Origin of the sequence: Nonomuraea spiralis, assembly GCF_014648435.1 — a bacterium.
In the GTDB taxonomy this organism is placed as follows: Bacteria; Actinomycetota; Actinomycetes; order Streptosporangiales; family Streptosporangiaceae; genus Nonomuraea; species Nonomuraea spiralis.
On sequence record NZ_BMRC01000018.1, the window covers coordinates 1 to 57,274 of the forward strand.

Below are 57,274 nucleotides of genomic sequence, written 5' to 3' on the forward strand. Positions count from 1 at the left end.
GCCACGCAAAACGCTCGGCTGGGAAACCCCAGCCGAGCGTCTCACCAAGCTCCTGGCACTCGCCAGTTGATCAATCAGTGTTGCGACGACCCCTTGACTTCACCATCAGCTCGGCGGGGCCTCGTTGACGGTCATACTGCCGCTGACGTTGTAGACGCGAGCGCCGGGGCCGCTGTTGATCTGGATGCCGATCAACGAGCCCGGTGCGGGCGACGAAGGGGCGCCGGGACCGGCGGCGAGGTCAGGGCGTTGGGGCTGCTCGTCATCAACAGATTCGGCGTCGTCGTGGTCGTGGGGGCCGGGAAGCGGTGTGGTGGGCAGGGCCAGCAGCGGGCCGGGGGTGTGGCCGGTCGGGGGCGGGTGGGGTGAGGCGGGCGATGCCGGTGTGCGGCGGCCGGCTGAGGGCGGGGTCGTTGTTGAGGATCTGTGTGTACAGCCGGTTGAGCTCGGGGCTGGGGACCAGGGATGCCTGCCGGAGGTGGTCGTAGTGCTCGCGGTAGGCGCGGGTGGCGTGGGCCTGCCGGCCGGCCTGGTGGCAGGCGTGCAGGAGGAGGGCGGTGATGGTCTCGTCGGTGGGGTCGGCGCGGGCCAGGTGTTCCAGCTGAGGGATGATCGCGCCGTGACGGTCCAGGGTGAGTTCGGCGCGCAGGCATTCGAGCAGGGCCGCGCGGTGCTCGCCGAGCAGGCAGGCGCGGTAGTCCTCGGCCCAGGTGCCGCCCAGACCGGCCAGCGGTTCGGCTGGGCGTAGGTCGTCGCCGGCGCCGTCGGGGTGCCAGTGGGCCAAGGCCTGGCGCAGCAGCCGCGCCGTTGTGGCCGGGTCGCCGGGAGGCAGGGCGCGGGCTGCGGCCAGGTCGTCATGGAAGCGGTGGGCGTCGACCTGGTGGCGGGCGACGGGCAGGCGGTAGCCGTGTTCGTGCGCGGGCGGCATCGCCGGTGTGCCGTCCACGGCGCCGGTGGGGGTGGTCAGGCGGGCGCGGAGTTTGCTGGCGTAGCCATGCAGCAGGTCGCGGGCAGTGGCAGGTTGGCGGTCCCACAGCCTGGTGATGAGTGTGTCAGCGGGAACCGGCCGGCCGTCGGCGGCCAGCAGGACGGCCAGCAGCAGGCGGTGCATGGGCGGCCCGAGGTCAGCCTGACGGCCGTCGCCGATGATCGCCTGGACCGGGCCCAGAAGCCGGAACTCCATGTCGTCTCCGTGGTATCGGGGGGAAGCAGGGGGCTGATCGGACGCGGAAGTGCGGGAACCGACAGTGCGCCACAGGCATCCGTAGGGCGGGTTGGCCCCTGTCGTAGGGCTGTGCGCGGGCCTCCCAGATGACCTGCCAGGTCCTGCCAGGTCCTGCCAGGTCCTCGCCCAGGTCGTCTCCAAGCCGGACGGCCAGGCCGGTGTCGCATCGTGGGCAGTGCCGGGCAGGAAGGACCTGCCGGAGCGAGAAGGACACAGGTGATGGCAATGGACAACGGGCACCAGGCCGGGCCGCGGGGAACGGTCGCGTGGGTCAAGAGCGCCTACAGCGGTGGCGGCGGCGATTGCGTGCAGCTGCAGCCGGCTGGCGGCGGGGTCGTGGTTCGTGACTCCAAGGTCCCCGACGGGCAGGTGCTGTGGTTCAGCCGCAGCGAGTGGGTGGCGTTCCTGGCCGGGGCCAAGGATGGGCAGTTCGACCACCTGATCGGCCTGATCGACAACGAAGCGGCTTAGCCGCCGGGGCGGAGCGTCCCGGGCAGCGCGCCGGAACGCTCCGCCTCGCCTGAAGTGAGCTGCTGGCCAGGGAGGACTGGCTGGAACGCGGACGATGATGGTCATGGCTCCTGCTCGCCGATCTCGGCGATGAGCTGCTGCAGGAACGCGCGGGCCTGTGCATCGAACAGTGCAGAGGCCTGCAGCAGATCCCATTGGCGGCGGTAGAGGTCGATGCTGTCGGGATCGGTGACGTACAGCTGGCCGTGCAGGGCCTCTACGGTTACCAGCGTGTCTTGCGGCCGAGCGCCCTGGTAGAGGATGAAGCCGTGCAGGGCTTGCGTGTGGGCCTGGTGGCGGTGCGGGATCAGGCCGATCCGGACGTTGGCCAGCGTCGTCAGGGAAGCGATCCGGTCCAGCTGGGCCAGATGGTCGCGCACCGGGCCGTAGCGGGTACGCAGCGCCGCTCAGCGCGATCCGGTCCACCGGGCGGGCCCGGCTCAGTCGATGGCCCGAGCGATGTAGGGGCCGACCAGACGCTCGGCCGCCGCCAGCGGGTACCACGCCGCCCGCAGCACCTCCGACTCCTGGATGTCGCCCACGTCCGCGTGTGCCGTGACGAACGCGTAGCCGATGTCGAGGTGATGGTGCGCAGGCTCGTCCTTGTCCGGCCGCGCCGGTACGCGACCGTAGTCGACGTACACCGGGATCTGTGACGCTGAGGCGATCTGGCCGGGATCGACGCCGGTTTCTTCCACCAGCTCGCGCATCGCGGCGCCGAGCAACGTGTTGTCGGTGGGCTCGACATGACCGCCGGGCTGCAAAAGAAGCCCATACGCACGATGTTCCACGAGCAGCACCTCGCGCTCGCCGCGGACCAGCAACGCCCCGACCGTCACGTGCATCGGAAAGGTCCGCCGCCAGGCGCAATCCGCCCCCTGGTCCAGCAACCGCATCGGCTCGCCCAGCAACGCGACCTCCTCCGGGTATCGCTCGAGGTAGGCCAACAGGGCCATCACAATGGTTGAGTTGCTGATCGGCACCAGCGCCCTCCCCGTCAACTCCAGAGCGCAGCTTCACGGGATCGCCAGCTCGGGCATGAACGATGAAACGCGGCGCTGCCGGCTCCGGATCGACGCACCTGCTGCATGAGTTCGCACCGTACCGGGGGCTGGAGCGGTGCGGGCCCTGCACGCCGAAAGTTCCGCCGCGGCAGCATCCGAGGGAGGCCGAGGGTCACTTGATCAGCAGGGGGAAGCCTCGAACGGTGCTTGCGGGCTGAGTGCCCTCTGGGCGTTCCGCCCCGCGTTCCTGGTGTGCGAGGCAAGGCCATGGTGCGAACCGACTGCTGCTCCACCTCGGCGAGCCCTGGGCGTCGAGGGCGTATCGCCCGCACACAGGTACTTCATCACGGCAGGCTGGCCTTAACGATGAGGCATATGGAGGAGGAGAGAGCAGGATGAATCTGCGTGAGCTTCTGGCCGGGCATGAGTACCAGGTCCTGCACGGCGACCCCGGGCAGGCCGACGTCTACGCCGGTATCGCCTATGACTCCCGCCGCCTGAGCCCCGGCAGCCTCTATATCGCCATGATCGGTTCCCGCACCGACGGGCATCGTTTCGTGACCGACGCCCTGGCACAAGGGGCGGGTGCGGTGCTCGTTCAGCACCCGCCCGCCGAGCTCCTGCCTGAGAACGCCTGCGTGGTCCAGGTGGCCGACACCCGGGCCGCCGCCCCGTGGGTGGCCGCCCACTACTTCGGCTACCCTTCGCGCGAGCTGAAGGTGGCCGCGGTGACCGGCACTAATGGCAAGACGTCGGTGTCGTACATGCTGTCGGCGATCCTGCGCGGCGCCGCCCGTGCCCGTGTCGGGGTGATCGGCACCGACGGCTGCCGCGTCGATGACGAGCCGATCCAGGTTGACACGACCACCCCCACCACCCCGGAGGCGGCCGAGCTGCAACTGATCCTGCGGACGATGCGCGAGCGCGGCGCGGGCGTGGTGGTGATGGAGGCGTCCTCGATGGCGCTGGAGCTGCATCGGGTCGACCACACCGACATCGACGTCGGCATCTTCACCAACCTGACCCCCGACCACCTGGACAATCACGGCACGATGGATGCCTACAAGCAGGCCAAGCTGCGGTTGTTCGACGGCATGTGCCACCAGGCGGTGGCCAACGCCGACGACCCGGTCGGCGCCGAGATCGCCGCGCTCATGCCCGGCGCGGTGACCACCTACGGGATGGCGGCGGCGGACTTTCAGGCGGCCGAGCTGCGGGCGCATGCGGCGGGCACGTCGTTCGTGCTGCGCCACGACGGCAGAAGGTTCGCGGCGCAGGTGCCGATCCCCGGCCGCTTCGCCGTCTCCAACGCGCTGGCGAGCGTCGCGGCCGCGCACCTGCTCGGCTACGACCTGGGCGCCCTCATCAGCACGCTGGCCAAGCTGGCGCCCATCCCAGGCCGCTTCCAGACCTACCAGAGTCCGACCGGGGTGTCGGTGGTCGTCGACTACGCCCACTCCCCCGACTCGCTGCACAAGGTGCTGGCCGCCATCCGCGAGTTCGCCGACGGCAAGGTGATCACCGTGTTCGGGTGCGGCGGAGACCGCGACCCCAGCAAGCGCGCCCCCATGGGGCGCATCGCCGGAACCGGCTCCGACGTTGTGGTGGTCACCAGCGACAACCCCCGCAGCGAAGACCCCGAGGCGATCATCGACGCGATCACGGCCGGGGTGGCGGGCACCGCCGCTGTCGTGGAGCGCATCACCGACCGCCGCCAGGCCATCGCCCGGGCCTTGCAGCTGGCGCAGCCGGGCGACGTCGTCCTGGTGGCCGGCAAAGGCGCCGAGCCGTACCAGATCATCGGGGCCGCCAAGGTGCCGTTCGACGACATGACCACCGTGCGCGACCTGACCACCCAGAACGTCTGACGCTCGTCCGGCCAAGCCCGCCCGGTAGGCGCGGGCGTCGATCGTCCCCGTACCTCACGGTCGGCGGCCCCGACATCATCTCCACGCCACTGCACGACGCACTTGCACACTTCACACGCCTTTTGTCCAACCGGGCTGGCTCGGAGACTGGGAGGCCACCGCAGTGGTGGTGCCGCGAGAGGTCTCCGGCATCAACGTCGACGACCTGGACTGGGCAGGCCATGTCCGGGAGCGTGGTGCTGGGCCAGCCCTGGCCGACGTGGTCGCCGACACTGGCAGGAGCCAATGAGCGAGTGATATGTGTTCCTGCCTGATCGCATGAGAGATGTCACTGTTCGTGGTCGCCGGGGCGTAGTGGCTCCCTGTGCTTCCGGCTGCGGTAGCGAGCCGGGTCGCGGTGTCTGCGTCGTAGCTGAGCATGCGGGCGACCATGGGTGCGGGGGCCTGCAGGACGAGCTGACGGATCGCGGCCGAGCAACCTGGGCCGGCTTCAGGCCTTGCCACACACAAGTGCTGTGAGGCGGCAGCACCACCATGTTGCTGCACGACGCCGCATGGAGTGCTTGTCCAGGGCGCGGTCGGTGACGGCCCGGCAACAAGAAGATGATCATGCTAGTCTTGCCGAGATCTCGGGCCTGGAATCCGGGCGCGACATGACCGCAGAGACAGCTGTGCCCCGGGCTGCATGCGAGCAGAGGCAATCCCGGGGCTTATGTCACCTACGCTAGCACGCCGGGTCCGGCGAGAAGAGGCAAGCCGGTGGATCAGCCCGACGCCCAGCGCCTGCATCAGCTGCTGTCGCAGGGCCCAGCTGCCCGAGTGTGAGACGTTCTGCGGCGGCGACCAGATGGCCGCGCTGCGGCTGTTCTGCTGGAACACCGAGGTGGCCGCCGCGTTCTACGGCCCGCTGCAGCACCTGGAGCTCGTCTTGCGCAGCGTTCTTGACCAGCGCATGTTGCACCTGTTCGGCAGGGACGACTGGTGGGATCACCCTCGCGTGGATCTGCACTACGGCGCGGTAGCCAAGATCCGGGAAGCCGTTCACCAACTGGGCCGGCAAGGCTTGACGCCCACCCCGTCGGAAGTGGTCGCCGAGTTGCCGTTCGGGTTCTGGGTGAGCTTGATCGGGCGCGGCAACAACTACGACCAGCGTCTGTGGCGCACAACGCTCTACCAAGCATTTCCCGGATATCGCGGTGGCCGCCACGCGCTGCACCGCAAACTGGACTTCCTGCGCGTACTGCGCAACAAGATCGCCCATCACGCTCCCATCTACCACCGGCATCTGAACGCCGATCATGAAGCGATCATGACGATGCTCGGCTTCATCGATGCGCCGCTGGCCGAGCTGGTGGCCCGGTACAGCCCCGTTCCGGCCGCGCTGGCACGTCGCCCACCCCTGCTTTGAGCAGGGCCTCTCCCGCGCCGAGCGCAGGGCCGCCATCCGGTCGTGGTGGCGGAGCAGGAAGTCCCCAGCGGCGTGCGCGCGGATTTCCTCGGCGGGGTCGGCTCCGACCAGGAGTCGGGCGAGGCTGCGCTGCTGCCGTACGGGAGTCAGCCACCGCAGGCGGGAGGCTTTGCGGCGCAGAGTGGAGCGCACCAGCGCCCAGGCGCGCGGCAGGATGATGAGCGGCAGCAGCGGAAGCAGCAGGGGGTGCAGGACCCCCAGGACGCCGGCGGCGGCGGTCATGTCCATCAGCGCTTTCAGCATGCGGATGACCTGGTCGATGACGATGTCGATCCACCCGGCCCCGTACTGCGCGGCCTCCAGGAGGTCATGGAACTGGGCGCCCTGGAAGTGCAGCAGCTCGATGTTCGCGGCGCGGCTGAGGAGCTCGTCGTAGGCGAGGTGCTCGACCTTCGGCTGGAGCCGGCCGGAGGCGGCACCGGACCAGGCGGTCAGCACCGCGACGCTGATGCCGGCGGCCGCGACCAGGACCAGCGCCGGTACGGCGGCCCTGACGCGGTCGGGGGGGTGGGCCCCTCCGCGAGGATCCGCTGCAGCACCCGGTTGGTGGCCAGCAGCCCGAACGCGGTCGCGGCGCTGACGATGGGCTGGCAGACCACGACGATCACGAGCGCGGTGGGGTCGGCTCGCCAGGACAGCCGCAGGCAGATGCCGACCAGCGAGGGCAGCTTGCGCATGATCACGCCGAAGCCGACCGCCATGTCGGCCTCGTGCCGCGCCCAGCCCATGCTGTACTGGAAGCCGCCTCCGAAGATCGGATCCGTGGCGGGCTCCTGCACGGCGGCCTGCTGCCCGGTGTGGTCGGCAGGAGGAGGATCAGGTTCGGACCTTACCGTCACGGACTGGGGCTCCGTTCTGTCGGGGCGCGGTTCCTCCGCTTGCCGTCGGCGTCCTGTCCCGCCCGGATGGCGATGTGGTGCACGTGATCGTGGGCCATGGTCTGCCGGTGTCCTGATGCCTGAGACCCGAGCCGGTCACGTCCCCGCACCTTGCCCGGCGGAGCTGCAGCTTCGGCGAGTGGATCGGCTGACCACGTGTGAACAGGTGGACGCGAGTGCCGAACACGGCGAGAACGAGCAGCGATACCGCAGGTCCGATCAGCCAGCCGCTGATCCACTCGCGAATTCACGGTGCGGCCCCGTCTGCCGCGATGCGTGGAAACTCGATGCCGGTCCAGGCCGGAGCCGGCGTCAGCACGATCATTCCTGCCGCGGCTGTCCGGATGATGGGGGTCATGCGATCACCTCAGCACGCACGCGCCCCAGCCGGAAGACGATGGTGACGCGACCTCGCGGGCACACCATTCGCGCGAGCGCGGCACTGACCTGGCCGGACAGAGGAGGAGCGACGCGACAGGTGCAGGGCTGCGCTGCTGGAGACCCTGCATCACAGCTCGCCGATGCGGCCTTGCCCGGCCGGCGATCAGGCGACCTGATCGGTGGCGGTGGCAGCTCGCGCAGTGTGCGTCACGATCAGTCCGACCCGCGAGGTACGCGGACGGCCTCGACCCAGGCGGGCGGGGGCGGCGGGTCCGCGCCGATGAGCGCGGCGATGAGCCGCGACGACGACGGCGCCTCGGGCCAGGGCGTGAAGCCGTCGGACAGCACGATCACGACACCGGGCCGGTCGGGCAGGGCCAGGGCCGCCTGGATACCGACCCGCATGTCGGTGCCGCCCCCACCGGCGAGATTCACCTGCTGCGCGGACGTCACCCGGGCGGCAGCCTGCACGTCGGCGTCGCAGGCGAGCACCGTGACCCGATTGCCGCCGACGCCGACCTCCCGCAGGACGCCGGTGACCTCGGCGAGGGCCGCCGCGAGGTCGTCCTCGCCCATGGAGCCCGAGGTGTCGATGACGATCGCGACGCTCGGCAGCGGGCGGCGCAGACTCGGCAGCACGACGCCACGCAGTGCGCCGGTGCGTCGGGACGGGCGCCGGTAGGTGTAGTCGACCGCCCCGCTGGCCCAGGCGACCGCCTCCCGTACGGCGCCCGCGAGTACGCGCCGCCAGTCGACCGTCGGCTCCAGGACGTCGTCGGCCCATCGTTGCCAGCCGGCGGGCAGGCTGCCGCGGTTGCGACGGTGGGCGCGCATCGCCTCGGCGGTGTGCCGGCGCAGGGCCTCGGCCTCGACCTTGCTGACGCCGCCCCGCCCGCCGTCATCGGGGATCTCCCAGTCAGCCGGTGAGCCGTGGGCGCCGGAGCCGCAGTCGGAGCAGACGGCGAACGGCGGCAGTTGCGGAAGATACTCCTCGAACAGCCGTCCGGTCGCCAGCCCGAAGGTACCCGGTTCCACCCGGCCCTGCGGCAGCGCCAGCCCGTCGGCGAGCAGGTCGTCGTTGATCTCGCAATCCTGGGCGATGTTCACGCGCAACCGGTCGCGCTGGTCGGCGGCGGGGAGCCGGTCCGCACGGCCGTGGTGGTCGCGCAGCAGGTGAGCCACCTCATGGATCCATACGCCCGCCAGTTCGGGAACGGACGTCGCCGCGACGAACGCCGGCGACACGTAGCACCGCCAGTGGCGGTCGACGGCCATCGTGGGCACGCCGCCGCTCGGCACGACCGTCAGCGAGTAGAGCGCCGAGGCGAGGTACGGCCGCTCGCTCGCGGCACGGTACCGCGCGGCCAGCACCTTGACCTGGTCGAGTTCGGTCATGGGTCAGGAGGCGTTCGGCAGCGCGCCGGACAGCTGGAGCAGGTCGATGAACGCGTCGATGCCGCTCGGCACCGGCCAGTCGGTGTCGCGCAGCGCCGCCAGATCCGCGGCGGCCCGCGCCGCGACGTCGGGCACCCCGGCGTCGACGGCCTTGGCCAGCACCACCCAGCCGGCCTCCCAGCGCCGCCGCGTCAGGTCGCTCTGCACGGCTGAGACGACGGCCGTCAGGAAGGCGAGCTGCCGGTCGCCCCTACCCGGAAGGGCGAAGGCGTCCGGATCGGCCAGCACGCGGTCGGGGTCGGGCAGGTCGAGCTGTTCGAGGTAGGCCAGCAGTTCCAGACCGGGGCCGTCGCCGACCGCGCCGACCACCGCGGCCGCGACTGCCTTCTGGCCGGCGCCGGTGGCGTACCCGACCGCCAGCAGGCGCAGCGCCATCTCCCAGGTGCGCGGCGACGGCCAGGCGCGGCCCCGGCCCTCGGCGTCACCGGGCAGGTGGTGGGCCAGGCCAGGCCGTGCGGACAGGAACCCCGAGACCACCCCGCGTGCACGCGCGACCGCGCTGGGCACCCGGGCCGGGTCGACGAGCGGCAGGGGCACGGCCGGCCAGGTCCCGGCCATCCCTCGCGCGACCGTTCGCGGGTCGTGCGTCCACTGCAGGTGCACGAACCGGTTGGCCAGCGGCGGGCTGAGGTGCCAGCCGTCGGCGGCGCTGGACGGCGGGTTGGCGGCGGCGACCACACGGACCTGCTCCGGGAGCGACAGGCTGCCGACCCGGCGTTCGAGGACGACCCGCAGCAGCGCCGCCTGGACGGCGGGCGGAGCGGAGGACAGCTCGTCGAAGAACACCAGGCCGCGCCCGGCCGTGGCCAGCCGAACCGCCCAGTCCGGCGGGGCCATCGGCACCCCGGTGGTGGCCGGATCATCACCGATGATGGGCAGGCCGGCGAAGTCGGAGGGCTCGTGCACGCTCGCGATCACCGTCTCGAGCGGGACGCCGAGTCCGGCGGCCAGCTGCTGAAGGCCGGCGGACTTGCCGATCCCCGGCTCGCCCCAGAGCAGCACCGGCAGGTTCGCCGACACCGCGAGCGACAGCGCCTCCAGCTGCGGGTTCGCGGCCGGCTCCGTCCGCTGGGAGCCGAGCCGGCGGAGGAGTTCGTCTGCCGCGGCCAGCGGGTCCGGCGCGAAGCCCTCGTGGGTGACGTTCACTGTTCCTCGTCTTTCCAGATCATCCATCGGACCGGTCGCGGTCCAGGAGGGCCAGGAGGAAGCCCAGGTCGGTGCGGTTGCGGAAGTGGATGAGCCGGGAGAGCGACATGCCTTCGTCGTCGGTGACGTCGGGGTCGGCTCCGGCGGTGAGCAGCGCCCGTACCAGCGCGACGGGGCCGTTGTCGCCGACGGCCACGTGGAGCGCCGTGCGCTGGTTGCTGTCCACGGCCTCCAGGTCGACGCCGGCCGCCAGCAGGCGCGGCAGCAGGACCTCGTGGTCCAGGTGGATCAGCGCGTGCAGGAGCGTGCGGTGCCGGCCGTCACGGAAGCGCGGGTCGACACCGGCGTCGAGCAGCCTGAGCACTCCGGGCGTGTCACCGTGCTGGGCGCGGGTGTACAGCTCGCGCCGCTGCTCCCGCAGGGCCTTGGGCAGCCGGCCCGCGCCGGAGGCCATCGCCTGCGCAACGGCGAAGCAGCCGGCGACCGCGCCGCCGAAGGCCCGCAGCGCCTGCTCCCGCCGCTGCTCGTCCGCGCTGTGCGGCATCCGCAGCACACCGTCCTGGAAGCACACCTCGTGCCAGTCACCGCGGCAGCGCACCTGGACGGGGGACGGGAGCCGCGGATCCGGCGGCCCGACCGGGTGGGCGGAGTCCTGGCGCAGCGGGAAGAGCGCGTCCCGGACCAGCGGATGCAGCCGGTCCGGGACCGCGTCGCCATGCCGGAGCGCATCGAGGTCCGGCAGCCGCCGCCAGCACGCCTCGGCGAGCACCGGGACGCCGGGGAACTCCTTGGGGTCGATGATCCGGATCCGCAGTTCGCCGCCCCGCTTGCCGCTTTCGAGCAGCATGGAGTGGCCCCAGTAATTCGGAATCTGGAAGCGGTGCCCGAAGCCCTCGCCGGTGAGCAGCCGGATCTCCGGTGCAAGCCTGGTCAGCGCCAGCGGGAGTCTTTCCAGGACGGGCGACGGACTGATCCGGGAGCCCCAGCGGCGTTCGAGCGGTGCCGGATCCAGCGTGATCCCCGCCGCGGCCAACGCCGCCTCGATCTCCCCTCGCTCGTGCAGCAGGGTCGCCCATTCGGCGCGGGCCGGCGGGTCGGCGGGGCCGGGGTCGGCCGTGGGCAGGTCTCCGGCGGCGCGTGGGGTTCCGTCCGCGTTGAGGAACGGCGGCCGCTCTCCACCGCCATGGCGTTCCAGCAGCGCGCCGGTGCGCCGGGCGTCCCACAGGTGCCGTAGCAAGGTCCAGTCATGGAGGGCGTGCAGGTGACCGCCGCCCGAGCTGACGTCCTGGTCGATGCGGCCGAAGCGCAGGAGCAGCCGCTGCGGCCCGTCCACCATCGTCGGCGTGGTGACGTACAGATGCTGCACGGCCTTGGCCGCACGCGGGTAACCGGCAAGAGTGATCGTCTGGCGGTTGCGGATCGTCGTGCGTCCCATCAGGAAGCGCGGCAGATGCCAGCGCAGCAGATCCGGCGCGAGATGGAGGAGGTCGTCCTCGACAACGGCCGCGACGGCGCCGCCGTGCTCCCGGGCGATGTCGGCCAGGTCGAACGCGACGTCGACGTTCGCGGCGGCGCAGGCGCCGCGCCAGTCTCCGTCGAGACGCCGCGCGCCGGCCTGCTCGATCATCCATCGGGGAACGGCGTACCGCAGGATCCGCCGTCGGCTCGACGCCTCGTCCGGCGGGTAGGACAGCGTGCGGCGCGGCGCTGCGGAGACTGGTGTGCTGACGGCGTTCATTCTTCCTCGGCGAGTTCCGGATGCTCCCGCTCGATGCGATCCGTGACGAAGTCCAGGTCATCGCGTCCGAGCCAGGCGATCAGGCGGTGCAGCGAGAAGGGCTCGCCGTGGACCTCGCCGGTCAGGTCGATCCGCGCCCCCGCGGCGAGCAGCGCCTGCACGAGCGCCGCCGAACCGTCGCCGCAGATCGCGGCGAACAGGGGCGTACGCTGCTCCTCATCCCTGGCGTCGATGTCCAGACCCGCCGCCAGGAGCCGCCCGAGCAGGCCGTCGTGGTCGAGGTGCCGCAGCCGGTGGGCCGCCTCACGCCTTCGACGGCCGCGCACCCTCGGGTCGGCGCCAGGATCGAGCAGGTGCAGCATGTGGAGCAGGGTGCGGCGCCGGCTGTCACGGACGCGTGGATCCACGCCGGCGTCCAGCAGTCGCAGGACGCCCGGGAGGTCGCCGTGCTGGACCCGTGCGAACAGTTCCCCTCGCTGGTGGCGCAGCACCTTGGGCAGCCGCCCACTTCCGGACGTCCACGCGTGCCGTACGGCGAAGCATCCGGCGGTCGCGCCGCCGAAGGCCCGCATGGCGGCCTCCCGCTGCTGCTCCTGCGCACTGTGCGGGATGTCCAGGGCGCCGTCGCGGAAGGAGACCTCGTGCCACTCGCCGCGGCAGCGGATCCGGGCCGGTTGGGGGAGTTCCGGGCCGGGCGGCCCCGCGGGAGCGCCGTGCGCGGCGCGTCCCGGGAGCAGTGCCTCGTGTACGAGCGGATGGAGCTGCTCCGGCGGATGGCCGTCCCGTAGCAGGTCGAGGTCGGGCAGGCGACGCCAGCACGCTTCGGGGAGCACCGTGTCCGCGGGCTCCGTGCCCATCTCGAACTCGACGATTCGGACGCGCAGCCCCGTGTCCCGTCCGTCGGTCTCGAAGAGGATCGCCGCGTACTGCCGGTAGGGGAGCCAGAAACGTCCGGTTCCCGTTGAGGCCGCGAGGTGACGGATCTCCGCCTCCAACCGGGTCAGGGCGAGGGGCATCCGCGCGAGTACGTCGAGCGGATCAAGATCGACCTCGACGTCGGGCGGCGCGGTGTCCAGATCGATGCCGGCGGCCGCGAAGGCCGCTTGGACGTCGCCCCGTTCGTGCAGCAGCGTCACCCACTCGGTGAACGACGCCGGGTCGGCGCGTCCTGGGTCGGCCGTGGGAAGCTCCTGCACCGTGCGCGGTGTGCCGTCGCCGTGGAGGAACGGCGCCCGCGTCCTGTCGCCGCCGCAGCGTTCACGCAGGTCGCCGGCATGGCGTACGTCCCACAGATGTCGTGAGCCGCTCCAGTCCTGCACGACGTTGCGCCAGAACGCGCTGTAGGCCCAGTCGGTCTCCAGATAGGTGTTCTGCCGGCCAACGGAGCCGACGTGCAGGCGCAGCCGCTGCGGGCCGTGGACCATCCAGCGGGGCGTCCGCAGGTACAGGTACGGCGCGTCGGAGACCTCGGCCGGCCGCCCCAGGATCATCACCTGGTCGGGCACGATCGTCGTACGCCCGCGGTCCAGGCGAGGCAGATGCCAGCGCAGCAGATCCGGCGCGAAACTGCACAGGTCGTCCTCGATCGCCGCGGCGACTTCCGCACCGTAGGCGTCGGCGACACCGGCCAGGTCGAAGGTGACGTCGACGTTGGCCGCGGCGCAGGCACCGTGCCAGTCGCCCGCGAGCCGCCGTTCGGTCGCCTGATCGATCATCCACGAGGGCACCGCGTGCCGCCGGATCCGCCGCAACCGGGACGCCTCGTGCGGCGGATACGAAGCCGACGCCGGACGAGGGGGCAGACCGGCCGGTGGGAGCGGCGCGCTCACCGGTAGAGGCTGCCGATCGCGTGCAGGTCCGGATGGGGCCGGGCGGCGGGACGCAGCCGCGGCGCCAGTTCGCGCTTGACCCGGCGGGGCACGCCGGGCCCGAACCCGACGTATTCCAGACGGGTGTCGCCGGCAACGGCCGCCAGCACAGCCTTGGCGCCGCGCCCGGTGATCCCGGTCCTGCGCAGTTCCAGCCGGCGCAGCGGACTGCCGGGCAGAGCCGCCGCCAGCACAGCCGCGCCGGTGTCCCCGATGACGTTCGCGGGCGCGCCGAGACTCCGCTCCGATGGCGGACGTCCCAGGTCGAGTGCCTCGATGCCGCTGAGTGCGCCGGCCAGCGCGCGGACACCGTCCAGCCCGATGCCGTTGCCGCCGAGGCCCAGGCGCACCGGCCGGGCCGGGTCGGCCACCGCGGCGAGCGCCGCCGCGCCCGTGTCGCCGAGATGGTTGGCCGGAAGGTAGAGCTCGCCCACCCCGGCGTCCCGGATCAGCGCGGCCAGCAGATCGCCGCACTCCGGGCCCAGCCCGTTCCCGCCCAGGAACAGCCGCTCGACCGGGGTCGGCCGCTCGGTGAGCGCGCCCAGCAGCGCTCGCAGCCCCTCCCGCGTGAGGCCGGTGTTGACCAGGTCGAGAGTGCGGATCGTGGTGTTGCGGCGCAGCATCGCGGCCAGGGCGAGAACTCCGTCGTCGCCCACCGGGTTCCGCTTGAGCCACACGGCGCGCACCGCGGTGTCCGCGGCCAGCCGCCCGGCCAGCACCTCGGCGCCCGCCGCGTCGATGCGGTTGCAGCCGAGATAGAGGGTCTCCAGGCCGTGGCCGGGAACCAGCGCGTCGGCGATGATCCGGGCTCCGTCGTTCCCGATGGCGTTGGTGCCCAGCAGCAGGTGGACGGCGTGCGGCGAGGCCACCGCGGCCGGGAGCAGCCGCGCCGCACCGGCTGGGCCGAGGCCCTGCTTGCACAGGTCGATCCGGCCGCCGGGCCGTACGGTGCCGAGCGGGAAGGTCTCGTCGGCCACCACCTGCGTCGGCACGGCCAGCCGCGCGACCAGCGGATCCAGGCCCGCCGGATCGGCCGGCGGCACGTCAGGGTGCTCGATCGCGGGGCAACGTACGGGCGTCGGCTCCATCATCACCAATCCACCGGTCGGTAGTCCTTCAAGAACAGGCCGGACAGCCGTTGCCCGCCCACGCCACGCACGATCGGGTCGTAGACCCGGGCGGCACCGTCGATGACGTCCAGCGGCGGACGGAAACCCGCCTCCCGCTGCGCGATCTTGTCCGGGTGGGGGCGTTCATCGGTGACCCAGCCGGTGTCGACGCTGTTCATGTAGATGCCTGAGGCCGCATAGTCCGCGGCGGCGGTGCGGGTCAGCATGTTCAGGGCGGCCTTGGCCATGTTGGTGTGGGGATGGCGGACGGTCTTGTGCTCCCGGGAGAAGCTGCCCTCCATCGCCGAGACCTGCACGACGTACCGGTCCGGCCACGGCGACGACTCCAGCAGCCCCCGCAGCCGCGACGTCAGCACGAACGGCGCGAAGGAGTTGACCAATTGGACCTCCAGCCACTCGGCCGGGTCCACCTCGTGCAGCCGGAGGCTCCAGCTGTTGCGGTCGCGCAGGTCCAGCGGCTGACCGGTCTCGTCCGTCTGCCCGGCGGGGAACAGCGTCTCCAGAGTGTCCCGTCGCGTGAGAGCCTGCCCGGCGGGCGCGAGCCCGGAGATCGCAGGAGACGCGAGCACCGGCGCGGATTCCACCGGCGCGGATTCCAGCGGCGCGGCCGTCCCTGGCACGCCCCGCACGTCGATCCGCGCGGCCAGGCCGGTCAGCGGCGCGTGCTCAGCCGCGCGCACCTCGCGATGGTACGCGGCGGGCCGGCGGATCGTCTGGGCGGCGTTGTTGATGAGGATGTCGAGATGGCTGAAACGCCGCTGAACGGACTCCAGCAGACCCGCGACGGCCGCCAGGTCCAGCAGGTCGACACCGTGGACGTGCACCCGGTCCAGCCAGGCCTCGGCGTCGCGTACGGCCGCGAGCCGGCGGGCGGCGTCCCGCGGGTAGCGGGTGGTGACCAGGACGTCCGCGCCGTCGCGCAGCAGCTTCAGGGCCAGCTGGAAACCGATCTTGACTCGTCCCCCGGTCACGATCGCCCGGCGGCCACGCAGGTCGCAGCGGGCGTGCCGGCGGGCCATGTTCTCCTCTGCGCAGTCCAGGCACAGCAGGTGGTATTCCGGATGGACCTGCCCGTAGGCGGACTTGCAGACGTAGCAGCGTCGCGTGCCCACCAGCGGGCGCCGAGCCGGAACGGGCCGCTCACCCGGCGGCTCCGGCTCCGCGGAACCGGCCTGACCCTGAAGTTCCGTCGAAGCTCCGGGCGGGACGAGCGCCGGGGCGGGGTCCTGCTCCCGGTAGCGCGCCGTGGCCGCCGTCGCCTCGCGGTCGCGTCGCCTGCGCTCGGTGTGCCGCGACGCCTTTCGTGTCTTCTTCCCCGCCCGGTACAAGTGCGCCGCGGCCTCGTGCACGGCAGCCCATCGGGGATCGGCCGGATCCATGGCCCGCGCCTGGGCCATCACCCGCAGGCAGGTTTCGACGTCGGCCTGGTCGGGGGAGGGTCCTGATCCGGGCGTTGGCGTCCTGGTCACGTCAGGATCCAAGACCGGCACCCGCCCCCCCACCGATGACTTCCACGATCTGGGGCAAGGCTGGCCGGATTCGAACCGACGTCCTCCAACCCGCTGTAAGGCGCGACGACCTCTGCGCTACAGCCTTGCCGCCGCAGAGCTTAGCGAATAACACCGACATTCGATGGCCAATATGGGCATTTGGGATCGCCGCATCACCGACGCACCTGGACCACCTCGCTAGCCGGTGCGACATTCTCCGCTCGGCCTCTGGAGTCGGAGCGCGCTGCCCCCGAGAAGACACGCACCCGATCGGCCCCGAGCCCCGAGCCAGGGCGAGGTCCCGCCACTCCCCGGGCGCCGTCCAAGGCGCCACGAGCGTTGAGTCGAGGCATGATCACGCAGGTCTTGGGGTGGCTGAGTCGCCGCGGTCCCCATTCTCATGGCTGGACGTGAACCGTCCCATCCCGCCGCAGGCTCCCTCCCTTCCTGCTCTGGACACGTGCCCGATGAGTGATCCCATCGAACGAGAGGCACCGCTCATGGCAGGGATGGGCGACGTGCCAGCACGGCCAGAACGGGGCTGTACCGGGCCACAGGCTCGGCCGGCGGCGCGTCGATGAAGCCGAGGATCCCCATGATCGCCTCGTGGTCGGCGTTCAGACGCCGATGGTAGACGGGAGCATGATGCGCGATTAGCAGTCGCCGCTCTCCCAGCACATCTCGGGCTGCTCCGCCATGGTGACGGCGGTGATCGCCCGGGCGGCGTCGCCGAGTGCGGCAGGCTGTTCGGGCGTCAGCGCGTCGACCACGAGACGACGCGCTTCACGGACGTGACCAGGGACGATCTCCTCAAGCTTGGCGAAGCCGGCCGAGCGGTACGAGGCGTTCAGCTCATTGGGGTTCAAGGTCAGTGGGGCAGGGTGCCCTTGAAGATGGACTGGTTCGGAGTCCGAGTGCGGAGCTGGAGGGCGAGGGCGTCACCAAGGGCGGGGCCGAGCGGACCGATGTGCTCGATGCCGAGTTGGGTAGCCAGGTCTGTAGCGTGGAGGTGGGCGGCGGCTTCCAGGAGCTGAGCGTAGGTGTCGGTGGCGCTGCGGAGGCGATGTCTAGCGGTCAACGCGAGGACGACGGTGAGTGGGGCGGCGGGCCACCACCATGCGGTCAGCGGAGCGTACAGCAGTGCCCAGCCGCCCAGGGTGGTGGCGCGGGTGAGGGCCTGTTCGGCGATGGTGATCTCGGAGCGGGTGGTCTCGGGCAGCGTGAGCCACATGTGTGGCCAAAGGAGCGGCAGGTCCAGGTGGTGGTCGCGCGCCAGCCGCACGGTGACGGCGTGGATGCGGTCGCCGCTCCAGGTGGGCCGGTCCGGCTCTTCGGCGGCGATGCGCTGCATTACTTTGGACGAAGCCCTCGCGCTCAAGGCTCGCCACCCGGATTGGGTGGCGCTCAAGGACGGTCCACTCGCGCCCGGGTTCGACACCGTCAACTCGCCGGGCCTGCTGCGGTCTCTTGACCTGGGCGGACGGACGGTTGTGCAGAAGACCACGGCAGGAACGGTCGGCGCCCTTGCGGTCAAGGAGGCGCCGCTGGTGCTGTGCGCCGGTTTCGTGGTGGCGGAGGCAACGGCTCGGCCCTTGCGGGCACGCAAGAGTGACAGGGGCACGTTCGTGGTCACCGGCGAGGACGGGCAGGCTGATGAAGATCTGGCGTGTGCTCAATACATCGCTCGGAGGGTCACCGAGGCTGGGACAGATGCTGCTGAGTTCCTCCGCCGCGCTGCCGAGTCACGCGCCGCCGCCGAACTGGCGCAGGGGGTACGTCAAGGAGTCCACCCCGATGACGTCGCGCTCTGTCTTGAGATCGACCGGTTCCCCTTTGCTATGGTGGCGGCCTTGGAAGGCTCGCACATGGTCCTGCGTCCACGCACGATGCCTTCGCTGATCGACGAGGACGTGGTCTGATCACTGGGTGGGTCGCCGGGGGCGTGGTGGATCCAGGTCCTCCGGCGTCCGCGGCCGTGCGGGTCGCGCTCGCCGTGAATCCGATCCCGAGCGGCGACATGCCGCCTCCCGGCCCGTCCCGGGGCCGGGAGGCGGCGCGCTACAGCGGGCGCGCTACAGCGGGCGCGAGCAGGGGACGCCGCCGCCTGCGTGGTTGATCAGATCCTGGTAGACGACGCTCTTGACGATCGCGGTGTCGCTCTTGACCGTCTGGACGACCTTGCCGTTGCGCTTCAGCTCGAAGACGGGGGTTGTCCCGGGCACCATCGGCGCCTTGAAGGACACCATGCCCGGCCCGGTCACCTCCTTGGTCTGGACGTCCGTGCCCTGTTTGATGGTCAGGGTGCCGGCCTCCTTGACGAAGGCGAGCAGTTCGACGTTGTTGGTGGCCGCGTCACCGTAGGGGATGGAGATGGCGCCGATGGTCTGCTTGGAGGCGTCGAACGGCGCGTCGGTGCGGTGGCTGCGGTGGAAGTAGTACAGGGCGTCGCGCTTGACGCTGGGCTCCTTGCCGGTCTTGAACCAGGTCGTGTAGTAGGCGACGACGTCGGCGGGCGCGTAGCCGCGCTCGACTGACGGGGCCAGCCACGACTCGGCGTAGTCGTTCCAGGTGAGCAGGTTGACGATGTCGGCGTCGCCCTCCATGGCCTTGACGAACGACTGCCGCAGGGTGCCGCTGTTGGACGGCTCCCAGTAGCGCTTGTCACGCGGGCGCATGTCCTCCAGGGCCGCTGGGGCCATGTAGAACTTGCCGCGCTTGGCCGCCTCGATGCCGGACTTGCGGTAGCCGTCCGTGGAACTCTGCCAGCGGACGCCCCAGGAGGAGTAGCCGGCCACGGAGTCGTTCCACTCGGTCTTGCCCGAGCCACTCCAGTCCAGGAAGATCGGCACCAGGACCGTCTTCATGCCCTGGGCGGCCAGCTTCTCGCGCACGGCGTCCCACCATGCCGGGCTCTGACGCTCGGGGTAGAACGGCGCCAGCGGGATCGTCCCGTCGGGCAGCTTGTACAGCGACGGGTGCCCCTTGGCCATCAGGACGTCGGAGATCACCTTGTCGGGCGCGGCGCCCTTGGTGGTCGGGAAGTCCGGGCTGAGCATGATCCGGAAGCCGGGGTCCACCGCCTTGGCGGCCGCCAGCATCTTGGGGAACTGGTTGAAGCGCTGGTCGCTGGTCGAGGTGTGGTGCTCGTAGATGAAGCCGTCCAGGCCCATTGCGATGGCCTGACGCACCTCGACTTCGAAGTCCGCCTGCCGCCAGTCGCCGGAGCGCACCGGGCGGGTCAGCGGCCGGTCGCGGGAGTGGCCGCCTTGCTCGGCGTACATGCCGTTGGAGCCGGCGGGGTCCAGCCATGAGGCGTACTGGTCCTTGGCCGGGTCCTTGTTGTCGATGGACAGCGGATAGGGCGGGAAGTAGAAGGCGAACACCTTCTTGTCGTAGGAGCGCAGCGTCGAGGCGGCCGGCTTGTCGAACGGCAGGCAGGGCACGCTGCCCGTCGCCGTCGGGGACGCCGTCGGGGAGACCGTCGGAGATGTGGTCGGGGACGCCGTGGGGGTGGGGCCGGTGGTCGGGGTAGCCGTCGGGGTGGCGGCGGCGGGCGTGTAGGTGACCTTGAGGTTCGGCCCCTTGCCGGTCGTGCGCGAGGAGTACAGCACCGCTACCGGGCCCTTGGACGCGGTCAGGCCGAAGGAGTAGGTGCCGTTGCCGGTGTAGGCCTTGCTGACGTCCAGTTCCGCCACCGTGTCGGCGGTGAAGCCGGTGCGGGTGGTCAGCGCTGTGCCGAACGCCGGTCTGGTGATCCAGGAGGTGGTGGTCTGCGACCACGTGCCGGTGACCATGTGCGCGCTGACGGTGGTGTCGGTGGTGCGGGTCGAACGCACCTGGAGCGTCAGCTTGACGTTCTGGGCGTTGGCCGGGACGCCGGAGACCTTGAACTGCATGAGAGCTCGACGCTCAGCGTTGGTGGCGTCGTTGCAGGTCTTGACGCAGACCGACATCCACTCGGCGCTGCCGTAAACGGTTTCCGGCGCGGCCTGACTGATGAACACGTCGTTGGTCGAGGGCACCACGACGCTCACCGGCGCCGCCGAAGCCGACGCGTCCGCCGCGCCCGCGCTCAGCGCGCAGGCCACGGCGACAAGGACGGCGGGCACCGCCCGTCGATGGGTTGACAAAGGGCCTCCAGTCGGGGGGTTTCCTGGGGTGAATGTGGATCACCTTAGTCGTGCCTTACAAACCCCCGGCGACAAAAGCCACCTTTCGGTCAGTTCCATAAATAGTCATTTGCGCCGTAAGTCCGATTGGATCGGGCCATGTTCCGACACGTGATCGTCCCGTTACGCGGGACAGAGCCGCCACCAGGAAGCCTCGACCTTCATGCCGACGAACCCGTCGACGCGGACCGCCCCGGCGCCGCCGATCGCACGCCCCCCCGGGCGGTGGCGGTGGGGAAACCCGGTACGCGTCTGGCTCTAAGAGCCTGCTGACGAAGGGCTTTGGTGTTCCGCAGGGAGGGTCAGGAGAGCGCCGGGGTGTGGTCATGAGTGGGTAGTTGACCCGTAAGCAGGAGCGGGCTCCCGGTAGCTGAGGTGTTGTCTAAGCAGCTCAGCGGCCGCGCGGGGGCAGGTGGAGGAGGCGGCCGAACGAGGTCAGGTGGACGAGCTGCGGGCACGCGCTGATGCCGGAGATGCAAACGCCGTAGAACGGCTGGCCGAGCTTCGGCCCCTACGCGGGCACGAAGTTCGCCCTGGAGGCGGTCAGCGACGCCCTGCGCAGGGAGATGGCACCGCTGGGCGTGCGGGTGGTGGTGATCGAGCCGGGCGGTGTCCGCACGCAGATGGGCGAGCGGGGCATCGCCACCACGAGCCGGCTGGCCGAGGCCATGTCGCCGCAGCAGCGAGATCGTTACGGGCCGCTGATCGAGGCGATCAAGGCGCTGACCTCGGCGGGCACCTCGGGCGGCACGCCGGCCGACGCCGCCGCCCGCGTGGTCGCCAAGGCCGTGACCGCCGCCAGGCCGCGCACACGCTACACCGTCGGCCGTGACCCGGCCCTGCTCACCCGCCTGTCACGGGTCCTGCCCGACCGGACACTCGACCGCCTCGCCGCAGCCGTCCTCCGCCCGCACTACCCGAAGACCCCCACCACATGAGAATTCAAGGGGATCGGGTTCAGGCAGTTTCCCTGCAGACGCTCCTCCTTCCCCTGCAGGGCGCTCACCCCGGCCCTGAGAAACGGACGGGAGAACAAGCGCCACTCCTGGCAGGCCGGCCGCTCCACCGATCAACGCCCCTTGCGGCCCGCGCCGTATATCTGCGCATAGCCGAGGGGTGCTCAAGGTGTGCTCAAGGCGTCGGGGATGCGCCGGCTGTGCGACAGAAGAAAGGCAGGTTCCCGCGATGGCCACCGCCGACTCGCCAGCAGGGCAGCCGGGAAAGCGTCGTACCAGAAACCGGGCGGTGGCACGGTAGCGCAGACTGTACCCCGTAACGGTAGCAGGCGGGATCGATGGCGGTAGGGCCCGCGCGGAATGCTTACCGGCGGAGGCGACGACCGCGCCACCCGATGTCCCCGGGCTCCACCGAGCGCAGGAGCCCAGCATCGCCGCTCTGGGCGGAAGGAGTTGGATTTCACGCGATGGCCGCCGGGACTCCCGATCGGCCGGACGATGCTCCCGGCGGGCGCGGCCGGCTTTCTGCGGAGCAACGGGCGCGAGGTATCCGCAGCGGCCACGATGTACTGGACGCACTGCCTGCCACGCACATGCACGCCCCGCCTATCGGTATGAGTGCACCCGCCTTTCCCTGCGGAAGTTTCAGCACATCGACCTTGAAGGCGTCCTAGCGTCCAAGGTCTTCACGACCTCAGGTTCCTCCGGCATCACCGAAGCCCACATGGCCCGCGCGGCTTCGAGCACCTGATCAAAGAGTTCACGGTGCGGCGCACCGGAGCGGAAGTCGTCGTCGGGATCCATCGGTAAACCGGTCCCGTCAACCGTGCCCCCGGAGCTGCTGACAGAAAACGGCGTGACCCTGCCCCACGCCATCCATCGGCGCCGTTCACCTGGGCGGATGCCCTCGCCGTATCGGCACCGCAGAAGGGATCGCCTCACGATGCCAGGAGCTCTGGGTCCCCTTTCACATCCCGAATATCCAACCGGAGAAGGAGAAACACCCATGACCGTCTCGAAACGACCGGTGGTGAGGCGCCGGCGCGCGGTGCTCGCCGTACTCGCCGCGCTGGGCGTCTTAGCCGTGCCGGTGGCGCCCTCAGCCGCCGGCACGACCGCGCCGCCGCCCGGCCCTGTGAACCCTGTACGCGGGCAGGGCGGCGGCGACACGATCACGCTGATCACCGGTGACCGGGTGGCCGTGTCCGGCAAGCCGGGCGCGGCGGCGTATGAGGTGACGCCGGGCGCCGGGCGCAAGGTGTCGTTCTCGATCGAGACCAGGGCCGGGCAGACCTACGTCCTGCCTTCCGACGCGGCGCCGCTGATCGACGCGGGCCTGGTCGACGAGCGCCTGTTCAACGTCACCCGGCTGCTGGAATGGGGTTACGGCGACGCCCGCCGGACCACCATCCCGGTCCTGACCAAGGGGGGCGTCGCCCCGGGGCCCGCTGCCGCCGGGGTCGCCCTGAAGTCGGTCGGCCTGAGGGCGGCCGAGGTTCCCAAGGCGCAGGCCGCCACCGTCTGGCAGCGGCTGCACCCGGCGGCGGGCGCCACGACGCTTGCGGCCGGGGTGTCCAAGCTGTGGCTGGACGGCGGCGTCTTCCCCGCCCTGGACAAGAGCGTCCCGCAGATTGGCGCCCCGCAGGCGTGGGCCAAGGGCCTGACCGGTAAGGGCGTCACGGTGGCCGTGCTCGACACCGGCTATGACCCCGACCACCCCGATCTGAAGGGCGTCGTCACCCAAGCCGTCAACTTCACCGACGCGCCCGACACCATGGATACGTTCGGCCACGGTACTCATGTGGCCTCCACCGTCGCAGGCTCGGGAGCGGCCTCCGGCGGCAAGTACCGGGGCGTGGCGCCCGATGCGAAGATCGCCGTCGGCAAGGTCCTCAAGGGCCGCGGCGGCAACAAGACGTCCGACGTGATCGCCGGCATGGAATGGGCGGCCTTCGAGATCAAGGCCCCCATCGTCAACATGAGCCTCAGCATGACCGACACACCGGCCCTGGACCCGCTGGAGGAGGCAGTCAACACCCTCTCCGAACAGACGGGAAGCCTGTTCGTGGCCGCAGCCGGCAACAAGGGATTAGGAGGCAAGGAGACCCTCCAAAGTCCCGGCAGCGCCGACGCCGCGCTGACGGTTGGCGCGGTCGGTCGTGACGAGAGCCTGGCGTTCTTCTCCAGTCGCGGCCCCCGTTTCATCGACCGGGCCGTCAAACCGGACATCACCGCCCCCGGCGTGGGCATCGTCGCCGCCCGGGCCAGTGGCGGCACCGCTGACCCGTACGTGGCCGAGGACGGCACCTCGATGGCGGCCCCGCACGTGGCCGGTGCCGCGGCCATCCTGCTGCAGCAGCACCCCGGCTGGAGCTGGAGGCAGCTCAAGGCCGCGCTGATGGCGACGGCCAGGCCGAACCCCGCCCTGACCCAGTACGAGCAGGGCGCCGGGCGCGTCGACGTGGCCAGGGCGGTCACACAGGACGTCGTCGGCGACACCGGCAACCTGTGGACCTACCGATTCTGGCCCCACAACGACAACCCCCTCACCAGCGACGTCACCTACACCAACACCTCCGACCGGCCGGTGGAGCTGACCCTGACCGAGGACAGCCCCTACACTCTGTCGGCCGACCACCTCACCCTCCCCGCCGGCGGCCACGCCACGGTGCGGCTCACCCTGGACCCCACCCTGCCGGCGGGCGACCACCCCGGCATCCTCACCGCCACCGCGGGCCAGAGCGTCCTGCGCACCCTGGCCGGCGCCTACGTCGAACCCGAGTCCTACAGCCTGACGGTCACAACCGTCGGCAGGAACGGCGAACCGGTGCCGGATGTCGACGCGAGGCTGTACAACCTCAAAACCGGTGAGACCGCCTCCCTGAGGTTCATCGACGGCGTCGTCCACCGGCGCCTGGGGCCCGGCGACTGGAATCTCAAGGCCAGACTGACGGAAATGGAGAAGAACGACGAGCAGAACAAGATACTCAGCGAGACCTTCACCGACCGCCCGATCCGGGTCGGGCCCGCCGACGTGCGGCTGACGCTGGACGCCCGCCTGGGCAGGCAGATCGAGCTCACCGTCGACGACCCCGCCGCCAAACCGGTCGGTGACCTTAGGGTGGTGGTGGGCAACACCACAGGCACGGGCTACGAATACGTGGAACGCTTCTCTCCGAATTACCCTGTGTTCGTACTGCCCTCCCGTAGGGAGGGGCGGACCTACCTGGCGTACCAGGTGCTGGCCTCGGACGCGTCGGCGGGTGCGGCGCCGAGCCGGTATGACCTGATCGACTACCGTACCGGGGAGATCCCGTTCAACCCGGTCAGGCGGTTCACCAGAGCCGGCCTGGCCAAGGTCGCCATGACCTTCCGTGCGCAGGACACCGGCGGCACCGCCAAGTTCCGGCGGGAGATCGTCCCGCCCGGCGAGCAGTTCCTCGTCGGTGTGAACACCGACGTCATGCTTCCCGGCACGCTCGACAGCTATCTCACGCCCGGTGCGGGCCTGCGCTGGTCCGGCCGGGTCACCCAGGGCGGCTACGTCCTGGCCGACCTGGACGCACGGGCCGTGCCGCACGGGCAGCACACCGAGACGTGGAACACGGCGGTGACCGGTCCCGGCGCGCTGCGCATCACGCGGGAAGGTGACGAACTCGGCTACTTCTTCGGCGGCCTGTTCAGCGACGGCGACCTCGGCCACACCGGCTGGGATGGCGACATCACCGGCACGGTGAAGCTGCTCAACGGCGACACCGTCCTGCAGGAGAACGACCTGGCCGACTGCGACATCCCCGACCACTGCCTGCTGTCCGCGCAGGTTCCGCCCGCCGAAGGCGCCTACACCGTGGCGGTCTCGGCCCGCCGCGAGGCCGGACGCGGCCTGTCCACGGCCGTCGACACCTCCTGGACGTTCACCTCGGCCCACACCACCGAGGACACGCGGTACGAGGTGCCGTCGATCCGGTACATCCCGCAGGGGCTGGACGACTCCAACCGGGCCAAGCCAGGCTCGACGACCCAGATCCCGATCACGGCCGACAGGGGCAAGCTCACCACCCTCCGGGTCGAGGCATCCTTCGACGACGGCACAACCTGGCAGGACCTCCAGGTCAGCCGGAACGGCGAGGGCTGGACCACCTCGGTGACCAACCCCGCCACCCCCGGACACGTCACCCTGCGCGCCACCGCCACCGGCCCCGGCGGCGTCCAGGTGAACCAGACCATCACCCGCGCCTACGCCGTCCAAAACTGACGGACGACCACGCAAGCCCCTGAGCGCGGCGGCGGACCGGCACCAGCCAGGACCGCCGCCGCGCTCCCGCACACCGCCCCCTCCCGAACAACCCGGCCAGGATGCGGCCCAAGCGGGCACGGAAAGCTCAGCCGGTGCTGTTGAGCCGCGGTTCGGTACGGGAGCGTGCGCTGGGCACCTTCGTCGTCCATCACCTTGCGGCGGCGGTGTCACCGGCGCCGCCCTGTCCATGGCGTCAGTGGGAAAACGCCTGGAACTCGGCCGCACGCACCTGATCGTGTGTGGAGCCGGTCGTGGCGCAGTCCGTCGTGAAGTCCGGGTCGCGCTCCTGCTCACCGGCGTACAGCGGGTTGACGGTGCACTGCGAGCCGAGCACGCGCAGCATCAGGTGCGTGGCGCCGGTCGCCGGAACACGGAACGATCTGATGGTCATGTGGGGGCGATGGGCCAGGGACGGACCGAGGGGAACGCGTCCGGCCGGCTGGTGTAGATCGAGTGGAAGTTCGCCATGTCGGCACAGTCCGCGCGGCACGCGAGCACCTCGAAGGAGTGCAGGGACGAGAAGCGGGTCTGCCAGCCCGGATCGGCCGGGTCGAGGTAGTCGGCCCTGAGCGCGGCGCTGACCTGGATCCTGCGGACGGGCACCGGCCGGTCGCCCGCCGGGTCCACGATGACCGACTTGCCGGCGGGCACAGCCCGACAGGCCGTTCCGGACAAGCCTGAGCAACCTCGCCTGCGACGTGCCCGTCCTGGATCCGGTTCTGCTCAGTGACGTGGCAGCCGAGCACCCCGCATCGACCGGCCGGGCGCTGGGCCTCTCCCCCGCCGAGGGCCGGGTTCGGTTGCTGGACTACCGGCCCGTCTCCCAGGCAGCCGGCGCCTTGTGGACGCGGACCTACAACTATCTGCAGGGCACGATCGTGGCCAACACGCACGCCCTGCACAGTCCGCTGGTCCTCGCGCAGGCCGTACGGCATCTGATCGCGGTCACTTTGTCGGTCTTCCCCCTCACGACCGCGGCCGAGCCGGCCCACCTGGCCGGGCCTGACGCGCACCCGGAGACGTTGCGCCGCGCCATCGCCTACCTGGAGGCCCACCCCGACCAGGACATCACCGTCGCCGACATCGCCGCGGCCGCTCATGTCACCGTGCGCGCCGTCCAGCTCGCCTTCCGTCGCCATCTGGACATCACTCCCCTGGCCTATCTGCGCCGCGTCCGCCTGCACCACGTCCACCAGGACCCGCGCGCCGCCGATCCGGGGCGGCGCGATTCGGTCGCTGCCATCGCCGCTCGCTGGGGGTTTGCCCACTCATGGCCGGTTCTCCTCGTTGTATCGGCGGGAGTTCGGCCGTTCGCCCGGTACCACCTTGCACGGCTGACAGTGAGATTGCATCGCCGATGCTCTTGATGGTCACCGAGGCAAATCGGCCGTCCTGGGCGTAGGACAGCACCGTCACCGACCGCGGCGGCCATCGTGGCGGCCACCGCAGGCGTGCGCGCTCCCCAGTGCCGGTTCGTCGAGCTCGACCTCACCCTCGCGCCGCTGCTCTCGGCCTGGCGACGCCGTCCGGAACGGCCCTCGGCGTCCGGCCCGCGCTCAGCCACAGGACAGTGAACACGGCGCAGGCCAGCGTCACGGCACCCGCCACGAGGAAGGCGCTGTTGAGGCCGGATTCGAAGGAGGCGCCGCCGGACTCCCGCATGTGGACGATCGCTCCCAGCACCGCCACGCCGAGCACCGCGCCGATCTGCCGGGTGGTGCTGCTGACGCCCGAGGCCAGGCCGCCCTCCTGTGGGCTGACCGCCTGGATGGCGGCCCCGGTCAGCGGCGACATGGTGAGAGCGAACCCGATGCCGACGACCGCCAGCCGCCACCACACGTTCCCGTAGCCGGTATCGGCATGGACGAACCCCAGCGCCAGCAGCCCCAGCCCGGCCAGCGCCAGGCCGATGCCGGCGACGACGCGGAAACCGTACCTGGCCGCGAACCGGCCCGCGTACGGGCTGACGATCACCATGGCCAGCGAGACGGGCAAGGTCCGCAGCCCGGCGACCAGGATCGAAGTGCCCTGGACGTAGACGAAGAACTGGGAGAAGAAGAACGACGACCCCATCAGCGCGAACCCGACCACGACCATCGCGGTGTTGGACACCGTGAACAGCCGCTGACGGAACAGCCGCAGTGGCAGCATCGGCGTCGACACCCGACCCTCGACCACGACGAACGCGGCCAGGAGCACCAGCCCGGCGGCGAAACTGCCGAGGATCACCGGCGAGGTCCAGCCTCGGGAACCGCCCTCGATCAGGCCGTAGGTCACCACGCCCACCCCCGCGACGGACAGAACCGTGCCGGGGACGTCGATCGGCGGCGCGCCCGGGTTGCGGGATTCCCCCAGCACGCGCAGCCCGGCCAGCAGCAGGACCGCCCCGATGGGCACGTTGACCAGGAAGATGGCGGGCCAGCCGAAGGACTCCACCAGGATCCCGCCCGCCAGCGGTCCGGCGGCCAGGCCGATGCCGCTGAACCCGGCCCACAACCCGATCGCTCTGACGCGCTCCTTCGGAGCGGGATACGCGGCGGCGAGCAGCGCCAGTGAGGCGGGGCTCAGCGCGGCGGCCCCGACGCCCTGCAACACCCGTCCGGCGATCAGCCAGCCGATCGAGGGCGCGAGCGAACACACCACCGACGCGGCCGTGAACACCACCACCCCGGTCAGGAACACCCGCCTGCGGCCGAACCGGTCGGCGAACACGCCGCCCGACAGCAGCAGCATGGCCACCAGCAGCACGTAGGCGTCGACGATCCACTGCAGGCCGGTCAGCCCGGTGTGGAGCCGCTGCTGCATGTCGGGCAGGGCGGCGCCGACGATCGTGTTGTCGAGCAGCACCATGAACTGACCTGCGCAGGTCAGGGTGAGCAACGCTTTCACACAAATCCTTCCTCAGAACAGATGATCACCGTTCTTACGCTTCCACGAATGTGCACCCTAATGGCATGTCGCAAGTGCTCAAAAAGCCGAAGAAAGCGCTTCGAAAATGTCCTGCCCCAGGTCAGCAGGGGTGGTGACGGCGAGGCCATGGAATGGCGCTCCGCACAATGAGATAGATGTCTCCATGCTCATCGGTGCATAGCCATAACAAGCGGGATTTGTCCAGTAGCGAAATCAGGGGCTTAAAAGCGGTTCCCAAGAGAAGATCATCGTGATCGGCGTGACAGCGTGAAGAGCAGCGCTGACGCTGCCACGGCGGCGCCATGCCCCCGGATCGCCGCGCCTCGGACCTGACCGACGCGCAGTGGGAGCTGATCGAGCCGTCACTGCCCGCGCCGAACACCGGCGGTCGTGACGGCCGCGGCTACGACGCAGGTAAGAAGGTCAACGGCCGCAAGCGGTTCATCATCACCGACACCACCGGCCTGCTCGTGACGGTCGCGGTGCCGGCCGCGAGCCGGCAGGACCGCGACGGGGCCAAGACCGCCCTGCTGTCGGCGTACCTGACCACCCCGATCCGGCACGTCTTCGCCGACCAAGGCTTCGCCGGTCGGCTGGTGGACTGGGCCCGCGACACCCTGCGCACCACCCTGGAGATCGTGCGCAAGCCCGCTGACCAGCGCGGCTTCAGCGCCGTCTCCCGACGTTGGGTGGTAGAGAGGACGCTGGCCTGGCTGACCGCCTGCCGACGTCCATGGAAATCACTTTGGAGCCGACCAGCAAGACGAGCACGGGAGCGGTGCCCGCGGCGATCGGCACCGCCGCTCGCAGGCAGGCGGTCACGATGGCTCGTCCATGCCCGAGATGCCCTCGCCACGCCACTGCGGCAGCCATGGCGACAAGCGCGATCAGAACGAAGGGCAGGGCTGGGGTCAGGGAGATCAAGGAAGAGGAACGCACAGCCGATTGTGCCTTGTCGCCGGCCAGTGGCCAGGCTCATCCTCCTGCCACTGTCGTAGAGAACGACATCAACGGGCATCACTGCCCAACCACGGACGAACTCCCGGTTCTCCAGGACCTCGGGGCGTCGCGGAGGCGATTGAAACAGGGACGGGGACAGGGTTCGTACGATCGGACACATGACATGTGTTCTGGTCGTCGAGGACGATCTGGTCATCAGGTCCGAACTGGTGGAGGCGCTTGCAGCGCAAGGCTATGAGGCGCTGCCGGCCGGGTCCGGAGCGGAGGCGCTGAACGAGGCGGATGAGCGTCAACCGGATCTCGTCCTACTGGATCTCGGCCTACCGGATGACGATGGAGTCGCGGTGTGCCGACGGCTGCGGTCAAGGGTGCCGGACACGGTGATCGTGGTTCTCACCGCCCGGACACAGGAGTTCGAGGTGGTCGTGGCTCTGGACGCGGGGGCTGACGACTACCTGACCAAGCCGTTCCGGCTGACCGAGCTGATGGCCAGGATCCGGGCCCATCTGCGGCGGCGTGGCCCGGCACAGGGAGAGCGGATGCTGACGGCCGGGCGCCTGCGGATGGACCTGCCCGCCCGCCGTGCCTATGTCGGCGAGGAAGAACTGGCGTTGCGGCCCAAGGAGTTCGATCTGCTGGCGGCGCTGGTGAGCCGCGCGGGTGAGGTGGTGACCCGCGAGCAGCTCATGGACGAGGTGTGGGACGAGAACTGGTTCGGGCCGACCAAGACGCTGGACGTGCACGTGTTCGCGCTGCGCCGCAAGCTGGCCGAGCACGGCGAACCGATGGAGCGGATCGTCACAGTGAGGGGCCGCGGCTACCGTTACGAGCCATGACCCGCCGCCCGTCCGGCCGCTAGATGTCGTGGCCCGGGAGCAGCAGGCTGAACAGCGGGGGCTTGGCGCGGCTGAGTACCAGCCGGCCACCTTCGGCCTCGGCCAGTGACCGGGCCAGGGCGAGACCGATGCCGTGGCTGTGCCCGCTGGACCTGACGAACGGGTCGCTGTCCGGGGCCACGCCGGGCCCGTGATCGCTCACCTCGACGGCCATGCCGGGGCCCACGTCGGAGACGGTGACGGCGACCTCTCCCTGGCCGTGGCGCAGGGCGTTGTCGAGCAGGACTCGCAGGATCTGCCGGACGGCGGCGGGCTGGGCGGTCACCGGCGGCAGTGCGGGTTCCACGGTGATGGTCAGGCGGCGGCCCGCTTGGGCCAGCGGGCCGTGCCATTCTTGCCGGATCTCCTCCATCAGCGCGTCCACGTCGAGTCGCTCGGCGGGCGTGCGGTTGTCCCGGCTGAGTCGTACGAGATCGTCGAGCACTTCCTGCAGCCGCTCGCCCCTGGTCAGCGCCGCCCGGACGGCCGGGGTCAGGTCCGTGCCGGGCCGGGACAGCGCCGATTCCAGGCCGAGCAGCAAGCCGGTCAGCCCGGTGCGCAACTGGTGGGACACGTCGGCGCTGAAGGCGCGCTCGCGGGCGAGCACGTCGCCGAGCCGGCGCGCCGTGGACTCCAGCGCCTGTGCGGCCTGGTCGGCCTCACGCAGCCCGGAGGGGGCGGCGCGGACGCTGAAGTCGCCGCCGCCGAGCGCCTGCGCCGCGGCGGTGAGCCGCTCCAAGGGGGCAGCGAGCCGCGCTGACTGGCGCACGGCCGCGCCCGCGGCCAGCGCGATCACGATCAGCGCCAGCCCGCCCATGAGCAGCCACGCCTGGTGGATACGCTGCTCGACCTCGGCGTTCGGCGTCGCCACCCGGATGATCAACGCGGGGCCCTCGTCGGAGGGGACGGGGGCGGACACCGCCAGGAAGCCGCCCTCCACCGCGTCGTGGACCCGGCCGTCCTTGCTGGAGGTGGCCAGGCCGGAGTAGGCGGGGCCGTTGCCGAACAGGCGGGCCCCGGACTTGGTGTAGCCGCCGATGGCCAGGTCGCCCGGCACTCCCGTCGGCAGTTTCAACGGCCCCCGCGGCTCGTCGGGGACGGCGGCCGCGACCCAGGCGGCGTCACGTTGCAGGGCCGCCACGGCCTGATCGTGGTAGAGGATGTTCACCGCGATCGCCAGCGGCACCAGGAAGAGCGCGACGGCGACGGCGGTGACGCTGACGATCACCACCAGCACCCGCCGACGCAGCGGGACACCCTGCGCTGTCACCCTTCCAGGGTGGCAGACGGCAGGTAAACGTCCCGCTAACCGGTTGCTGATCGGGCGCTTGCCGGCCTGTTCCTAGCGTGGAGACATGAAGGTACGGCGAAGCGTCATGGCCCTGGTCATGGCAGGGCTGGCGGCAGGCTGCTCGACAGTCACGCCCGCCCAGACCCAGGCCCAGCCCCAGACGCAGACACAGGTACAGGCGCCCGCGGGCAACGACACCCCGGCTCCGCAGCCCACGGAGTCGAACCCGCCGGGCGACATCCCGGACGACACGGTGTTCGTGGCCTACCGGCATCCCGGGCAACCGTATGAGGTGAAGGTGCCCGAAGGGTGGGCGCGCACGGACCTGCCCACCGGAGCGAGCTTCACCGACAAGCTCAACAGCATCCGCATCGAGACCAGGTCCGCCGCCTCCCCGCCGACCGAGGCGTCGGTCAGGAGCCAGGTCCACAGCATCGACATTCGCACAGTGGACACGGTGACAAGGAAGGGCGGAGAGGCGGTGCGGATCGTCTACCGCGCCGACAGCAGCCCCGACCCGGTCACCGGCAAGGTCGTCAAGGACGAGGTCGAGCGCTACGCCTTCTACCAGGCCGGGCACGAAGCGATCCTCACCCTGTCCGGGCCGGTCGGCGCCGACAACGTGGACCCGTGGCGCACGGTCTCCGACTCCTTCCACTGGACGGCGTCGTGATCGTGCAGGCCGAAGAGCTCTACCGGTTCTACCGGTCGGGGGACGAGGAGACCCGGGCGCTGCGTGGCGTCAGCCTTGATGTCGCCGCGGGCGAGGTCGTGCTGGTCAGCGGACCGTCGGGGTCGGGCAAGTCCACGCTGCTGGCCTGCCTGGGCGGGCTGGACGACCCGGACGGCGGCACCGTCAGGGTGGACGGCCATCGCATCAGTCACCGGCCGGAGGCCGAGCGGGCCGCGCTGCGCGCCCGCCTGGTGGGCGTGCTGTTCCAGAGCGGCAACCTGATCGAGCACCTGACAGTGGCGGCCAACGTCGACCTGGCCCAGCGGCTGGCGGGGCGGCGCGATCGTCGCCTGCGCGATGAGCTGCTGGACGGTCTGGGCCTGGCGGCCAGGGCGCGGGCGTGGCCGAGTGAGCTGTCCGGCGGCGAGTCGGCCCGCGCGGGGCTGGCAGTGGCGCTGGCCAACCGTCCGGCGCTGCTGCTGGCCGACGAGCCCACCGGCGAGCTCGACCAGCACACCGAGGGGCCCGTACTACGGCTGATCCGCCGGCAGGCCGGCGAGCGGACCGCCGTGGTGATCGCCTCGCACAGCCCGGCCGTGCGGCGGCTGGCCGACCGCGTCCTGGAGCTGAAGGACGGCCGAGCGACATGACCACGGAGGCCAAGGACCGGGCAGCGGGCATGGCCGCGCTGGTCACCTGCCAAGGTCTGGCCCGCTCGTACGGCAAGGGAGCGAACGCCCTGGTCGCCGTGCACAGCGTCACCTGCGAGCTGCGACCGGGACAGCAGGTCGCGATCACCGGCCCGTCGGGGTCGGGCAAGACGACGCTGCTGCACCTGCTGGCCGGGCTGGACCGGCCCACGGCAGGCCGGATCGCCTGGCCCGCCCTCGACGACCGCCCGCGCGGCCGCGTCGGCGTGGTGTTCCAAGGGCCCAGCCTGCTGCCCCCGCTCAACGTCGCGGAGAACGTCGCGCTGCCGCTGATCATCGCGGGTGTCGAGGATGCCGAGGCCAAGGAACGGGCGCTGATCGCGCTGGCCACGATCGGGCTGGCCGGCCTGGCCGGGTCGCTGCCCGAAGAGCTGTCGGGCGGGCAGGCGCAGCGCGTCGCGGTCGCCCGCGTGCTGGCCGCCGAGCCGCGCCTGATCATCGCGGACGAGCCCACGGCACAACTCGACTCGGACCTGGCCCGCAGAGTGGTGGACCTGCTCGTCGGGGTGGCCTCCCGGCTGGAGGCGGCCCTCGTGGTGGCCACGCACGACCCGCTGGTCGCGGCGCGGCTGCCCGCTACCTGGACCATGAGCGACGGAGCTCTCACATGTTGATCCTCATCTGGCTGCGCGGCCTGCTGACCCGCCGGACGGGCAGGCTCGCCGCAGTCGCGGCGGGCATCGCGCTCGCCGTGGCGCTTCCCGCCGCGCTCGGCGCGTTCCTCGCGACCGCGAAGGCCACCATGACGGCCCGCTCGATCCAGCGGGTGGCCGTCGACTGGCAGGTGGAGCAGCAGCCCGGCCAGACCGTGTCCGTTCCGATGCCCGGCACGTCCCGGCCGGTGAGCTTCGCCAGGATCGACGGCTTGGAGTCCCGGCAGGCCGGGCAGACGCTGACCACGGGCGCGGGCCAGGTCCTCGGGCTGCCCGCCGACTACGCCGCCACCTTCCCCGGCGAGCTGCGCCTGCTCGCCGGCAGGCCAAATGGGCCGCTGCTGGCCCAGCAGACCGCCGCCAACCTGCACGCCCAGCCCGGAGCCAGTGTCACCGTGCGCCGTCCGGGGCTGCCGGACGCGACGGTGGCGGTCACCGGGGTGGTGGAGCTGCCCGCCGCCGACTCGCTGTTCCAGCGCGTCGGAGCACCGCCCGGCGCGCAGCCGCAGGCGCCCCCGGACAACGTGCTGCTGCTGCCGGACAGCGACTGGCACCGGCTGTTCGACAGCATCCCGCGCGACCGGGTGCGCACCCAGTTCCACGTCCGCATCGACCACCGGCTGCCGCCCGATCCTGCCGCCGCCTACACCTCGGTCACGGGGCAGGCGCGCAACCTGGAGGAGCGCATGGCGGGCAGCGGCCTGGTCGGAGACAACCTCGGCGCGGCCCTGGACGCCGCCCGCGAGGACGCCCTGTACTCCCAGGTGCTGTTCCTGTTCCTGGGAGCGCCGGCGGTCGTGCTCGCGGCCCTGCTCGCCGGTCTCGTGACCCGCGCCGGGGCGCCACGGCGGATGGCCGATCAAGCGTTGCTGCGTACCAGGGGCGCCTCCAAGGGCACGCTGGTGCGGCTCGCGCTGGCCGAGACGGCGCTGGTGGGCGTGGCAGGAGTGCTGGCGGGCCTGGGGCTGGCCGCGCTGGCCGGGCGGGCGCTGTTCGGGTCGGCGAACGTGTCGTGGTGGGCGGCCGCTCTGGGACTGCTGGTCGCGGCCGTCACCGTGCTGCCGCCCACGCTGCGCGCCACCACCGTGGCGGCAGCTCGCCGTCCGGTCGGCGGATCGCGCCGATCGCCCGCCTGGTTGCGGTACGGGCTGGACCTGTGGCTGCTGGCCGGATCCGCGGTGATCTTCTGGATCACCAGCAAGAACGGCTACCAGCTCGTCCTGGTCCCCGAGGGCCTGCCCCAGCTGTCGGTCGACTACTGGGCCTTCGCCGGACCGGCCCTGCTGTGGACCGGCGCGGGCCTGCTGATCTGGCGCCTGACCAGGACGCTGCCCATCACCTGGGCGGTCCGGCCGCTGACCGGGGGCCTGGCGGGCACCGTCTCGGCGATGCTGACGCGCCAGCGCGCCCCGCTGGCACGGGCGGCCACCCTGGCCGCGCTGGCCGTCGCGTTCGCCGTCTCCACCTCCGTGTTCGACACGACCTACCGCCAGCAGGCCCAGGTGGACGCGGAGCTGACCAACGGCGCCGACGTCACCGTCTCCCAGACCAGGGCGACGGCGCAGCAGTTGGCGGCAGTGCCCGGCGTCGGGCGGGTGGAGCCGTTGCAACACCGCTTCGCCTACGTCGGCTCCGACCTGCAGGACCTGTACGGCATCCGCCCCTCCACCGTGCGCCTGCACGACGCCTACGTCTCCGGCGGCACCGCCCGCGAGATCCTCGACCGGCTCGCCCGGCAACCCGACGCGCTTCTGGTCAGCCAGGAGACCGTCAACGACTTCCAGCTTCACCTCGGCGACCAGGTGCGGCTGCGGACCGAGAACGGCAGGACCGTCCCCTTCCACTACGCCGGCGTCATCACCGAGTTCCCGACCGCGCCCCGCGACAGCTTCCTCGTAGCCAACGCCTCCTACCTGGCCCGCACCATGCCCACCGACACCATGTACCTGATCAGCGCCGACGGAGCCCAGCCGAGGCAGGTCGCCGCCGCGCTTCGCGGCAGGCTCGGGCCGACGGCGAAGGTCACCGACGTGCAGACCACGCGCCAGGTCGTCGGCAGCAGCCTCACCGCCGTGGACCTGGCCGGCCTGACAACCATCGAACTCGGCTACGCGCTGGCGCTGGCGGCCCTGGCCACCGGTCTGCTGCTGGCACTCGGCTTCGCCGAGCGGCGCCGCACCTACGCGCTGGCCCGGGTGCTGGGGGCGACCCCGCGACAGCTGGGCTCGTTCGTGTGGGCCGAGGTGGCCCTGGTCGGGGTGGCCGCGGCCGTGCTCGGGACACTGTGCGGATGGGCGCTGTCGAGGATGCTGGTGACCGTGCTCAGCGGGGTGTTCGACCCGCCTCCCGACGCGCTGGCCGTGCCGTGGGCGTACCTGGCCGTGCTGGGCGTCCTCGGCGTCGCGGCGTTGCTGGCAGCCGGGGCGGCGACGGTACGGACCGCCCGCCGGCCGCCGATGACCGTGCTGCGCGACCTGTGACCCATCAGCGGCCCTTCTCCAGCTCGGCCAGGAGCTCGGTCCAGCACCGGCCGACGACCTCAGGGGTGTAGCGCTGTGAGGTGGTCAGCGCGGCCGTGCCCATCGTGCGGCGACCGGCCTCGTGGTCGATGAGCAGCCCGATCGCCGCGGCCAGGGCGGTGACGTGCTGCCGCGGGACGAGCAACCCGTCGTGGCCGTGGGTGATGATCTCGCCCGGCCCGTCCGGACAGTCGAAGGCGACCACCGGCACCCCCTTGCTCAGTGCCTCCAGAACCGTCATCGGGAATCCTTCGCGGCGGGAGCTGAGCACGAAGATCGAGGCGTCGTCGAGTTCGGCGCCGACGTCCGCAGAGGGTCCGGGGAACTCGGCCGTGCGGGACAGGCCGAGCTCGTCGGTCAGCTTGAGCAGGCGGGCGCGCTCGGGTCCTGAGCCGACGATGCGCAGCCTCCAGCCGGGACGGGCGGCACTGACCTGTTCCCAGGCGCGCAGGAGCAGGTCGAAGCCCTTGACCTTGGCCAGGCGGCCGATCGCGACGACGGTCTCGGCGTTCAGCGGGGAGGGGCCGCCGGTGAGAGGTGGCGTGGCGTTGGCGATGCGCAGCAGGTGCCGCGGCGCGCGCGGGCCCAGTGCCACCCGGTAGGCGCCCAGATCGGCCTCCGTCAGGGTGACGAGCGCGTCGAGCCTGCCGTATCTGCGGGCGATCAGGTCCCGGACGGCGGGCTTGTGGGAACCGAGGCCGGTGTGCTCCTGCCCGATCGTGATGACGCCCGGCGGGGCCAGCAGGGCGGCGGCCAGGTTGAGGCCGGGGCGCGTGGTGATCAGGACACCGGTGCGCAAGCCACGTAGGAAACGCAGCAGAGCCAGATCGGTACGCAGGTCGAACCTGTCGTAGGCGGCCTCCTGCCGCGGAATGAGCCTGCTGCGGAGCAGCCGCGCACGCAGTGCGCCGTGAGGCCGGTGGCCTGCGCGGTCGTCCAGGAAGGTGATGCGAACGCCGGGCGGCACCTCGAAGAAGGGCTCCTCCCTGGTCCTGGTGACACTGACGATCTCGACGTCATGATGGGCCGCCAGCATACCGGCGAGGTTGAAGGCGGTCCTGATGGTGCCACCCATGCCGTACGCGTGCAGCAGGAGGATCTTCACCTGCCGGGTGCTGCGCGGACCGGCCCTGCGCGCCCTGCGGCCGTTGTCCGCCCGCAGCAGGAGTACCCCGAGCCGTCGCGCGTTGACGGTCAGGTGGACGGCAGCCGGGGTGAGGATGATCGAGCCCAGGGTGTCGCTGGGATAGTGCGCCCCGAGGTAGACCCTCGCGGTCATCTGACCCGCCACGAGCAGTGCGCCCGCCACCACTACGAGCCGGAAGAGGCGGGTCTTCCTGGCCAGCAGCGCCCCGGCCACCACGATCGACAGGGTCAGGCACACATGACCGCTGGGAAAGCTGTCAGAACCGAGCTCCCGCACCAGAGCGTCCACCGCCGGAGGCCGGGGACGGGCGACGACCACCTTGACCAGCGCGCCCACGCCCCACCCCGCCGCGATCACCGCCAGTACGCCCATGGCGGCGCGAGTCCGTCCCGTGACGGCGACACCCACGACGAGGAGGACGGCCAGGACCGTGCCCACGACGGTGCCGAAGCCCACGTTCAGGACCTGCGCCATCGCGGTGAGCCATGGGCCGCGCAGCGACTGCACCGCCTGGCTCACTCTCACGTCCACCGCTGTCCACCCCGGCGTGCGCGCGGCGAAGCCGACGACCACCCCCAGGCCCAGGAGAGCCGCGGAGACCGGCACCGGGACGGTCGTTGTGCTGCCTGATCTCATGAACGCACGGTAGAGAGAGGCGTGACAGCGCCCGCTCAGCACTCGGTTAGCGCGGCGCTTACCTTCCCGCGCGCGCAGGCCGGAGCAGATACGGGGTTCCGGCCAGGATTAACCCCACGTTGTGGTCCGCCGAACCTGCCGCTGTCCCGCGTCTCCGCAGACTGAGTGCGTCAGTACGACGTCAATGCATCGGAGATATTTCAATGCGTAAGTCCATGCTCATCCCCGGTCTCGCCACCGTGGCCGTCCTGGTGGCGGGCGGCGGAGCTGCCGCGTACGCCTCCTCCCTCGACCAGAGCCCCGCCCCCACCTCCTCCCAGTCCTCCGCCGCCCCCTCCGAGCAGGCCCCCGAGAACGAGGCCGCCACGCCTGCGGAGAGCGCGGACCCCAACGAGGGCACGCAGGAAGACGCACAGGGCCAGCAGACCGAGGCCGAGGACGGCAACGACGACCAGGGCGCCGAGAAGGCCGAGGCCGAGGACGGCCAGGACGACCAGGGCGCCGAGAAGGCCGAGGCTGAGGACGGCCAGGACGACAAGGGGCAGGAAGCCGGCTCCGAGACCCAGGAGGGCAAGCAGGGCCAGGCGGGCGACCAGCACGACCAGGAGGGCAAGGGCGACGCCTCCGAGCCCGAGGACAGCTGAGCCAGGCGCCGGGCCCCGCCGACTCGTCGTCGGCGGGGCCCGGTCCACTCCTGAACTGTTCGGCGCTCGCCTCTGCCGTTGCCGCGGCAGGTCAGCGGCACTGCCGGCCTTCCGGCAAGTCTGTCCGGCCGCACGGCAAGACCCTCCGCCACCACGGGCGCCGGCTCGGCCGGGCGGCCATGGCCTACAAGCGGCCCAGTACCCGCCCCCCGAAATTCGGGTCACTGACCGTAATCGATAGGTTGCTCAAATGATGAGCCGGGTGGTGGGCGCGGTGCAGCGGCGGCTACTGGCATTGATGATCGTCTGCTACCTGCTGGCTGCCGTCGTGCCGCGGCCGGGCGAGGCATTGCGGGCGATGGCGCTTGGATCGGGGGGACCGGTCACGGTGCCCATGGTCTTGCTGGCTGTGATGTTGTCGACCGCCGGTCTCGGGGTGCGGGTGCGGGATCTGCGCACCGTGGCGGGTCGGCCCCTGAGGTTGGCGTCGGGCGTGGCGATGAACGCGCTCCTGCCTGTGGTGCTCTTGCCGGTTGCCGCGATCTGCCTGCGAGCCTGGCCCGATGCCGCGGAGGTGGAGTGCCTAGCGGTCGGTCTGCTGCTGGTGCTGGCCATGCCGATCGCCGGCGGAGCGGCGTCATGGGGGCAGAACGCCGGCGGCAACGTGCCCTTGGTGGTCGCCATGGTCGTGGGCTCGACGCTGCTCAGTCCTGTCACGGTTCCGTGGGGGTTGACCGTGTCCGCCGCCCTGGTCGGCCCAGGGGGCGCCCGCAGCCTTGATGACACGGCGCGGCTCGACGGGCTGGCCGGGACAGCGGGCGCGGGCGCGTTCGCGCTGGCCTTGATCGTGCTGCCCTCGCTGGCCGGGATCCTCGGGCGGGCCATGCTCGGGGAGCGGCGAGCGGCACGCATCGCGCCGACCATCAAGCTGGTCAACATCGTGAACATCCTGCTGCTGTGCTATCTCAACGCCTCCGGCGCGCTCGGGCAGGCGCTGTCGCCCCCCGACCCTGACTTCCTGGCCCTGGCCGTCGGCGTGGCCGGCGCGGTCTGCTGCCTGTCCTTCCTCGTCGGCAGGTGGATGTCCCGATGGACCCGATGTGACACTCCCGACGGCATCTCCCTCACCTTCGCCACCGGCATGAACAACACCAGCGCGGCGGCGGTCCTGGCCACAGGCTGGTTCGCGCACCGTCCGCAGGTCCTCGTGCCGATCCTGGCCTACAGCCTGCTGCAGAAGCTCGCCGCCAGTCTGTTCGGAACCCGGCCGCCATCGCCACCTACGGCTCCTGTCGTCTCCCCTCCCGCGCCGTCTTGACGGCGCCGTTCAGCTACACCGGATGCGCGGCTGGATCTTCGAACTTCGACCGGCTCGCCCATCGCACGCCGTCACCACCGCCCGCCACTGGAGATTCAGCTCTGTCGTGTGAGCAGCCGCTCCCGCGGCTACTGCACTGGCAACGCGGCAAGTCTGCGCGAGAAGCGGCGCAGGAGCAGTGCGGCTGTGGCGGTAAGGCCGCCGAGCAGACCCAGCCAGGTGCCCACAACGCCCAGACCGGCCGGTCCCGCCAGCAGGGCCGCAAGGGGAAGACCCACAAGCCAGTAGCCGACCAAGGTCAGCCGGAAGCCGCTCTTGGTGTCGTCGAGACCGCGCAGCAGACCGACGCCGATGTTCTGGGCGCAGTCGACGAACTGCATGACGGCGGCCACCATGAGCAGGCTGGTGGCGATGGTGAGCGCCGTTCCGGCCTCGGTGCCGAGGAACGGGCGCAAGACGAGGCCGGGCAGCGTGAGGTACAGCACCGTGACGAGGCCCATGACCGCAGCCCCGCAGGCGAGGGCGGCTCGCGCGATGCGCCGGGCCTGACCAGGCTGTCCCAGAGCCATCTGTCTGCTCACTCCGATTGAGGCGGCGTGCGACAGGCCCACGGAGACCTGGAAGACGATGTAGACGAGCTGGTTGACGGCGGTGTGCGCGGCCAGGGCGGCGGCGCCGGATGTGCCGATGAGCAGGGCGACGACGGAGAAGAACCCGGCCTCGGAGCCATAGGTCGCCGCGATCGGCAGGCCGAGCCCGGTGAGCCGGCGCACCGTCACGGGACGGGCCTGCCAGAAGCGAAGGGTGAGCGCCGGGGCCAGCTCCGGGTCCCGGCGGGCGGAGGCGTACAAGGCGACGAACGTCGCCAGGTAGACGGCGCTGGTCGCGATGCCGATCCCGGTCAGCCCGAGCGGGCGGATGAGTGCGGCGTTGAGTACGGCGTTGACCACGATCGAGGCCAGGGTGATGCGCAACAGCGCCTGCGGGCGGCGCATGCCGACGGTGAACTGCCGAAGCGCCTGGAACCACAGGCAGGGCAGCAGACCGGGTGCCAGCGCCCACAGCATCGGCCGCATCCGCTCGATCACCGCCGGTTCCTGCCCCAGCAGGGTGACTGCCTCGCCGATCAGCACCATGGCCGCACCGCCGACGAGACCCGCGATGGTCGCCAGCGCCATCGCGGCGCGGACCAGGTCGCCGGCATCCTCTCCGCGCGCGTGGGCGGCGGCGACCTGGTTGCCGACGGCCGTCACCAGGCCGACGCCCATGGTGCGCAGCTGGTTGAAGATCACCATGGCCAGTCCACCCGCCGCCAGCGCCTGCACGCCGAGCAGGCCGAGCATCACGGTGTCGGTGGTGGTGAGGGCGACCTGGGCGAGCTGGGTGAGGGCGAGGGGGACGGCGAGTCCGGCCAGTTCGCGTACGTCGTGGCGCAGGGGGGACGTTGTCACGCCGTTTTCTCTCCCTTTAGGATAGGCAAACCTAAGTAGACTAATGATACGAATGAGGACGAAGTGGACCTGAGCAGGCGTCAGCTTCTCATGACCGCAGGAGGAGCGAGCCTAGCGACGCTGCTCGCGGCCTGCGGCGGCGGGTCGGAGCCCGGCTCCACCCCTGCGCCCCAATCCGCTCAGGCCAAGCCCGCCAGCGGCGGCACCCTGCGCGTCGGCGCACTGGGCAAGGCGAGCGCGATCACCCGCGACCCCCACGGGACTCAGGCCAACGAGAGCGACTACCTGATCATCAGCCTGATCTACGACACGCTGACCGCCCCCGGCGCCACCGCCAACACCGCACCCCGCCTGGCCGGCGCGTGGAAGGCCGACAAGGACGTCAAGACCTGGCGCTTCACGCTGGCGCCCGGTGCGACCTTCCACGACGGCACCCCGGTGACCGCCGAGGACGTCGCCTGGTCGCTGCGCCGCCTGCGTGACACCCCCGCCGGTCCGGCCCGGCTGCCGGGGGTCACCTCCGGCAACATCAAGGCGGACGGTGACAGCGTCGTCCTCACCTCCGACTACCCCAACGCCGATCTGCCGCTGATGATGCGGCTCACCACGTTCGTCCTGAAGAAGGACACCACGGAGGTGGCCGGTGCGCCGGGCACCGGCCCGTTCAAGCTCGACTGGTACCGCGACGGCAACGCCCGCCTGGTGCGCAACGACAACTGGTACGCCGGCAAGCCGTACCTGGACGCGATCGAGGTGAAGATCTTCGAGAGCCCGCAGGCCTTGGCCAACGCGTTGCTGGCCGGACAGATCGACGTCGCCTCCAACGTGGGCGCCGTGGCCGCCCGGGTCGCCGCCAGCCGGCCCGGCGTGCAGGTGCTGCGCCGGCCCGACGACATGGCGATGCCGATCGTCATGCGCACCTCCGAAGGTAGCCCGTACGCCGACCCCCGGGTCCGGGAGGCTCTGAGGCTGGCCGTGGACCGTGAGGCGATGGTCAAGCAGGTGCTCAGCGGCTACGGCAAGGTCGCCAACGACGTACTCGGCACCGGCGATCCCGCCTACGCCAAGGACCTGCCCCAGCGTGCGCGTGACCTGGCCCGTGCCAGGCAGTTGCTGCAGGAGGCCGGTTTCGACCTGTCCAAGAGCTACCCGCTGCACACCACCGACGACATCGCGGGACTGGCCGAGTCCGCGGCGCTGTTCGCCACGCAGGTGCGGGAGGTGGGCGTGCAGATCGAGGTCGTCAAGCAGGACTCCGGCGCCTTCTGGGACAAGACCTGGCTCAAGGGAGACCTGTACACCACTTACTGGGGCACCAACGACTCGGTGCTGTTCTTCGCCAGCAAGCTGCTGCTGACCGGCGCCGGACAGAACGAGTCCGGCTGGAGCGACGCCGCCTTCGACCAGGCATACAAGGACGCCGTCGGCACCCTGGACGAGGCCGCCAGAAGCAAGGCGTTGCGCACACTGCAGGAGATCGAGCACGAGCGCTCCGGTTACGTGCTGTGGGGCATGGCCGACGGCATCGACCTGGCCGCGGCGGCCGTGCGCGACCTGCCGAAGCTGCCCGGCTACGGACGCGTGCAGCTTGAGCGGGTATGGCTGGCTCGCTGACGGCGCTGCGGCTCGGCTGGCTGCTGGCCCGCAGGATCGGCCTGCTCGCGGCGCTGCTCGCGCTGATCTTCCTCGTCGTGGAGGCGTTGCCGGGCGACGCCGCCGACGCGACCGCCGAGCGCGGGGAAAGCGTCGCCGACGTCGCCCGGCGACGCGCCCTGCTCGGCCTGGACCAGCCGGTGTTCGTACGGTTCCTGCGCTGGATGGCCGCGTTGCCCACCGGCGACCTGGGCGTGTCGGCCCGCGGTGAGAAGGTCTGGGACCTGCTGTCCGGGCCGCTGCCCAACACCCTCGTGCTGGGCGGCCTGGCTCTGGTCGTCACCGTCGTCACGGCGCTGGCCGTGGGCTGCTGGGCCGCGCTGCACCCCGGGTCGGTGACCGATCGGGCGATCTCGGCCTCGGCCACGGCCGTGCTGGCGTTGCCCGAGTTCGTGATCGCGGTGGCGCTGGTGCTGGTGTTCGCGTTGTGGACAGGCGTGCTGCCGGCGGCGACGCTCGCCGGAGCGGACGGCTCTCCCGCCTCCTGGACCATGCTGGTGCTGCCGGTGCTGGCACTGACGATCCCGCAGATCGGATGGAATGCCCGGATCGTCCGCGGCGCGATCGCCGATGAGTCACGAGCACCGCACGTGCTCGCCGCCGTCCTGGACGGCCTGCGCCCCCGGCGCGTTCTCACCCACCACCTGCTGCCCGGCGCGCTGCCCGCCATCGCCGTGGGCGCGGCGACCTCCACCGGCATGCTGCTGGGCGGAGCGGTCGCCGTAGAGACGATCTTCAACTACCCCGGGGTCGGCGCGCTCCTGGCCGGAGCCGTGGCAGACCGGGACACCCCGATCATCGCCGGCGTCGTGGCACTGACCGGGCTCGCGATCACGTGCGTGCTGCTGATCGCTGACCTGATCCGCTCCTGGGCCGCGGGAGGCCGCCTGTGACGCGCCTACTGCCCGCGCTGGTCCTGCTCCTGCTGGCGCTCGGCGGACCGTTCCTGGCCCCCGCGCCGATGGACCAGCCGGTCACCGTTCCCTACGGGCCTGCCGGAGCCGATGGCGCGCTGCTCGGCGGCGACCAGCTCGGCCGCGACGTCCTGAGCAGACTCCTGTACGGGGGGCGCGACCTGGTGCTGTCCTCCGTCGCCGTGGCGGTCCTCGTCACCGCGATCGCCGCAGTGCTGGGCGTGGCCGGAGCGCTGCATCCCCGCTTCGGCCGCTTCGTCGAGCGGGCAACCGACGTGTTCATGCTGCTGCCTGCCGTCCTGGGCATCCTGCTGGTCACCCAGGCGTGGCCGAGCGGCGGCTCGTCTGCCCTCGTGATCGCCGCCGTCGCGCTCGGCGTGCCGTTCGCCGTCCGGTTCATGACCGCCGCCGCGGCACCCGTCGTGGCCACCGGCTATGTCGAAGCGGCCGTCGCCGGTGGCGAGCGCACCTGGCATCTCATTATCCGCGAGGTGCTGCCGAATCTGCGTTCCACCGTGCTGGCCCTGTTCGGGCTGCGTTTCGTGGAAGGCGTGTATGTGATCTCCACCGCCGCCTTCCTCCAGATCGGCCCACAGCCCCCGGCCGCCGACTGGGCGCTGATGATCCGCGAGAACAGCGCCGGGCTCGTCCTCAACCCCTGGGCCGTGCTGGCGCCCGGCATCGCGATCGCCGCGCTGGCGATGAGCGTCAACCTGGCCGCCGACGCGCTGACGCCCAAGATACGCACCTCGGAGGTGGCGGTCCTGTGAGCCCGTATGCCCAGGTGACCGGCCTCACCGTGGCTGCTCCCGGCGGACCCGCGTTGCTGGCGGGCGTCGATTTGACCGCCCATCCCGGGCGCGTCCTGGCCTTGGTGGGCGCCTCAGGCTCAGGGAAGACCACCCTGCTGCGCGCGCTGCTGGGAGACCTGCCCCCGCGCGCCGCCCGTCAGGCGGGACAGGCGCGGGTGCTCGGCGTGGACGTGTTCGGCTGCGGCCCGGACGCCCTGCGCGAGCTGCGACGCCGACGGCTGGCCTTCGTCGGCCAGGACCCCGGCTCGGCGCTCAACCCCAGGATGCGCGTGGCCGCCGTCGTCGCCGAGACCGGCACCGGACTGACCCGTGACGACATCGCCGACCTGCTCGGCGAGGTCGGCCTGGCCGATGTCCCCGATCTGGCCCGGCGTCGTACGGTCGAGCTCTCCGGCGGCCAGCAGCGCAGGGTCGCGCTGGCCAGGGCGCTGGCCCGCCGTCCCGACCTGCTGCTCCTGGACGAGCCCACCGCCGGCCTCGACCCCGCTGCCCGCTCGGAGATCGGGACGCTGCTGCGACGCCTGGCCAGGGAACAGGGAATCGCGGTGGTGATGTCCTGCCACGACCGAGACCTCGTCGCCGAGGTGGCCGACGACGTCCTGGAACTGCCCGGCGGCCTGCCCGCCCAGTCATCGGCGCCCCGGCCGCCGGGCGGCTCCCGCGCGGCTGCCCAGGAGGCGGGGCTGCGCGCCGAAGGGCTGGCCGCGCATGTCGGGCCCGCGCGCCTGCACGTGCTGCGCGGCGTAGACCTGCACGCACCGGCAGGAGTCGCGGTCGGCGTCGTCGGCCCCTCAGGCTCGGGCAAGACCACGCTGCTGCGCGCCCTGGTCGGCCTGCACCCGCGCTCGGCCGGCACCCTCACCCTCGACGGCCTCACTCTGCACCCTGACGTGCGGCGCCGTGGGCGGGAACTGCAGCGCCGGGTGCAGTTCGTCCCGCAGAACCCCATGGGAGCGCTGAATCCCTCGGTCACCGTGGGGGATGCCCTGCTGAGGCCGGTACGGCTGCACCGCCGGCGCCCACGACCAGCAGGACCGCAGCGCGTGGATGAACTGCTGGAACAGGTCGGGCTGAGCCCCGGCCACGCCGGCCGATACCCGCATGAGCTGTCGGGCGGCCAGCGCCAGCGGGTCTCCATCGCACGTGCCCTGGCCGCCGAACCCGACGTGCTGATCTGCGACGAAGTCACCTCGGCTCTGGACGACGGGACCGCCCGTGCGGTCATGGACCTGCTGACCGGCCTGCGGGAGGCACAGGGCACGGCCGTGATCTTCGCATCTCACGATCTGCGACTCGTCCAGGAGTACGCCGACAACGTCCTGACAGTCTGACCCTCGACGCCTGCCTCAGCGGGCGGGCGGCGAGCCGTTCGGGCCTTCGAGGAGGCTGAGTGAAGAAATTGGCGCTAGGAACTTGATCTTCGTTTCGGTTCGATGACGAGGACTGTTTGCCCTGGTGGATGGGCTTACGGTCCTGGCTCATGCCCTTCGAATTTCTTTCCGATGAGCAGGTGGCCCGATACGGCCGATTCCCCGAGGAGCCGTCGGCGTCCGAGCTGGAGCAGTTCTTCCGGCTGGACCGCGCGGCGCTGGACGCGCCGGCCGACAAGCGGCATCTGGTGGAACAGCCTGTACCTGGACGCCACCATCAAGCAACTGCGCGAGCAGGGCTTCCCGGTCACCGACGAGATGTGCGCACGGCTGTCGCCCATCGCCTACGAGCACATCAACTTCCTGGGCCGCTACGCCTTCACTCGCGCCGATGTCGAGACCGGGCTGCGCCCCTTTCACCAGCTGGGATGACATCACCGCAGCGCACGAGCTCGGCCTGACACACTCATCACCGGCCGGAAGCGGGCTCGTGGCACATCCGCTCAGGAGGCCGACAGCCCGCGGACTGACGTGTCCGGCACGTCAGCGGCTGGTCAGGTCATCACCGCCGCATGGGCGAACCCGCCCGATCGGTGGATCGGGCGGGCTCTGGTCATGCGGGTCAGGTGGCGGACGGCGGCTTGAGTGGATCCGGCTGTGGGGGCGCAATCATCCGATTACGCCCCCATGCGTATCGGGGTTTGATCGACAGTGGAACGGCCAGTGGCGTTACTGATTCGGCACGCGCAGGAGGTGCGGAGGGGAAGGAGACCTGCCAGGCCTGGGCCTCCTGGCTTCGTTGGTGAGCAGTGGGAGCGATTGCTGGTCGCTCCGGGCAGCGGTTAGCTCCCTTGCGGTGCGTGAATGTTGGTGAGAAGTAAGAGCGTTCGTCGTCGCGGTGCCGTCGGTTCCCAGGCGATGACTCCACCGCACGAGGCAGGCAGCTGATCTACGTCCGGTTCAGGCCGGCTTCCAGGTGGGCCAGTGCTGTATCGATTTCAGCGGGACCGTCCAGGCCGGGATCGTGTGCCCACTGCATCCAGACCATGGCCACGATGCCGAAGACCGCGCCGACCGCGTCGCGTACGCGCGGGTCCTCAGGAGCGCAGTCGGCCTTGTCCGCCACGAGCCGGCAGACCTCTGCGATGAAGCCGGGACTCCTGCGCAGGTTGGCGGCCAGTAGTTCAGGCACGGTGGCCGCGAACACCTCTCGGGCGTGCCCGGCGGTGATCTCCTCCGGCGACAGGGCGGCAAAGGCCGCGCGGAACGCACCCCGTAGCAGGGGGACCGGGGCGTTTGGCGGCTGAGCGGCCAATGCCTCGGCGAGAGGCGGGAAGCGGTCGAGGACGACCAGATGCTCCTTGGTCGGGAAGTAGCGGAAGAAGGTGGCCGGAGAGACTTCAGCGGCCTCGGCGATCATTTCGGTGGTGGTGGCGTGGTAGCCCCGCTCACGAAAGAGCCTGAACGCCTCACGAAGGATCGTCTCCCGTGTCCTGGCCTTCTTGCGTTCGCGCAGCCCGCCGTCTCCCATGCGGGACACTCTACTGAACCAATAATGAGAGCTCACTATCTAATGATAGCATACTCTCAAAATCTTTCGAGGTCCGAGCGGGTGGATACACCCCAGGTCCGCACGTGCACTCAACTCCTTCGGAGCACGGAGGCTCTTCACCATGGGCGACGACATCACCGGCCTGCACCACGTGGGCCACATCGTGCACGACATGGCCCAGGCCATGAACAGCTACCGCCGACTCGGTTTCACCGTGGCAGCGCCCACCTACCCCATGCTGTCGCGTGTCGCCGGAGGAGCCGCCGAGCCGTTCGGCGTGGCCAACGCGCACGTGCAGTTCCCGCGCAACTTCATCGAGCTGGTGGCCATGATCGACGACGCCGGCCGCATGCCCGGCGAGGCCCGGCCGATCCCGCTGCGGGTGCCCGACGACAGGCTGCCTGGACTTCTGGCCGCCATCGGCGCAACCACCGCCAACATCGCGGCGTTCCTGCAGCGGTTCCAGGGCCTGCACATCATGATCGCCGACACGCCGGACATCGACGGCATCGCCGCGGGACTGACCTCGGCCGGCATCGACCATGCTGGTGTGCACGCCGTGCAGCGCCCCGTCGAGACCCGCACCGGCACCACGATGGAACCGGTCCGCTACCTGGAGATCTCCGCACCTGGCCTGCCCGCCGGGCGCGTGCCGGAAGGCAGGATCGGATTCGCCGAGAACGCGCCGGCCCAACTGCCCGGAATTCAGCCGCATACCGTCCACCCCAACGGCGCGACCGGGCTGGTCGAATGTGTGCTGTGCGTCGCCGACGAGGCGCTCCCCGCACTGACGCAGCGTTATGCCACCTACTTCGGGCAGGCGTGCAACGGTCGACCGCACAGCTTCGATCGGGCGAACGTCACCGTCGTCACCGCCTCGACGCTCGGCGACCTGCTGCCTGGTGAGCGGCCTGCGGCTCTGCCGGCGTTCGTCGCCTGCACGGTGTCGGTACGCGACATCGCCGCCACACGGCAGCACCTGCGCGACAACGACGTCCAAGTGAGCCGGACCGGACGCGAAGAGATCTTCGTGCCCGCCAAGACCGCGTTGGGCACCGCGATCATCTTCCGCCAGGAAGAGTGAGGCTTCTCCGGCGGCGAGGTGAAGTGATGGCGGCCTGCCCAACGCGGGCGCGGCTTTGCGCCAGGCGGTAGGGGTCGGTGCCGGTCTCGATGATGTTCCCTGTCAAGTCAGCGTGTTGGCATATGGCTTTGCCTCCCGCCGTCGGTGTGGTCTTGCTGGGCGAAGCCGAACGCGGGTGGGGAGGTGGACTGCTGGCGCAGATGATCGCGGTACGGGTCGACGGGGTGGGCCGGTGGCGCGGAGCGCGACGCAGGGCCTCGGGTTCGCGGGTGCGGGCGTAGCGTTTGACGGTGTTGAGGGACAGGTTCAGGCGGCGGGCGCATCCCAGCAGCCGACGCCCTTGTTCAGCAGGTCGTGGATCTGCTGCCAGCGCTCACGGGCGGTCTGCTCGCGGACACCGGCGGGGCGGGCCGGGTTGACCGTGGCCCAGCAGGCACTGTGGGAACGAACCTCAGCGAGGGCCTTGTCGCACAGCTGCTCATGCATGACCTCCTGGGCGAGGCGCCTTTCGTCATCGAACCGCAGCCGCCTCAAACCCGTTCGACGAGGAGCCCTACCAGATCTGATCTCGCTATTCATGATCATCAGGGCGTTTTCGATGCATAGGATCCGGACGCATGAGCGATGATCGTGAAATGCGCCGCTTGTCGGGCGGCTCGCGCGAGTGCATGACCAGCATCGCCGTCGCCGAGTTGGATGGTGCTCCGGTCGTGGTCGGCGCCGACAATGGCGGGAGTTTGCGGAGGTGGGATCTGTCCAGTGGTAAGTGCGTCAGACTCCCGCTGGAGCTCGACGCCGCGGGCCTGGAGGACGAGTGGTATGACGAGATGGGCTGGGACGAGGCTGATCATTCCCAAAAAAGCCCGGGCCGCGAAGTGCCCGCCGCCGACATCGTCGCGACCATGACGGTCGCGCGGTTCGACGGGCGGCCCGTGGCGGTCACTGGCGGAAGTCAGTACGACCTGTTCCTGCACACCGGGGTCGCCGACATGCACGGGTCGGCGGTGCGGCTGTGGGATCTGCGGACCGGGCGCAAGGTCGGCAAGACCCTGGCCGTGCCCGACTACGTGACCGGGGGCCGGATCTGCTCGTTGGAGGTCGTCGCGTCCGAACGTGGCCCCGTCGCCGTGGTCGCGAGCGAGTACAGCGCCTTGCAGGCCTGGGGCCTGACCCGCAATGAGCTGCTCACCTACGTGAAGACCGCGAGCACCAACGGAGTCATGGGGACGGCCACGCTCGAGGGCCGTCCGGTCGCCGTCACCGGCGGGGCCGAGGCCGCCCTGGAGGTGTGGGATGTCCTTGCAGGCGAGCGGATCGGTGGGCCGCTGACTGGTTTCGAGCCCGCGACCAGGGCTGTCGCCATCACCCAGCTGAACGGACGCGCGGTAGTGGTGGCCGGTGGCGACGACGAGAAGCTCAGGATCTGGGAACTGGCGAGCGGGGAACCTGTCGGGCGGCCCATGACCGGTCATGCGAGCACAATCGATACGCTCGCCACCGCCCACGTCGGCGGCCGCGTCATAGCCGTGACCGGGGGCCGGGACGACACCACCCGCGTCTGGGACCTCGCGCGCGGCGAGCAGATCGGGGAGCCGCTCCAGGGCCATGTCTGCCTCGCGGTAGCGGAAATCGACGGCCGGCCGGTCGCGGTCACCGGCCATCATGGCACCGCCGTACGGGTGTGGGACCTGACGTTCGCCGGACCAGACAGAGGCCGATGACCCGCGAGACAATCATTGCTCGTACACGTGTCGGGACCGTGACTCACGAGGCAGTGGTGCCTGCAGCCGCCCGCCGCGCCATCAAGGCCGCCGCGAAGGCGCACCTGTTCCCTGTCAAGTGAACGTGTCGCGCGGTCACGACGGTCATCGGTCGTCCTGGGCAGGGCGGGTCCGGAAGGCGGCGACGCTGGTGGGTTGCTGGGCGAGCTGTTCGCGTAGTTCCTGGTTCTCCAGGGTGAGGACGTGAACGGCCCGTACCAGTATCGGGACGTCTGCTTCGAGTTGGGCGAGCTTCTCGTTCTTGTTCGCGATGGTCTTCTTCAGCTTGGCGATCTCGGTGCGGAGCCGGACCTCGACGTCCGGGGTCGCGCCACGTGCTTTGACCTGTTCGTAGAACTCGTTCTTCAGGTCGGTGTGGCGTTGTGTGAGGGCGTTGCGTTGGACCTGCGCTTCCTGGGCAAGCGCGACGATGGTCAGGGCGCCGTTGGAGTGTTCGGGCCTGGGCGGTGAGGAGACGGTGGATGCCGGCGCGGATGCGTTCGCGTTCGTCTGGGGTCGAGCTCATGCGGAGTCCTTGAGAGTGGTGCGGGTGCGGTCGTGCGTGTCGGCCAGGTTGCGGAGGCGGACGGCGTTGGCGCGGAGCCGATCGCCGATCGCCGATCGGTCGGGCGGCGAAGGCAGCACGCCTGTCGAGGAACTCGGCGCGTTCGCGGAGTTGGGCGGCGTGCTCGTCAGTGCGGATGATGTTGCCGCAGCAGCCGGGCCGGCGTGGTCACACCCGGGAGCAGCACCTTGTTGGTGCGCAGCCACGTCACCCCGTCATAGAAGATCGTCTTCTTGCCGTCGCCGGGGTTCCACGCCCGCGCGCTCGCCCACACGATGAAATCCGCCTCCGCCTGGGAGAACGCCTTCAGCGCGTACGCCTTGCGGATCGCCTCCTGGTGCTCGAACGGCGTGCTGCGCCGCTCGGTGTACTGGCTGATCTGCGAGACATCCTCGACACCGAGTTGCTCGCCGAGGTACACAGGCACCTCGTCGGGCACGTCCAGCGGGTCGGTCAGAAAGCGCCCGACGTAGCGGGCTGTCGTCAGCTGGAGGGCGAAACCGAGGCGGGCGTGCGTCCCACGCCGTTCGACGATCAGCGCCCGAGAAGCGGCCGTACGCAGCCGCCTCACCATCACTCAAGAACTCAACCGGCATAGACGCCGAAGGTAGGGCAGGCCAGGCAAGCAGGACGAGCGGAAGATCAAATAGTTGGCTGGGGCCACCCGCCAACGGGACTTTTCGTTCGGATGCTCGTCATGCCCCAACTCCCTGAACGTGGCGGCCGGGTCGTCAAGGGCTGGCATCGGTGACCTCTCCTTCGATGTACTGACAAAGCAACATCGAAGCACAGGCTCGAACCCAGGCGAGGGACGACGGGCCGAAGAGCCGCGCCGGACGCGCCAGTCGGGCCCCTCGCGTCGCGACCTGACGAAAGACGTAGATCACGACGCGAGGGACGGAGTCATGCCAGCAGACCCTGCCCGATCCAGCCGCCTGGCCGGCAGCCCGGCGGGATGGCGAACACGGCCGATCCGATCGGTGTGGTCCACTCGTTGAGCAGGTCGGCCTCGGCCAGCCGACGCTGCATGGGCAGGAACTGAGCGCCGACATCGGCCTGGTAGGAGGCGAAGAGCAGGCCGCTGTCGGAGTGCCCAGCCGCGGTGAGCCCTTCGTCGTAGTTGTAGGGGCGACGGAAGATCCCCTTGGCCGGGTCGGCGCTGTGGGCCCGCCTGATGTGGGCGTACTCGGAGATGACCGGGAACCCCACGGGCGTGAGCTTGGCGAAGTCGGGCGGGTCGTGCTCGGCGGTTCCGGTCAGCGGGGCGCCGGTGTCCAGCCGGCGTCCGATCGTGAACTCCTTGGCGACCCGGTCGGCGGCGTCCCAGGTCTCCAGTTCGGCCCGGATCCGCCGCAGCACCAGCGTGGTGCCGCCCTGCAGCCAGGCGGGCGCGTCCGCGCCGGCCCACACCACCCGATCGAAGACAGGGGTGCCGGGCGCGGGGTTGGCGGTCCCGTCGAGCTGGCCCATGACGTTGTGCTGGGTCAGCCCGGACGCCTGCACCCCGGCGGCCCGCCGGAATCCGCGCTGAACCCATCGGACGCGGGTGAAGGCGCGGGCGTCCTTGATGATCATGCGGAGGGCGTGCGCCACGGTCAGCGGGTCCTCGGCGCAGATCTGCACCAGCACGTCGCCGCCGCTCCAGCGGGGCTGCAGCTTGTCGATGGAGAAGCCGGGCAGCGCCTTCAGCGAGGACGGGCGCGAATCCGCCAGGCCCACCGTGTCGAACAGACCGGGCCCGAACCCGAAGGTGACGGTCAACCGGGCGGGCAGCACCGCCAGCTCCGGTTCGGTGTCGGCCAGGGCGGGAGCGCCCGCGCTCAGGCGGCGGGCATCATCGGTCAGCAGCCGCATCATCCGGGCCACCGCCTCACGGTCGACGCCGTCGCGCAGGTCCAGGCCGACGAAGACGGCATGAGCCTGTGGGACGGTGGCGATCCCGGCCTGGTGCGGGCCGTGGAAGGGCTCCACCGCAGAGCCCGGCGGGGCGGCCTGAGCCGCGGCCGAGCCCGTTGAAGCGGCCTGTGTCGCGAGCGCGCCGGCCGCGGCGACCGCGGTCGAGGCCAGCAGGCCCCGCCGGGTCAGGCGTGACCTGCCGCCGGTGTACGCGTCCATCAGTGCTTGCCCTCGCCGGGCTGGTAGTTCTCCTTGCCGCCGGCGAAGTCCTTGCCGATCGCGGTGAACTCGACGGTGGAACCGTCGGCGAGAGTCAGCGTGAAGGGCACCTCGGCTCCTGGCTCCACCTTTCCGGTGACGCCCATCAGCATGATGTGATCGCCGCCGGGCGCCAGCTGATGGGAACCGCGGGCAGGCACCACGAACCCGCCCTTCTTGGGGCGCATCACCATCTTGCCCCCGGAGTCCACCACCTCGTGCAGCTCGACCATCGGGGACAGCGGCGAGGCGCCGGAGACGACCGTCAGCTCCGCGTCGGTGTTGTTGACCAGCGTGCCGAAGGCGGCGGTCATGCCCTTCCCTCCGGTCTTGATCCAGGGGTCGGTGATGGTCAGAGCGGGCGAAGGGGCGGCGGTGGACACGGTGGTGGACACGGCGGCCGCCGGTGACGCCGACGTGGTCGGTGAGGTCGTGCTCTGGCCGCCGCAGCCGGACACGAGCACCGCTGCGGCCAGCGCCGCGGCGGGAAGAAGCGGAGAACGAGAACGGAGAGAGTGCATGGTGGGGCCTTTCCAGGCAGGCCTCGGCGCGCGGTGGCGTTTCCCACCGCGCCGAAGGCGGATCAGGCAGGGGCGCTTGACGCGGCCGCGACGTCGGCGGCCACGCGGACCCGGCCGGAGCCGGGCATGACGACGTACTCCAGCCTCACCATGAGGGTCAGCTGGAGAAAGCGATCACCTGCGTGAACGGTGGACCGCGCGTGGGTGCGGCGTGTGCTGGTGCCGCCGAGCGCAGTCGGCCCGGCCCGGGCGCCGCCAGGGCGACCGGCCCTTCCACCGGCTGCGGGAAGAGCACCAGAAGGACCCGGCACAGCCGCGCGGCCAGCCGATGCAGCAGTCCCCACAGAACGGCCTCGCCACGGGCCAGCCACAGGGCGACCATCATGGTCGCGCCGGCGTGCGTGACGAGCATGCCGGCGCCGGGCACCAGCCCCGAATGGTCATGGAGGAGCGCCGTGTACGCATGCGCAGTATGGCTGAGAGAGAACAGCACATGCAGTACCACCTGCATGCCTGCCAGCAAAAGCAAGATCACCAACGGCGTACGCTCACGCGCCGAGGCGGCGACTCCGCCTCCGAACGCCAGCAGCAGCCCACAGACTGTCACCGGCCCCGTGACCGATCCCCCGCCGAAGAGGTGCGCCAGCACGCTCAGCGCCACGCAGACCACGGCGAACACCGCGGCACGGGCGAGACGGAACGGCAAGGAGGCGGTCATATCGGGCTCATCATCCCATCCCGCCCCCTCGCCTCGGCATCCGCCATCGTGCCCCGCCTCCGGCGCGGGACTGGATCAGCGAGCACCACAGAGCCGCCCGATCCCCGCAAATGCCTAGGTCAGCCTCGACATATGCGTTCTGTCGCCGCACGTGCACCCTCAGCCACCCACCCTCCGGGGGTGGGTGGGATCACGTCGACGCACGCGAACGCGAAGGCCACCACCGGCTGCGACAGCCGTCGGCCCGGCTTGACGTCCACCACCACCGGGCCATGCTCGGTAGTCAGGAAGTAGTCCGGAATATGCTTACGAGGCTTACCCTCCACCAACGCCTTCAGCAGGAACGGCTGAGCGACATGCCGTGCACCGCAGGACCGAAATCAGCGAACAGCAGCCGTGCAAGCTCGAGACGAGACTCATAGATCACATGACCATGAGTCGTCGCCGACCAGTATGTACCGGAATAGTGCTGCTGGTCCTTGTGTCAGCGAAAGGTCCGCCAGGGTGCAGCCGCACCTAGAAGATCGGCCGACACAGTGCTCCACGGGAGGTCCTCGACCACCCGTCCATCGCAACGGCGAACACTGGCCGTAACAGCCATGTCTGAGCTTGTTCCGCTTCGACGGACACCATCGTTGTGGTGTTCAGGCCGCGGTGGCCTCGAAGTCGGCGGGGCTACGGTAGCCCAGGCTGCTGTGCAAGCGGTGCAGGTTGCACCAGCCCTCGATGAACTCGAAGATCGCGCTGCGAGCGGCGGCGCGGGTGGGCCAGGGCTGGGTGTCGAGGAGTTCGCCCTTGAGCGTGGCGAAGAACGACTCGGCCAGCGCGTTGTCCCAGCACTGGCCGGTGCGTCCGACCGACAACCGCACCCCGAGCCGTTCAGCCAGTGCGGCGTAAGCGGCGCTGGTGTACCGACAGCCGCGGTCCGAATGAAAGATCACCGGCCCGGTGGGGCGGCGGCGTGCCCATACCTGGCGCAGGGCGTCGGCGACCAGGTCGGTACGCAAGTGATCGGCCGTCGCCCAGCCGACCACCCGGCGGGAGGCGATGCCGATGACGGTGGCCAGATACAGCCAGCCCTCCTCGGTGGGGATGTAGGTGATGTCGCCGCACCAGCAGGTATCGACGGCGGCATCGGGCGTGAAGTCACGGCCGATCAGGTCCGGCCGGGCCTCGACGTTCGGGTCGGGGATGGTGGTCTGCCGACGGCGGCGCCGATGCCGCCCGGTCAGGCCGAGCGCGCGCATCAGCCGGGCCACCCGCCACCGGCCACACCGCTGCCCGTCCCGCTGCAACTGCGCATGCACCCTCGGCGCGCCGTAGCTGCCTCGCGAGCGCGCGTGCACCTCGGCGATGCGCTCGGCCAGCTCCCCATCGCGCATCGCGCGAGGCCCGGGCACGCCACTGCGGCAGGAATAGAAGGCGACACGGGAGACTCCCAGCAGCTCACACACCCGTTTGACGCTGTGGCCGCCCTGCTCTTCCGCCTCGATAAACGGGTGCACGCTCACCGGGTCTCCTCGGCGAAGAAAGCTGTCGCCCGCTTGAGGACGTCGACGTCCTCGCGCAGCCGCCAGTTCTCCCGCCGCAACGCCTCCAGTTCCTGACGTTCGCTGCTGGTCAGCCCGTCCCGCTGCCCGGCGTCGACCTCGGCCTGGCGGATCCACTGGCGCACCGCGGTCTCGGTCAGATCGAAGTCCTTGGCCACCTGACCGACCAAGCGGTCACCCCGCTGGCACAGCTCGACGATCTCGGCCTTGAACTCCCGCGTGAACGAGCAGCGAGGACGCGGCTTCTTCTTCCCCATACTCTCCATCATGGACATCCTTCCGGGGACAAGCCCCTGATCTCGGATGTCCGTCAAACCGGATCAAGCCCAGTCGAGTCTTTACACCGCTCCGAGGACGCGACCCCCGGCTGGCTCGGGACACCAGAGGTGTACCTAACTGCACCTGAGGTGTGCGCGTAGCTGGATTCCGGCAGTGCGTCAGATTTCCTAACGTTGTCTTCGGAGAGGCTGCAAGCGTTTCGCAGGTGCTCCTCAGACCATGTGACGGTGGACACCATGCCGTCCGCCATCGACAAAAGGAAGCAATTGGCATGACGGAGGACTCAGACGGCATGCACCGGCGCGGGGCATCGCCGGGCGTCTACCGCATAGATCCGAGTGCGACGACGGTCCGATTCACGACACGCGCGGTGTTCGGCCTGCTGCCCGTGCAAGGATCCTTCACAGTTGATAACGGTCGGATCTTGATCACCGAGGACATCGGCGACTCCGCCGTGGATGTAGTGATCCGGGCGGCCAGCTTCGAAAGCGGCAACCCGCAGCGCGATGAGCATGTCCGGTCCATGGACTACCTCGACGCCGCTGTGCACCCCGAGATCGTCTTCCGCAGCCGGGATGTCAAACGATCCGCTGAAGGCGCCAGTGTGCAGGGATCGCTGACCGTACGGGGCGTGACTCGGCCGACGGTCCTGACACTCGGCCCTGTCATCACCGATGATCAGTGCTTGAGGGCTCAGGCCGCGACCAGCATCGACAGGTACGCCTTCGGCCTGACAAAGGCGAAGGGCATGACAGGCCGCCACCTCGGTATCACTCTTGAGGTCATCGCCTTCCTGATCGGGGCATAGGGGCTCTTCGAAGTTACGCGGATTGAGCTACCGGGGGAACCTCACTCGACCACGGCGGCGGGCTGTTGCCGAGAGCGACCAATACGTCCTGAGCCAGCGCTGTTCTCGCAGTGGTGCCTACCGTGGGGTCCACGACAAGCACGCCACCGGCCCGATCGTGGGAA

General features: G+C 70.6%; 50 protein-coding genes, 1 tRNA gene and 1 pseudogene. 23 read left to right on the forward strand and 29 right to left on the reverse strand.

Annotated elements, in window-relative coordinates:
* Positions 1–265: 265 nt before the first annotated feature.
* Positions 266–1,183 (reverse strand): AfsR/SARP family transcriptional regulator, encoded by a 918-nt coding sequence (locus IEZ27_RS35020; protein ID WP_189651174.1) that lies wholly within the window; start codon positions 1,181–1,183, stop codon positions 266–268.
* A gap of 261 nt (positions 1,184–1,444) precedes the next feature.
* Here IEZ27_RS35020 and IEZ27_RS35025 point away from each other — a divergent pair, with 261 nt between their 5' ends.
* Complete coding sequence (locus IEZ27_RS35025) at positions 1,445–1,696, forward strand: DUF397 domain-containing protein (protein ID WP_189651175.1); 252 nt, start codon at positions 1,445–1,447, stop codon at positions 1,694–1,696.
* A 101-nt stretch (positions 1,697–1,797) separates the two neighbouring features.
* On the opposite strand, the gene IEZ27_RS35030 is transcribed toward IEZ27_RS35025, so the two are convergent.
* Entirely contained in the window at positions 1,798–2,136 is a 339-nt protein-coding gene (locus tag IEZ27_RS35030) for a Scr1 family TA system antitoxin-like transcriptional regulator (RefSeq protein ID WP_268246109.1), read from the reverse strand.
* A 39-nt stretch (positions 2,137–2,175) separates the two neighbouring features.
* A complete protein-coding gene (locus tag IEZ27_RS35035) occupies positions 2,176–2,718 on the reverse strand; it encodes an NUDIX hydrolase (protein ID WP_189651177.1) in 543 nt (180 codons plus the stop codon).
* 416 nt (positions 2,719–3,134) lie between these two features.
* Here IEZ27_RS35035 and IEZ27_RS35040 point away from each other — a divergent pair, with 416 nt between their 5' ends.
* A complete protein-coding gene (locus IEZ27_RS35040; protein WP_189651178.1) occupies positions 3,135–4,607 on the forward strand; it encodes a UDP-N-acetylmuramoyl-L-alanyl-D-glutamate--2,6-diaminopimelate ligase in 1,473 nt (490 codons plus the stop codon).
* Positions 4,608–5,331: 724 nt separating this feature from the next.
* Here the strand turns inward: IEZ27_RS35040 and IEZ27_RS35045 are convergent.
* From IEZ27_RS35045 to IEZ27_RS35095, 11 genes are all read right to left on the reverse strand, one after another.
* Complete coding sequence (locus IEZ27_RS35045; protein WP_189651179.1) at positions 5,332–6,513, reverse strand: hypothetical protein; 1,182 nt, start codon at positions 6,511–6,513, stop codon at positions 5,332–5,334.
* A complete protein-coding gene (locus IEZ27_RS35050) occupies positions 6,507–6,914 on the reverse strand; it encodes a hypothetical protein (protein ID WP_189651180.1) in 408 nt (135 codons plus the stop codon). Before IEZ27_RS35050 ends, IEZ27_RS35045 begins: the two co-directional genes overlap by 7 nt.
* A 633-nt stretch (positions 6,915–7,547) precedes the next feature.
* Positions 7,548–8,729 (reverse strand): vWA domain-containing protein, encoded by a 1,182-nt coding sequence (locus tag IEZ27_RS35055; protein ID WP_189651181.1) that lies wholly within the window; start codon positions 8,727–8,729, stop codon positions 7,548–7,550.
* Between the two features lie 3 nt (positions 8,730–8,732).
* The gene (locus IEZ27_RS35060) at positions 8,733–9,935 is read right to left on the reverse strand and encodes an AAA family ATPase (RefSeq protein WP_229824622.1); all 1,203 of its coding nucleotides are present in this window, start codon (positions 9,933–9,935) and stop codon (positions 8,733–8,735) included.
* A gap of 19 nt (positions 9,936–9,954) precedes the next feature.
* Complete coding sequence (locus tag IEZ27_RS35065; protein ID WP_189651183.1) at positions 9,955–11,673, reverse strand: ankyrin repeat domain-containing protein; 1,719 nt, start codon at positions 11,671–11,673, stop codon at positions 9,955–9,957.
* Positions 11,670–13,388 (reverse strand): hypothetical protein, encoded by a 1,719-nt coding sequence (locus IEZ27_RS35070; RefSeq protein ID WP_229824623.1) that lies wholly within the window; start codon positions 13,386–13,388, stop codon positions 11,670–11,672. The genes IEZ27_RS35065 and IEZ27_RS35070 overlap by 4 nt, the downstream gene beginning before the upstream one ends.
* Before the next feature lie 110 nt (positions 13,389–13,498).
* Entirely contained in the window at positions 13,499–14,632 is a 1,134-nt protein-coding gene (locus tag IEZ27_RS35075) for a leucine-rich repeat domain-containing protein (RefSeq protein ID WP_189651184.1), read from the reverse strand.
* The gene (locus tag IEZ27_RS35080; protein ID WP_229824624.1) at positions 14,632–16,140 is read right to left on the reverse strand and encodes an SDR family NAD(P)-dependent oxidoreductase; all 1,509 of its coding nucleotides are present in this window, start codon (positions 16,138–16,140) and stop codon (positions 14,632–14,634) included. Before IEZ27_RS35080 ends, IEZ27_RS35075 begins: the two co-directional genes overlap by 1 nt.
* Before the next feature lie 55 nt (positions 16,141–16,195).
* Positions 16,196–16,267, reverse strand: a tRNA-OTHER gene (locus IEZ27_RS35085).
* A gap of 547 nt (positions 16,268–16,814) precedes the next feature.
* Complete coding sequence (locus IEZ27_RS35090) at positions 16,815–17,027, reverse strand: hypothetical protein (protein ID WP_189651185.1); 213 nt, start codon at positions 17,025–17,027, stop codon at positions 16,815–16,817.
* Between the two features lie 2 nt (positions 17,028–17,029).
* Positions 17,030–17,512 carry a hypothetical protein gene (locus IEZ27_RS35095; protein ID WP_229824625.1) on the reverse strand — a complete coding sequence of 161 codons (483 nt, stop codon included), beginning with the start codon at positions 17,510–17,512 and terminating at the stop codon, positions 17,030–17,032.
* A gap of 4 nt (positions 17,513–17,516) precedes the next feature.
* On the opposite strand from IEZ27_RS35095, the gene IEZ27_RS35100 reads away from it, so the two are divergent.
* Positions 17,517–18,080, forward strand: a complete 564-nt coding sequence (locus IEZ27_RS35100) for a 2-phosphosulfolactate phosphatase (protein WP_229824626.1) — start codon at positions 17,517–17,519, stop codon at positions 18,078–18,080.
* 153 nt (positions 18,081–18,233) lie between these two features.
* On the opposite strand, the gene IEZ27_RS35105 is transcribed toward IEZ27_RS35100, so the two are convergent.
* A complete protein-coding gene (locus tag IEZ27_RS35105; RefSeq protein WP_189651187.1) occupies positions 18,234–20,270 on the reverse strand; it encodes an endo-1,3-alpha-glucanase family glycosylhydrolase in 2,037 nt (678 codons plus the stop codon).
* Positions 20,271–20,833: 563 nt separating this feature from the next.
* On the opposite strand from IEZ27_RS35105, the pseudogene IEZ27_RS35110 reads away from it, so the two are divergent.
* Both IEZ27_RS35110 and IEZ27_RS35115 read left to right on the forward strand, forming a co-directional pair.
* Positions 20,834–21,268: pseudogene (locus tag IEZ27_RS35110) on the forward strand (SDR family NAD(P)-dependent oxidoreductase); the annotation flags it as partial.
* Positions 21,269–22,292: 1,024 nt separating this feature from the next.
* Positions 22,293–25,541 carry a S8 family serine peptidase gene (locus IEZ27_RS35115; protein WP_189651188.1) on the forward strand — a complete coding sequence of 1,083 codons (3,249 nt, stop codon included), beginning with the start codon at positions 22,293–22,295 and terminating at the stop codon, positions 25,539–25,541.
* 235 nt (positions 25,542–25,776) lie between these two features.
* Here the strand turns inward: IEZ27_RS35115 and IEZ27_RS35120 are convergent, their stop codons facing one another.
* Both IEZ27_RS35120 and IEZ27_RS35125 read right to left on the reverse strand, forming a co-directional pair.
* Positions 25,777–25,974 carry a hypothetical protein gene (locus tag IEZ27_RS35120; RefSeq protein ID WP_189651189.1) on the reverse strand — a complete coding sequence of 66 codons (198 nt, stop codon included), beginning with the start codon at positions 25,972–25,974 and terminating at the stop codon, positions 25,777–25,779.
* On the reverse strand, positions 25,971–26,234 hold the full coding sequence (locus IEZ27_RS35125; protein ID WP_189651190.1) for a hypothetical protein: 264 nt from the start codon (positions 26,232–26,234) through the stop codon (positions 25,971–25,973). Before IEZ27_RS35125 ends, IEZ27_RS35120 begins: the two co-directional genes overlap by 4 nt.
* A 47-nt stretch (positions 26,235–26,281) precedes the next feature.
* On the opposite strand from IEZ27_RS35125, the gene IEZ27_RS35130 reads away from it, so the two are divergent.
* Positions 26,282–26,950 (forward strand): helix-turn-helix domain-containing protein, encoded by a 669-nt coding sequence (locus IEZ27_RS35130; RefSeq protein ID WP_189651191.1) that lies wholly within the window; start codon positions 26,282–26,284, stop codon positions 26,948–26,950.
* A gap of 121 nt (positions 26,951–27,071) precedes the next feature.
* On the opposite strand, the gene IEZ27_RS35135 is transcribed toward IEZ27_RS35130, so the two are convergent.
* Positions 27,072–28,472 carry an MFS transporter gene (locus IEZ27_RS35135; RefSeq protein WP_229824627.1) on the reverse strand — a complete coding sequence of 467 codons (1,401 nt, stop codon included), beginning with the start codon at positions 28,470–28,472 and terminating at the stop codon, positions 27,072–27,074.
* A 323-nt stretch (positions 28,473–28,795) separates the two neighbouring features.
* Here IEZ27_RS35135 and IEZ27_RS55640 point away from each other — a divergent pair, with 323 nt between their 5' ends.
* The gene (locus tag IEZ27_RS55640) at positions 28,796–29,491 is read left to right on the forward strand and encodes a transposase (protein ID WP_189651192.1); all 696 of its coding nucleotides are present in this window, start codon (positions 28,796–28,798) and stop codon (positions 29,489–29,491) included.
* 120 nt (positions 29,492–29,611) lie between these two features.
* A complete protein-coding gene (locus tag IEZ27_RS35145; protein WP_189651193.1) occupies positions 29,612–30,289 on the forward strand; it encodes a response regulator transcription factor in 678 nt (225 codons plus the stop codon).
* A 19-nt stretch (positions 30,290–30,308) separates the two neighbouring features.
* On the opposite strand, the gene IEZ27_RS35150 is transcribed toward IEZ27_RS35145, so the two are convergent.
* Positions 30,309–31,598 (reverse strand): sensor histidine kinase, encoded by a 1,290-nt coding sequence (locus tag IEZ27_RS35150; protein ID WP_189651194.1) that lies wholly within the window; start codon positions 31,596–31,598, stop codon positions 30,309–30,311.
* An 85-nt stretch (positions 31,599–31,683) separates the two neighbouring features.
* Here IEZ27_RS35150 and IEZ27_RS35155 point away from each other — a divergent pair, with 85 nt between their 5' ends.
* The 4 genes from IEZ27_RS35155 to IEZ27_RS35170 are packed head-to-tail and all read left to right on the forward strand — an operon-like array spanning position 31,684 to position 36,135.
* The gene (locus tag IEZ27_RS35155) at positions 31,684–32,292 is read left to right on the forward strand and encodes a hypothetical protein (protein ID WP_189651195.1); all 609 of its coding nucleotides are present in this window, start codon (positions 31,684–31,686) and stop codon (positions 32,290–32,292) included.
* Entirely contained in the window at positions 32,250–32,942 is a 693-nt protein-coding gene (locus tag IEZ27_RS35160; RefSeq protein ID WP_229824628.1) for an ABC transporter ATP-binding protein, read from the forward strand. The genes IEZ27_RS35155 and IEZ27_RS35160 overlap by 43 nt, the downstream gene beginning before the upstream one ends.
* A complete protein-coding gene (locus IEZ27_RS35165; RefSeq protein WP_189651196.1) occupies positions 32,939–33,616 on the forward strand; it encodes an ABC transporter ATP-binding protein in 678 nt (225 codons plus the stop codon). Before IEZ27_RS35160 ends, IEZ27_RS35165 begins: the two co-directional genes overlap by 4 nt.
* Complete coding sequence (locus tag IEZ27_RS35170) at positions 33,610–36,135, forward strand: FtsX-like permease family protein (protein ID WP_229824629.1); 2,526 nt, start codon at positions 33,610–33,612, stop codon at positions 36,133–36,135. The genes IEZ27_RS35165 and IEZ27_RS35170 overlap by 7 nt, the downstream gene beginning before the upstream one ends.
* A 4-nt stretch (positions 36,136–36,139) precedes the next feature.
* Here the strand turns inward: IEZ27_RS35170 and IEZ27_RS35175 are convergent, their stop codons facing one another.
* The gene (locus IEZ27_RS35175) at positions 36,140–37,957 is read right to left on the reverse strand and encodes a glycosyltransferase (RefSeq protein WP_229824630.1); all 1,818 of its coding nucleotides are present in this window, start codon (positions 37,955–37,957) and stop codon (positions 36,140–36,142) included.
* Positions 37,958–38,160: 203 nt separating this feature from the next.
* Here IEZ27_RS35175 and IEZ27_RS35180 point away from each other — a divergent pair, with 203 nt between their 5' ends.
* Both IEZ27_RS35180 and IEZ27_RS35185 read left to right on the forward strand, forming a co-directional pair.
* Entirely contained in the window at positions 38,161–38,601 is a 441-nt protein-coding gene (locus IEZ27_RS35180; RefSeq protein WP_189651197.1) for a hypothetical protein, read from the forward strand.
* Positions 38,602–38,851: 250 nt separating this feature from the next.
* Positions 38,852–39,919, forward strand: coding sequence for a bile acid:sodium symporter family protein (locus tag IEZ27_RS35185; RefSeq protein WP_189651198.1), 1,068 nt, complete (start codon positions 38,852–38,854; stop codon positions 39,917–39,919).
* Between the two features lie 128 nt (positions 39,920–40,047).
* On the opposite strand, the gene IEZ27_RS35190 is transcribed toward IEZ27_RS35185, so the two are convergent.
* Complete coding sequence (locus tag IEZ27_RS35190) at positions 40,048–41,370, reverse strand: MATE family efflux transporter (RefSeq protein WP_189651199.1); 1,323 nt, start codon at positions 41,368–41,370, stop codon at positions 40,048–40,050.
* A gap of 90 nt (positions 41,371–41,460) precedes the next feature.
* Between IEZ27_RS35190 and IEZ27_RS35195 the strand changes: the two genes are divergently transcribed.
* The 5 genes from IEZ27_RS35195 (at position 41,461) to IEZ27_RS35215 (ending at position 46,551) form a co-directional block, all read left to right on the forward strand.
* Positions 41,461–42,984, forward strand: coding sequence for an ABC transporter substrate-binding protein (locus IEZ27_RS35195; RefSeq protein ID WP_229824631.1), 1,524 nt, complete (start codon positions 41,461–41,463; stop codon positions 42,982–42,984).
* Positions 42,969–43,916, forward strand: a complete 948-nt coding sequence (locus IEZ27_RS35200; protein WP_189651201.1) for an ABC transporter permease — start codon at positions 42,969–42,971, stop codon at positions 43,914–43,916. Before IEZ27_RS35195 ends, IEZ27_RS35200 begins: the two co-directional genes overlap by 16 nt.
* A complete protein-coding gene (locus tag IEZ27_RS35205) occupies positions 43,913–44,707 on the forward strand; it encodes an ABC transporter permease (RefSeq protein WP_229824632.1) in 795 nt (264 codons plus the stop codon). Before IEZ27_RS35200 ends, IEZ27_RS35205 begins: the two co-directional genes overlap by 4 nt.
* Positions 44,704–46,080, forward strand: a complete 1,377-nt coding sequence (locus IEZ27_RS35210) for an ABC transporter ATP-binding protein (protein WP_189651202.1) — start codon at positions 44,704–44,706, stop codon at positions 46,078–46,080. The genes IEZ27_RS35205 and IEZ27_RS35210 overlap by 4 nt, the downstream gene beginning before the upstream one ends.
* A gap of 171 nt (positions 46,081–46,251) precedes the next feature.
* A complete protein-coding gene (locus IEZ27_RS35215; RefSeq protein ID WP_189651203.1) occupies positions 46,252–46,551 on the forward strand; it encodes a Tn3 family transposase in 300 nt (99 codons plus the stop codon).
* A 517-nt stretch (positions 46,552–47,068) separates the two neighbouring features.
* Here the strand turns inward: IEZ27_RS35215 and IEZ27_RS35220 are convergent.
* Complete coding sequence (locus IEZ27_RS35220) at positions 47,069–47,650, reverse strand: TetR family transcriptional regulator (RefSeq protein ID WP_189651204.1); 582 nt, start codon at positions 47,648–47,650, stop codon at positions 47,069–47,071.
* Between the two features lie 142 nt (positions 47,651–47,792).
* On the opposite strand from IEZ27_RS35220, the gene IEZ27_RS35225 reads away from it, so the two are divergent.
* Entirely contained in the window at positions 47,793–48,755 is a 963-nt protein-coding gene (locus tag IEZ27_RS35225; RefSeq protein ID WP_189651205.1) for a VOC family protein, read from the forward strand.
* Positions 48,756–49,061: 306 nt separating this feature from the next.
* Here the strand turns inward: IEZ27_RS35225 and IEZ27_RS55645 are convergent, their stop codons facing one another.
* Positions 49,062–49,241 (reverse strand): hypothetical protein, encoded by a 180-nt coding sequence (locus tag IEZ27_RS55645; RefSeq protein WP_379478721.1) that lies wholly within the window; start codon positions 49,239–49,241, stop codon positions 49,062–49,064.
* A 131-nt stretch (positions 49,242–49,372) separates the two neighbouring features.
* Here IEZ27_RS55645 and IEZ27_RS35235 point away from each other — a divergent pair, with 131 nt between their 5' ends.
* Together IEZ27_RS35235 and IEZ27_RS35240 are read left to right on the forward strand one after the other, a co-directional pair.
* A complete protein-coding gene (locus IEZ27_RS35235) occupies positions 49,373–50,476 on the forward strand; it encodes a WD40 repeat domain-containing protein (RefSeq protein WP_189651206.1) in 1,104 nt (367 codons plus the stop codon).
* Positions 50,477–50,719: 243 nt separating this feature from the next.
* Complete coding sequence (locus IEZ27_RS35240; protein ID WP_189651207.1) at positions 50,720–50,986, forward strand: hypothetical protein; 267 nt, start codon at positions 50,720–50,722, stop codon at positions 50,984–50,986.
* Positions 50,987–51,207: 221 nt separating this feature from the next.
* On the opposite strand, the gene IEZ27_RS35245 is transcribed toward IEZ27_RS35240, so the two are convergent.
* The 6 genes from IEZ27_RS35245 to IEZ27_RS35270 form a co-directional block, all read right to left on the reverse strand.
* Positions 51,208–51,654, reverse strand: coding sequence for a DUF4158 domain-containing protein (locus IEZ27_RS35245; protein ID WP_229824651.1), 447 nt, complete (start codon positions 51,652–51,654; stop codon positions 51,208–51,210).
* A gap of 329 nt (positions 51,655–51,983) precedes the next feature.
* A complete protein-coding gene (locus IEZ27_RS35250; protein ID WP_189651209.1) occupies positions 51,984–53,195 on the reverse strand; it encodes a Dyp-type peroxidase in 1,212 nt (403 codons plus the stop codon).
* Entirely contained in the window at positions 53,195–53,755 is a 561-nt protein-coding gene (locus IEZ27_RS35255; protein WP_189651210.1) for a copper chaperone PCu(A)C, read from the reverse strand. Before IEZ27_RS35255 ends, IEZ27_RS35250 begins: the two co-directional genes overlap by 1 nt.
* 157 nt (positions 53,756–53,912) lie before the next feature.
* Positions 53,913–54,473: an MFS transporter gene (locus IEZ27_RS35260; protein ID WP_189651211.1), complete on the reverse strand. Its 561-nt coding sequence runs from the start codon at positions 54,471–54,473 to the stop codon at positions 53,913–53,915.
* Between the two features lie 644 nt (positions 54,474–55,117).
* Positions 55,118–55,984 (reverse strand): IS3 family transposase, encoded by an 867-nt coding sequence (locus IEZ27_RS35265; protein ID WP_189651212.1) that lies wholly within the window; start codon positions 55,982–55,984, stop codon positions 55,118–55,120.
* Positions 55,981–56,292 (reverse strand): transposase, encoded by a 312-nt coding sequence (locus IEZ27_RS35270; protein ID WP_189651213.1) that lies wholly within the window; start codon positions 56,290–56,292, stop codon positions 55,981–55,983. Before IEZ27_RS35270 ends, IEZ27_RS35265 begins: the two co-directional genes overlap by 4 nt.
* Positions 56,293–56,573: 281 nt before the next feature.
* On the opposite strand from IEZ27_RS35270, the gene IEZ27_RS35275 reads away from it, so the two are divergent.
* Positions 56,574–57,110 (forward strand): YceI family protein, encoded by a 537-nt coding sequence (locus IEZ27_RS35275; protein WP_189651214.1) that lies wholly within the window; start codon positions 56,574–56,576, stop codon positions 57,108–57,110.
* Positions 57,111–57,274 lie beyond the last annotated feature (164 nt).

Excerpts from the sequence above, each read along its gene's own strand:
- IEZ27_RS35020 (WP_189651174.1), bottom strand. The coding sequence starts at position 1,183 with ATGGAGTTCCGGCTTCTGGGCCCGGTCCAGGCGATCATCGGCGACGGC.
- IEZ27_RS35025 (WP_189651175.1), top strand. The coding sequence starts at position 1,445 with ATGGCAATGGACAACGGGCACCAGGCCGGGCCGCGGGGAACGGTCGCG.
- IEZ27_RS35040 (WP_189651178.1), top strand. The coding sequence starts at position 3,135 with ATGAATCTGCGTGAGCTTCTGGCCGGGCATGAGTACCAGGTCCTGCAC.
- IEZ27_RS35055 (WP_189651181.1), bottom strand. The coding sequence starts at position 8,729 with ATGACCGAACTCGACCAGGTCAAGGTGCTGGCCGCGCGGTACCGTGCC.
- IEZ27_RS35065 (WP_189651183.1), bottom strand. The coding sequence starts at position 11,673 with ATGAACGCCGTCAGCACACCAGTCTCCGCAGCGCCGCGCCGCACGCTG.
- IEZ27_RS35070 (WP_229824623.1), bottom strand. The coding sequence starts at position 13,388 with ATGATCGATCAGGCGACCGAACGGCGGCTCGCGGGCGACTGGCACGGT.
- IEZ27_RS35075 (WP_189651184.1), bottom strand. The coding sequence starts at position 14,632 with ATGATGGAGCCGACGCCCGTACGTTGCCCCGCGATCGAGCACCCTGAC.
- IEZ27_RS35095 (WP_229824625.1), bottom strand. The coding sequence starts at position 17,512 with ATGCAGCGCATCGCCGCCGAAGAGCCGGACCGGCCCACCTGGAGCGGC.
- IEZ27_RS35115 (WP_189651188.1), top strand. The coding sequence starts at position 22,293 with ATGACCGTCTCGAAACGACCGGTGGTGAGGCGCCGGCGCGCGGTGCTC.
- IEZ27_RS35120 (WP_189651189.1), bottom strand. The coding sequence starts at position 25,974 with ATGACCATCAGATCGTTCCGTGTTCCGGCGACCGGCGCCACGCACCTG.
- IEZ27_RS55640 (WP_189651192.1), top strand. The coding sequence starts at position 28,796 with ATGCCCCCGGATCGCCGCGCCTCGGACCTGACCGACGCGCAGTGGGAG.
- IEZ27_RS35145 (WP_189651193.1), top strand. The coding sequence starts at position 29,612 with ATGACATGTGTTCTGGTCGTCGAGGACGATCTGGTCATCAGGTCCGAA.
- IEZ27_RS35155 (WP_189651195.1), top strand. The coding sequence starts at position 31,684 with ATGAAGGTACGGCGAAGCGTCATGGCCCTGGTCATGGCAGGGCTGGCG.
- IEZ27_RS35165 (WP_189651196.1), top strand. The coding sequence starts at position 32,939 with ATGACCACGGAGGCCAAGGACCGGGCAGCGGGCATGGCCGCGCTGGTC.
- IEZ27_RS35170 (WP_229824629.1), top strand. The coding sequence starts at position 33,610 with ATGTTGATCCTCATCTGGCTGCGCGGCCTGCTGACCCGCCGGACGGGC.
- IEZ27_RS35175 (WP_229824630.1), bottom strand. The coding sequence starts at position 37,957 with ATGAGATCAGGCAGCACAACGACCGTCCCGGTGCCGGTCTCCGCGGCT.
- IEZ27_RS35180 (WP_189651197.1), top strand. The coding sequence starts at position 38,161 with ATGCGTAAGTCCATGCTCATCCCCGGTCTCGCCACCGTGGCCGTCCTG.
- IEZ27_RS35185 (WP_189651198.1), top strand. The coding sequence starts at position 38,852 with ATGATGAGCCGGGTGGTGGGCGCGGTGCAGCGGCGGCTACTGGCATTG.
- IEZ27_RS35195 (WP_229824631.1), top strand. The coding sequence starts at position 41,461 with ATGACCGCAGGAGGAGCGAGCCTAGCGACGCTGCTCGCGGCCTGCGGC.
- IEZ27_RS35200 (WP_189651201.1), top strand. The coding sequence starts at position 42,969 with ATGGCTGGCTCGCTGACGGCGCTGCGGCTCGGCTGGCTGCTGGCCCGC.
- IEZ27_RS35215 (WP_189651203.1), top strand. The coding sequence starts at position 46,252 with ATGAGCAGGTGGCCCGATACGGCCGATTCCCCGAGGAGCCGTCGGCGT.
- IEZ27_RS35220 (WP_189651204.1), bottom strand. The coding sequence starts at position 47,650 with ATGGGAGACGGCGGGCTGCGCGAACGCAAGAAGGCCAGGACACGGGAG.
- IEZ27_RS35225 (WP_189651205.1), top strand. The coding sequence starts at position 47,793 with ATGGGCGACGACATCACCGGCCTGCACCACGTGGGCCACATCGTGCAC.
- IEZ27_RS55645 (WP_379478721.1), bottom strand. The coding sequence starts at position 49,241 with ATGCATGAGCAGCTGTGCGACAAGGCCCTCGCTGAGGTTCGTTCCCAC.
- IEZ27_RS35235 (WP_189651206.1), top strand. The coding sequence starts at position 49,373 with ATGAGCGATGATCGTGAAATGCGCCGCTTGTCGGGCGGCTCGCGCGAG.
- IEZ27_RS35245 (WP_229824651.1), bottom strand. The coding sequence starts at position 51,654 with ATGGTGAGGCGGCTGCGTACGGCCGCTTCTCGGGCGCTGATCGTCGAA.
- IEZ27_RS35250 (WP_189651209.1), bottom strand. The coding sequence starts at position 53,195 with ATGGACGCGTACACCGGCGGCAGGTCACGCCTGACCCGGCGGGGCCTG.
- IEZ27_RS35255 (WP_189651210.1), bottom strand. The coding sequence starts at position 53,755 with ATGCACTCTCTCCGTTCTCGTTCTCCGCTTCTTCCCGCCGCGGCGCTG.
- IEZ27_RS35260 (WP_189651211.1), bottom strand. The coding sequence starts at position 54,473 with ATGACCGCCTCCTTGCCGTTCCGTCTCGCCCGTGCCGCGGTGTTCGCC.
- IEZ27_RS35270 (WP_189651213.1), bottom strand. The coding sequence starts at position 56,292 with ATGATGGAGAGTATGGGGAAGAAGAAGCCGCGTCCTCGCTGCTCGTTC.
- IEZ27_RS35275 (WP_189651214.1), top strand. The coding sequence starts at position 56,574 with ATGACGGAGGACTCAGACGGCATGCACCGGCGCGGGGCATCGCCGGGC.